Below are 57215 nucleotides of genomic sequence, written 5' to 3' on the forward strand. Positions count from 1 at the left end.
TCCTGATGGAAGTGCACCCCGCCGGAGACCTCACGTGCCTGGACGACGTTGCCCGCGGCCCCGGACAATTCGGAATGCGTCGACCCGGGCGCGGCGCCCGACGGATCCGCCGACCCGAATTCGCTTCCGCCGGCGGGAGTGGGCATCCTGATCGGCTCCTATTCGAGTTTCGGCGGCGGCAGGTGGGCTACCCGGCGCTCGAAGAAGCTATCGATCTCCTCGCCGCCCCGGTAAAGCTCCTCGGCCAATTCGGTGACCTTGGCGACACTTTCCGGATCGGTAATTCGAATACCGCCGTCGAGCACGCCTTCGTCGGTGTAGACGATTTTATAGAGCGTATGCGAACCGAGGGTGATCAATTCGGGCAGCGCGGCGATTCTTTCACGGTCGGCAATTTTCTCGGGCCCGATGATCCTGATATTCTCGCCGACCTCGGCGCGAACCCGGAGAAGATTGAGCTCCCATTGCAGATAGGGCGCGATCGGCTCCTCCACCACACGCACCCGATACAACGTGTTCCGTTGTGCGTCGACCGTGGCCTGATATTCGGCGAGGGAACCACGGCGCTGCTCCGCGAGCCGCAGCGCCTCGCTCCAGTCCCCGCGCGCGAACGCCTCCCAGCTCTCGTTGCCGGGCTCCCTGAAGACCTGCCGTCGCTCCAGCTTCCAGGACGCCTGGCCCCGGCCCGCGGCCTCGCGAGCCGCGAAGTCGTCCCGGTAGTCCGCAAGTGCGAGGAACTCGCCCGAAGCCTCGTCGAAGAGGTCGGGATCAGGCATCCGGAATATCCTTCTTGGCGGCGACGAGCATGATGCGCGGAATGATCACCATGCGTTCGTCGGAAGCGACGGTCACACCAGCGGGCAATAGCGGCAGGTAGGCGTCGGTCAGATCGCGACCGATGATCGCAATGTCACCGTTGTCCAACTCCCAGATATCAGGACAGCCCTCACGCCCCTCGCTCTGCCCCAGTTCCGCGGCCGATTTGCCCAGTCTCCGTGACAGCGCGGCGGACGGATCGGCTTCCCAAGGTCGATTCATGACTCCCCCAAGTCTCGAACTCGCCATTGATCACCCAGTGTAGGCGCGCCCGCACCGACCGGACAACGCATATGGGCATACCGGCAACCGATCGGATGAAATGATCACCGTTTATCGGTGCCTTGATCCAGAAAATTCCCGCCCGAGCCCGAACGATTCCCGCCGACCCCGAGCCCCGGAATCCCGTGCCGCCGCGCCCCGGTGACGCGCATCCGCCGCCGGAACGCCCCGAGGCCCCCGGCGCGCGCCGGGGGCCTCGGGCCTTGCGAGGGTGGGTCAGTCGCGTTTGAGGGAGCCCTTGATCTTGTTGATCGCCTCGTTGGCCTTGTCCTTGGCACTCGTGACGGCTTCCTTGGCCTTGGCCGAACCCTGGTCCTGCTGACCCTCGTCGCGCAGGTCCTCGTTTCCGGTCGCCTCGCCGACCTTCTCCTTGGCCTGGCCGCCGACATCCTGGGCCTTGTTGCGGATGTTGTCGTCGATGCCCATGTCTCGGGTCTCCTGTCACGATCGACCGCGCGCGTCCGTTGTTCGCGCGACGTCCAGCCCGACCTATAACCGGAAACGACCCATCCGACACAATTTGGTGATTCTCGTGACCTTTGTCACCCGACTCGGGAGATCTCCACGTTCTCCAGGACGCCGAGCGCGTCGGGCACCAGGATCGCCGCCGAGTAGTACGCGGTGACCAGGTAGGAGATCAGCGCCTGCTCGTTGATGCCCATGAATCGCACGGACAGGCCGGGCTGGTACTCGTCCGGCAGGCCGGTCTGATGCAGGCCCACCACACCCTGGTCGTCCTCACCCGTACGCAGCACCAGAATCGAACTCGTGCGCGCCTCGGAGATCGGGATCTTGTTGCACGGGAAGATCGGCACCCCGCGCCAGGCCGGGATCTGGTTGCCGCCCACGTCGACCGTGGTCGGGTACAGGCCGAGCCGGCTGCATTCGCGGCCGAACGCGGCGATCGTGCGCGGGTGGGCCAGGAACAGCCGGGAGCCGCGCCGCCGGCTGAGCAGCTCGTCCATGTCGTCCGGCGTCGGCGGGCCCGCCTGGGCCTGGATGCGCTGCTCGTAGTCCGCGTTGTGCAGCAGGCCGAACTCGCGGTTGTTGATCAGCTCGTGTTCCTGCCGCTCGCGCAGCGCCTCGATGGTCAGTCGCAGCTGCTGCTCGATCTGGTCCATCGGCTGGTTGTACAGATCGGCCACCCGGCTGTGCACCCGCAGCACCGTCTGCGCCGCGCTCAACTCGTACTCGCGCGGCTTGAGTTCGTAGTCCACGAAGCTGCCCGGCAGCACCGCCTCGCCGTGGTGGCCGGCGGACATCGGGATCTCCGCCTCACCCTTCGCGTTCTGCGGCCGGCCGCTGCTCTCGACGTAATCCGCGAGGTGGTCACGCAGCGTGTCGGCGTGGACCCCGTCGAACGCGTCCCGCGGCATCTCGAGCACGATCACCGAGGTGGCCGCCGTGGCCGTGTAGTCCCAGGTCGACTCCCGGTCGACGAGCATCTTCTCGCCGAAGTGGTCGCCGTCGCCGTGCAGTCCGAGCGAAGTGCGATCGCCGTACGGTCCCACCCCGAACTTGCCGATCTTGCCGTGCACGACCAGGAATACCCGGTCGTTCGGCTCGCCGATCGTGGCGAGCGTCTCCCCCGCCGCGAACTCCCGCCGCACGAAGCGGTCCGCCAGCGCGCGCAGCACCTCCTCGTCCTCGAACCCGCGCAACGGAGCCAGCTCGCGCAACTCCGCCGGAATGACCCGGACTTCCGATCCGGTCTGGACGAACTGCACCCGCCCGTCGCCCACCCGGTAACTCAACCGCCGGTTGACCCGGTACGTACCACCCGACACCTGGACCCACGGCAACATCTTCAGCAGCCACCGAGACGTGATGTCCTGCATCTGCGGGACGGTCTTGGTCGTGGTCGCGAGATTTCGCGCCGCCGCCGTCGCAAGACTCGAACGAGCCTGCGTGTCCTGGGCCTCACTGTTCGTTTCGGCCCCAGCATCGATCGACAACGATTCCGCCTCCCCTGGATGAACCGGTCTTCGCGGTCAATCGTTGCCGGTGCGAGGGCAGCCGGCCATTACCCGAACGGGTGAGACTGGAGAGGCGTCGAAGTGGCTATGTAACTACGGTTGCCCAGGGGTTTCCGGGCCACCCGGCCCCACGCGGCATGGGGCCGAACGGCCGAATGCGCGCCCGGGACGTCCGAGGACATCCGGGCGCGCGTCGACCCGACCCGATCGGGCTTCGGGTGGCTCTCGTCCGGGACCGGACCCGCCGGCCCGGGGGTCAGACGTCCCGGATCGCCGCGACCGCCCGCTTCACGCGCGTTCCGTACTCCGGATCCGCCGCGTGGAAGTGCTGGAGCACCCGATCCACGATGTCGTCCCGGGTGACCTGGCCCAGGCTGCCCGCGATGTTCTCGACCAGCCGGGCCCGTTCCGTGTCGGACATCAGCCGGTACAGCTCGCCCGCCTGGTAGAAGTCGTCGTCCTTCGCGTGCGCCGGCGCCGCGTGCGCGCCGGTGTGGCCGGTCACCGCGAGCGGAGCGGACAGCGGCTCGCCGCTCTCGTACGGACCGCCGAAGCTGTTCGGTTCGTAATTCCGGGCCCGCCCACCGGCGTTGGTCGCCATCGCGCCGTCCCGCCCGTGGTTGAGCGCCGCGGTCGCCTTGGGCGCGTTCACCGCGAGCTGCGTGTGGTTGACGCCCAGGCGGTAGCGGTGCGCGTCCGCGTAGGCGAACAGCCGGCCCTGGAGCATCTTGTCCGGGCTCGGCCCGATCCCCGGCACGAAGTTGTTCGGGCTGAACGCGGCCTGCTCGACATCCGCGAACACGTTCTCCGGGTTGCGGTCCAGGGTCAGCCGACCGACCTTGCGCAGCGGATAATCCGCGTGCGGCCACACCTTGGTCAGGTCGAACGGGTTGAACCGGTAGCGCGGCGCCTCGGCGACCGGCATCACCTGGACGTACAGCGTCCAGGACGGGAAGACACCCCGGTCGATCGCCTGGTGCAGGTCGCGCTGGTGCGAATCCGGGTCCTCGCCCGCCAGTTCGGCTCCCTCGGCACTGGTGAGCGTGCGGATGCCCTGGTTCGTCGTGAAGTGGTACTTGACCCAGAACGCCTCGCCCTCGGCGTTGACCCACTGGTAGGTGTGCGAGCCGAAACCGTTCATGTGCCGGTAGGACGCCGGGATGCCCCGGTCGCCGAACAGCCACGTGACCTGGTGGGTGGCCTCCGGCGAGTGCGACCAGAAGTCCCAGACGTTGTCCGGCTCGGTCGTCCCCGTGTACGGGTCGCGCTTCTGCGAGTGGATGAAGTCCGGGAACTTCAGCGGGTCCTTGATGAAGAACACCGGCGTGTTGTTGCCGACAAGGTCGTAATTGCCCTCCTCGGTGTAGAACTTCACCGCGAACCCGCGCGGATCGCGCACCGCGTCGCCCGCCCCCAGGTTGCCCGCGACGGTCGAGAAGCGCTGGAAGACCTCGGTCCGTCGCCCGACCTCGCCGAGGAAGTGCGCACGCGTGTAGCGGGTGACGTCCTCGGTCACCTCGAACACGCCGTACGCGCCGGACCCGCGCGCGTGCACCACCCGCTCCGGGATGCGCTCGCGGTTGAACCGGGCCAACTTCTCGATCAGGTACTGGTCCTGGAGCAGCAGCGGGCCGCCGGCCCCGGCCGCCGCGCTGTTCTGGTTGTCGGAGACGGGCGCACCGGCCTCCGTCGTCAGTATCGGCTTGCTCATAGCAGAGTTGACTCCCTGTCAGCTATTCCGGGGGATGGCGGCACCGGTCTTTCCGAGCGTGGGTGCGCCGAGCGTGGGTGCACCGAGGACCGGCTGTCGCGGGCCCTCTGTACGTGCGAACGTCCGCTACCGCTGCGAGGGTGCGAAGCGGTTCCGCAGGGCTGTCAGACCGCCCTCGGTCAGCCGTCCCGGCAGCCGCAGTCGGGCCACCCCGCCGTCCGGGAAGACCTCGATGCGCACGTGCGTGACGGGCGGTACGTCGGTGAGCCGGAACCGGTGCCGAGTGTCCGGCTGCACCCTCGTGCGCGGCAGCAGTTCGAACCAGCCGTCCGGGTCCACGCTCGCGTCGCTGCCCATCAGGGCGACCCAACCCGGCGCGTTGCCGAGGTAGTTGTCGATGTCGATCTCGGCGGCCAGGATCTGCGCCTGCTCGACCAGGCGCACCCGCACCCAGTCGTGTCCGTCGTCCCGTCGGCGGCGGGTCTCCCAGCCCTCGCCCATCACCCGCGAGCGGCCCGGCGCGTTGAGGTTGTGCGGCGATGAGAAGTAGCGGTCGCTGGCCGCCTCGGCCACCGCGCCGTACTCCTGCGCCGCGAGGTCCACCGTGAGCCCGTCCAGCCAGGCCGGATCCGGCACCGCCTCGCCGAACACGCGCAGCCTGGCCACCCCGCCGTCGGGGAAGATGTTCAGCCGCACATGGGTGAACCGCTGCCCGGAGGTGACGGTGAACGGGTGTGCCGTGTCGCCCTTGAGATCGGTGCGCGCGACGATCGTGGTCCACCGCACCGCCGGGTCGAGCAGTTCCTCGACCGAGGGTGTGCCGGGCACGGACGCGGCCTCCACCGAGCCGCTCGGCGGGTAGTTGCCGGTGAAGAACGCGGTGTCCACCACGATCCCGCGCAGCTCACCGGGCACGCCGAGCCGGACGATCGCCCAGTCGTGCGCGTCCGGTTCGGGATGCGGGTGCTCGGCCGAGGGGCCGCGCCGGCGGCGGGTCTCCCAGCCGTCCATGATCTGGCCCTTGGGTCCGAACGTGTGCGGTACGAAGACCGGCGGCTCGGCCTTGAGCAGGTTCTCCTTCTCGGCGAACCACTCGTCGTTGGCGGCCACCACGCCCGCCCCGAGGGCGCGCGAGGCGAGGTTGACGTATTCGGTGAATTCGGCGGTCATCGGCTGATCTCCTCGTCCGGAAAGGAAGTCGACGGCTACTCGGCTACAACTCGGGACGAGGGGGCGGGCCGTGGCCGCGCAACCGGCGCATTCCCGGGGTGATCACGCGGCGGTCTCCGTCCGGTCCAGGAGCCGGCCGCGCGGGCTTCCGTGCACGTCCACCGGCGCGCCCGCGAGCCACGTGGTGCGCACCGTGCCGGTGAGCGCGCGGCCCGCGTACGGGGTGACCGGGTTGCGGTGGTGCAGCCCGGCCGGGTCCACGGTGAACACCGCGTCCGGGTCGAACGCGACCAGGTCGGCGTCGTATCCCGGTGCGATCGCGCCCTTGCGGGCCAGGCCCACCAACCGGGCCGGGCCGGCCGCCATCAGCGCGACCACGTCTGCCAGTTCGAAGCCGCGTGCCCTGGCCTCGGTCCAGACCGTGGCCAGGCCCAGTTGCAGCGACGCGATCCCGCCCCACGCGGCGGCGAAGTCGCCCACGTCCAGCCGTTTGAGATCGGCGGTGCACGGCGAGTGGTCGGAGACCACGGCGGCGAACGAGCCCGCCTCGATCCCGCGCCACAGCCGGTCGCGGTTGTCCTGGGAGCGGATCGGCGGGCAACACTTGAACGCGGTGTCGCCCGCCGGAACACCCTCGGCGACCAGGGTCAGATAGTGCGGGCAGGTCTCGGCGGTGACCGCGATCCCGTCCGCGCGGGCGGCGTCCAGGAGCGGCAACACCTGCGCCGAGGACACGTGCAGGACGTGCACGCGTGCGCCGGTGCGCTTGGCGATGTCGAGCAACTGCTCGACCGCGACCGTCTCGGCCGCGTCCGGCCGGGACGCGAGGAAGTCGGCGTACGCCCGGCCGGGCACCTGCGGCGCCGCGTCCAGCACGTGCGGCGCCTCGGCGTGGATGATCGCCAGCGCGTCCAGCCGCGCCTGTTCGGTCAGCGCCTGAGCCAACTCGGCCGCGTTCACGTGCGGGAACTCGTCCACGCCGGAGGGTGCGAGGAAACTCTTGAACCCGTACACGCCCGCCCGGTACAGCGGTTCCAGCTCGTCGGTGTTGCCCGGGATCGCACCGCCCCAGAAACCCACGTCCACGTACACCCGACCGCGCGCGACCTCCTGCTTGACCCGCAGCGCGTCGAGGGTGACGGTGGCCGGGATCGAGTTCAGCGGCATGTCGATCAAGGTGGTGACGCCACCGGCCGCCGCCGCCCGGGTCGCGCTCGTGAAGCCCTCCCACGCGGTGCGGCCCGGCTCGTTGATGTGTACGTGGGTGTCCACCAGGCCCGGCAGCAGGGCGAGTTCGCCCAGATCCTCGACCGGCGCGCCGGCGGCGCTGCGATACGGCGCCACGTCGGCGATCCGGCCGCCGGCCACGATCACGTCGGCCGGAAGCTCGCCGGCCGGGGTGAACACGCGGCGCGAGCGTAGTACGAGGGTGGGGGTGTGGGTCACGACGCGTCCTCCGAGTCCACGGGATGGGCCGAGCCGATCCGGTCGGTCGAACCGGGCCGGTCCGTCGAATCGGTCGGGTCCGGCGAGTCGGACGGGTGGTGCGATGCGGTCGGGTGATGCGATGCGGACCGGCCGGCCGGGTCGACCCCGTCGGCCGGGCCGGTGAGCAGGTCTCGGGCCAGACGTTCGCCCGCGTCCTCGGCCAGTTCGCCGGCGCGGGTCATGCTGTCGGCGCCGAGGTCCGCCAGCGCGTAGGCCGCCACGATGCCGGCCGCGTCGAGTTGAACCCCGCTCAACTCGACGCGGCCGCACACCACCGCCACGGGTACACCCCGTTTCCGGGCGGCGACCGCGACCCCGGCCGGTGCCTTGCCGTGCAGGGTCTGCCGGTCCAGGCTGCCCTCTCCGGTGACCACGAGATCCGCCCCGTCGAGCAGTTCGTCGAAGCCCAGGAGTTCGAGCAGCAGGCCGATGCCGGGCCGGATGCTCGCGCCGAGCAGCGCCAGCGCGCCGAACCCGGCCCCACCCGCGGCACCCGCTCCGGGCACCTCGGCCAGTTCGGGCGCGACCACCTCGGCCCAGCGCGCGAGCGCCGAGTCCAGGAGCCGAACCTCGTCCGGCGAGGCGCCCTTCTGCGGCCCGTACACCGCCGCGGCCCCCTTGGGGCCGAGCAGCGGATTGTCCACGTCCGAGGCGATCACCACCTCGACGCCGGCCAGCCGGGTCGCCAGGTCGCCGCGCTCGATCCGGTCCAGCCGCAGCAGCGCGGCCCCGCCCCGGGGCAGTTCCTCGCCCGCCGCGTCCAGCAGCCGTACGCCCAGCGCGCGAGCCAGCCCGGAGCCGCCGTCGGTGGAGGCGCTGCCGCCCAGGCCGAGCACGATCCGGGTACAACCCAGCTCCAGCGCCCGGCCGATCAGCTCGCCCACCCCGGTGGTGTCCGCCGTCAGCGGCGCGGGCCCGTCCGGGAGCAGCGCGAGCCCCGAGGACTCGGCCAGCTCGACCACGGCGGTCCGGCCGCGCACGGCGAGCGCCGCGCCCACCTGCCGCCCGGTGGGGCCGGTGACCCGTACCGGGATGCGCGCGAAGCCGGCGGCCACCGCGGCGTCCACGGTGCCCTCGCCGCCGTCGGCGATCGGCAACATGCGCACGTCCGCGTCCGGACGGGCCCGCCGGATCCCGGCACCGATCCTGACCGCGGCCTGCACGGCGGTCAGGGTCCCCTTGAACTTGTCGGGGGCCAGGACGACGACCGGTCCCATGCGCTGCTCCTTCGGGTGGGCTGCCGGAGGGGATGTCCGGGGTCGGCGCGGAGCCGACCGATCGGATGCCGTGCCGAGGCACAGTCAACTACGTGGCTGCCGCTCTCGGGGAGATCGACAGGGGTGGCGACGGTCCGACGTGCACGCGACACCACGCGGGTGCGACGGTCGGGCGCGGGCCCGACCCGACGCGTGCGATCGGGGTGGCAACCGCCCGGTGACGCGGGCGCGACACCACGAGTGGGATCAGCGTCACCGGGCGGAATCGAAGGGAGCGGGGCGGGCCCCTGGGAGGGGCCGACGACTCGGCCCGCCCCGCTCCGGACCTGACGAGCGGGTACGCCCCGCCGGTCACCCGTGGTCGGCCACGCGGCCGACCACGGGTCGCGGACCGGCTACGGAACCGGCTCGAACTCCTTGACCGCGTCGATCGCCGGCCCGTGCGGCGTGTTCGCCTCGCGCTCGATCATGATCTCCACCAGGACCGGGCGCGACGTGCGCTGCGCCTCCTTGCGGGCCCATTCGATGGTGGACCGGATGTCGTTCGGCTCCACCACCCGCTTGCCCGAGCAGCCGTACGCCTCCATCAGCTTGACGTTGTCGGTGCCGACCTCGTCGTAGTGGATGTCGACCTGGAAGTTCATCTCGTACGGGATCGACGCCTGGCGGATCAGCCCGAGGTACTCGTTGTTGATCATGATGATCACGAACGGCACGTTGTACTGCGCCGCCACCGCGAGTTCCTCGACCAGGTACTGGAAGCCGTAGTCGCCGACGATGCCGACCACCTCGGCGTCCGGGTCGCTGTGCTTGAGCGCCTTCTTGACGCCGATCGCCGCCGGGATCTCCCAGCCGAGCGGGCCGGCCTGGCCGCAGACCTGGTAGTGGCGCGGCTTGTAGGCCTTCTGGTGCTGGCCGCCCCAGATCTGGTAGAGGCCGATCGCGGTGACGAAGTAGGTGTCCTCGTCGAAGACCTCGTTGATCTCCTTGTACACCCGCGGCGCCTTGATCGGCACGCTGTCGAAGTCCTCGCGCCGGGTCAGCGTCGCGCGCAGCTCCTGGATCCGGGCCACCCACGCGCCCGCCTCGCGGCGGATGCCCCGCTCCTTCGCGGTGGCCAGGATCGCCTGGAGGAAATGCCGGGTGTCCGAGACGATGCCCAGGTCCGGTTCGAAGACCTTGCCGATCTGGGTCGGCTCGATGTCCACGTGGATGAACTTGCGGGTGCCCCGGTAGACGTCCAGCGTGCCGGTGTGCCGGTCGCCGAAGCGCGCGCCCAGCGCGAGCACCAGGTCGGACTCCAGGAACGACGCGTTCCCGTAGCGCTGCGAGGTCTGCACGCCGGTCATCCCGCTGTAGAGCGCGTGGTTCTCGTCGATCGAGCCCTTGCCCATCAGGGTGACCTGCACCGGGATCCGGAGCAGTTCGGCCAGCTCGACGAGCTCCTCGTGCGCCTCGCCGATGATCACGCCGCCACCGGAGAGCAGCAGCGGACGCTCGGCGGCGAGCAGCAGGTCCAGGGCGGCGTCCACGCGGGGCTGGTGCGGGAGCACCTCGCTCACCGGCAGCGGCGCGTCCACCTCGGAGTCCCACCAGATCTCCTGCTTCTGCACGTCCAGCGGCAGGTCGATCAGCACCGGGCCGGGCCGGCCCGAGCGGGCCAGCCGAAACGCCTCGCGGAAGATCCACGGCGCCTGTGCGGCCTCCTTGACCTGCACGGACCACTTGGTCACCGGCTTGGCGATCTCGACGATGTCGACCGCCTGGAACGCCTCCTGGTGCAGCTTGCTGGAGACGGCCTGGCCGGTGATGCACACGATCGGGATGGAGTCGGCGAGCGCGGTGTACAGACCGGTGATCATGTTGGTGCCGGCCGGACCGGACGTGCCGATCGCGACGCCGACCCCGCCGTTCGTACGGGCCCAGCCGTCGGCCATGTGGGTCGCGCCCTCTTCGTGCCGGACGATCAGGTGCTCGATGCCGCCGACCGTTTCCAGGGCCTGGTACAGCGGCAGGATCGCCGCGCCGGGACAGCCGAACGCGGTGTCCACACCTTCGGACCTGAGCACCTCGACGACGGCGTTCATGACCGGAACTCGACGGGGTGCCATCAGTTGTCTCCCTGCTTCGAACTGCCTTGCCCGGAACTGCCTTGCTCGGAGCTGCCTTGCCCGGAACCGCCCTGCGCGGGAGAGCCGTTGAGCCTTTCCAGGCCGAGCAGCAGACCGGAGTGGTCCAGCCCGCCGCCGCCCTGGGCGCGCAGCGACGCGACGAGTTGCGCGGTCAGGCCGGCGAGCGGCAGCACGAGGTCGAACTCGCGGGCCGACTCGGTGACGATGCCCATGTCCTTGTGGTGCAGGTCGATCCGGAACCCGGGCTTGAAGTCGCGGTCCCGCATCACCCGGGCCTTGCGGTCCAGGACCGTGCTGCCGGCCAGGCCGCCGGCGAGCACCTTCAGGCCCGCCTCGGTGTCCACCCCGGCACGTTCGAGGAACAGCAGTGCCTCGGCGACGAGTTGGATGTTGCCCGCGACGATGAGCTGGTTGGCCGCCTTGACCGTCTGGCCCGCGCCGTGCGGGCCGACGTGCACGATGGTCTTGCCGAGCACCTCGAACAGGGGCAGCGCGGCGGCGAAGTCCGCCGCCTCACCGCCGACCATGATGGACAGCACCGCCTCGATCGCGCCCGCCTCGCCGCCGCTGACCGGGGCGTCCAGCACCCGCAGCTTTCGCTCGGCGCCGGCCTCGGCCACCGCGATCGAGGTGCCGGGCTTGATCGAACTCATGTCGATCACCAGGGTGCCGGGCTCGACCGTGTCCAACACGCCGCCGTCGCCGAACATCACCTTCTCGACGTGTGGGTCGGCCGGGACCATGGTGATCACCACGTCCGCGTCGCGCACCGCCTCGGCGATGTTCGCCGCGCCCTTGCCGCCGGCCGCGATCAGCCGGTCGATGGCGTCCCGCTCCAGGTTGAACCCGGTCACCTCGTGGCCGGCCCGGACCAGGTGGGCGGCCATCGGACCGCCCATGATGCCGAGACCGACGAAACCGATCCTCTTGCTTGCGCCGGTCATCCGGCCCCTCCCTTGGTGTCGCGCAGCTCGCGCGGAAGCCAGCCGAAGCTGTCCGCGCTCGGGCCGACGGGCTTGTATTCGAGGCCGACGCGCCCGGTGTACCCGGCGGCGACGAGTCGGCGGAACAGGTCTTCGAAGTCCAGCCCGCCGGTGCCCGGTTGCCCCCGTCCGGGAGTGTCGGCGATCTGTACGTGGCCGAACCGGTCGGCGTACGTGTCGATCACGGCGGTGAGGTCCTCGCCGTTGCGGTCGAGGTGGTACAGGTCGCACAGGAAGGTCGCGTTCCCCAGGCCGGTCTCGGCGTTGACCTTGTCCACCACCGCCACCGCTTCCGCGGCGGTGGTCAGCGGATAGCGCGCGTTCTCCGGCGTGTTGAGCGCCTCGATCAGCACGATCGCGCCGATGCCGTGCGCGGCGTGGGCCGCCAGGGCCAGGTTCTCCAGGGCGAGTTCGTCCTGGGCCCGCGGGTCCACGCCGTCCTCGCGGTTGCCGTACAGCGCGTTCAGCGCGCGGCAGCCCAGGCTCTCGGCGAAGCCGGTCGCCGCGGCGATGTTGTCCCGAAAGCGCGCCGATTCGGCCGGCCGGGACAGCAGGCCGCGGTCGCCGGCGGGCATGTCGCCCGCGTCGAAGTTCAGGCCGACCAGGTCGACGCCGGCGTCGCGGATCGCTCGGGCGAGCGCGTCCAGCTCGGCGTCGGCGGGGGTCGGGCCGCCGAAGGGCCACCACAGCTCGATCTCGGCGAAGCCGGCCTCGGCAGCGGCAGCGGGCCGCTCGAGGAGCGGGAGTTCGGTGAAGAGGATCGAGAGATTGATGTCGAAGCGCAGATCACGAGCGCTCACGGGATCACCTCTTCCACGTCGGTTCCACAATGCGGAAGTAAGATTCTGCTCACCGGAATGATGTCACGCGCCTTCAACAGTTTGTCAAGGGTGGCCGCCGCAGTCTGACCCACGCGCGCCCCGCCGACCAGCCCCCCGCCCAGGCCGCTCCCGCCCCGTCGAATCGCCGGCCCGCGGCGCGGGCCCGGCGAGGCTCCCGAGCCGGGCGCTAGGGTTCGAGCGTGCGATTGCGGATTGAGTTCTCGACCGAGCCGTTCGACCTGGACGGCGTGCCGGCCCACGCCCTGGAGGCCCGCCGGGTCCTCGACGAAGCGGGCCTCGACGTGGAGGTCGGCCCCTTCGGTACGACCGCCGAGGGCGAGGCCGACGTGGTCCTCGCCGCGCTGGACAAGGTCTACCGAGGCGCGCTCGGGGTCGGCGCGACTCGGATCTCGGTGCAGGTCACCACCGTGCCGACGGCGCCGGGAGGCCCCGCGTGAGCCCCGCCGAACACCCGCTGGCCGCCGCGATCAAGCCGCTGGTGACCGCGATGGGCGCGCAATTCGTCACCCCGGACGAGGCCGGCCCCGAGGACGTCGTGCTGGACTGGGAGGGCGAACCGGCCGTCGCCGTCCGCCTCCCCGGCCTCGGCACCGCCCTCGACCGCCTCCTCGGCGACGCGGAACGCCAGTACGGCCCGCTGGCCGACCTCGACCGCGAGGCCAAACAGCGCGTGGTCCGCACCCTCGAACAACGCGGCGCCTTCACCATCCGCCACGGCGTCGAGACCGTGGCCGCGGCCCTGGGCGTGAGCCGCTTCACCGTCTACAACTACCTCAACCGCGAATCCCGAGGTTGAACCCGGCCCCCTCGGCCCGGCCCGACCCGCGCGAGGGCGAGCGCCGCCGCGCGCGGAAACGAAGTGCCTCCCCCACGCGAGCACTTCGGCGAGCCTCGTTTCCGGCGGGTCACGTTGTGTTCACCACGATGATCGACTTCAACAAACTGTTGACGCGGGAGATTCGGAGCGCCTAGCGTTCCGGCCATCGTCGCGTCGGGGTATTCGCTCGGACGCGGCGCATGGCTCTGGACGGGCACGCCCGCCGAGTGAGGAGGTTCCCGACATGTCATCAGCGCCAGGACTCGACAGACTCGACGCCGCGTCCGCCGAAGAGGCGATCCGACTGCTCGGTGAGGTCTGCGCGAGTCGTGCCTGGATCGGCGCGCTGCTCGCGGCCCGGCCCTACGGCGACCCGGAGAAGTTGTACGCGAGATCCGACGAGGCGGTGGCGATCCTGACCGCCGACGATCTCCAGGAGGCGATCGACGGTCACGCGGTGATCGGCCGCCCGCGCCACGACGATCCGCAGTCGACGCGCGAGCAGTCCGGGGTACACCGGGCGGGTGACGCGGTGTTGGCCGATCTGCGGGCCGGGAACATCGCGTACGAACAGCGGTTCGGCCACGTCTTCCTGATCTGCGCGAGCGGTCGCAGCGCCGCGGAGATGCTCGCCGAACTGCGGCACCGACTCGACAACAACCCGGCGTCCGAGTGGGAGGTCACCCGCGAGGAACTGCGGAAGATCAACCGCCTGCGCCTGGAAGGGCTGATCTCCGCGTGATCTCCACCCACATCCTGGACACCAGCGAGGGCCGGCCGGCGCCGGACGTGCCGGTCGAGTTGTCCCGACGCGCGGCCGACGGGACGTGGACCGTACTGGGCAACTCGGCGACCAACGCCGACGGACGCTGTCCGGATCTGCCGCCGCTGGGCGTGGATCCCGCCGCCGGCCCGGTCGACGTACGACTGGTCTTCGACGTCGCCGCGTACCGCCGCGCCCGCGGCGAGACGCCGTTCTTCCCGGAGGTGCAAGTGGTCTTCACCGCCGACCCCGGAACGCACTACCACGTACCGCTTTTGCTCAACCCGTACGGATATTCCGTCTATCGAGGGAGCTGACAGGCATGCCGATGGTGCTCGGCCAGAATCAGTACGGAAAGGCGGAGACCCGCGTGGTCCGGGTCCGCCGCGACACCGAACGGCACGAGATCAAGGACCTCAACGTCAGCGTCGCACTGTCGGGCGAGTTGTCCGACACCCACTTCACCGGCGGCAACGGCAACGTGCTGCCCACGGACACCATGAAGAACACCGTGTTCGCGTTCGCGCGAGAGCACGGCATCGACTCGGCCGAGGCCTACGGCATACGCCTGGCCCGGCACTTCGTCGAGTCGCAGCCCTCGATCACCCGGGCCCGGGTGCGGATCGAGGAGTACCCCTGGAACCGCATCCCCGCCGCCGAGGCGCGCAATCGCTTCGTCGGCGCGGACGAGATCCACCACTCGTTCGTCCGGGACGGCGGCGAGACCCGGACCACCGAGATCGTCTGGGAGCACGGCCGGGTCCGGGTGATCTCCGGACTCAAGGACCTGGTCGTGATGAACACGACGGCCTCCGAATTCTGGGGCTACATCAAGGATCGGTACACCACCCTCCAGGAGGCGTACGACCGGATCCTGGCCACCCAGGTCACCGCGCTCTGGCGGTTCTCCTTCGACGCGGCCGACGGCGCGAGCGAACCGAACTGGGAGCGCTCGTACGCCCAGGTCCGCCGGCACCTGCTGGAGTCCTTCGCCGAGACGTACTCCTACTCGCTCCAGCAGTCCCTGTACGCGATGGCGAACCGGGTGCTGACCCATCGGCACGAGGTGGACGAGGTTCGGCTGTCGTTGCCGAACAAGCACCACTTCCAGGTCGACATGGACCGGATGGGCGTCAAGAACGACAAGGAGGTGTACTACGCCGCCGACCGGCCCTACGGTCTGATCGAGGGCACCGTGCACCGCGAGGGTGTCATTCCGCTGATTCCGGTGGACTGACCTCGCTCGTCGGGCATAACCCCCGGAGGATTCTTCATCCGCCGTCCCGCCTCCGGGGCCCGCGCGCAGGACCAGACGGCGGTTCGTTGGCACATTGGACCGCTGCCGCAAGGGACTGCCCATGTCTGTAGGAAACTCCGCGCGGAACTCCGCCGGCTCCGCCCCCTCCGTGGCGGACTCCGCCCGCGCCGCCGGTTCCGGGCGCATCGTGATCGAGAACTGCGCGGTCGCGACCGTCGACGCGCGGGACACCGAGTACGCCTCGGGCCACGTCGTGGTCGCGGGCAACCGGATCGAGTCGGTCGGCGCGGGTGCCGCCCCGGCCGGCCTGGAACACGTCGTCCGCCGGATCGACGGCACGGGCCACCTGGTCACCCCGGGGCTGGTCAACACGCACCACCACTTCTACCAGTGGATCACCCGCGGCCTGGCCCAGGAGTGCAACCTCTTCGACTGGCTCGTGACGCTCTACCCCACCTGGGCGAAGATCGACGACGAGATGTGTTATGCCGCCGCGCAGGGCTCGGCCGCCGCGCTGCTGCGCTCGGGGTGCACCACCTCCACCGATCACGCGTACGTCTTCCCCAAGGACGGCGGCGACATCCTGGGCGCGGAGATCCGCGCGCTGGCCGAACTGGGCATGCGTTTCCAGCCCACCCGGGGCTCGATGGACCTGGGCGAGTCGCAGGGCGGGCTGCCTCCGGACGCGTGCGTCGAGGACACCGACGCCGCGCTGGCCGCGACCGCCGAGGCGATCGACACCTGGCACGACCCGTCCTTCGACTCGATGGTGCGGATCACCGCCGCGCCCTGCTCGCCCTTCTCCGTGACTCCCGAACTCCTGCGTGGTGCGGCCGAGTTGGCCCGCGCCAAGGGAGTGCGACTGCACACCCACGGCTCGGAGACGGTGGAAGAGGAGGACTTCTGCCACGAGAAGTTCGGCATGGGGCCCACCGACTACCTGGAAAGCGTCGGCTGGTTGGGCGAGGACGTGTGGATGGCGCACTGCGTCCACATGAACGACTCGGACATCACCAAGTTCGCCGCCACCGGCACCGGCGTGGCGCACTGCCCGTCCTCCAACGCGCGGCTCGCCGCGGGCATCGCACGCGTTCCGGAGATGCTGGCCGCCGGCGTCCCGGTCGGCCTGGGCGTCGACGGCACCGCCTCCAACGAGTCGGGCGAGTTGGGTACGGAGTTGCGCAACGCGCTGCTGATCGCCCGACTGCGCCGCGGCCCGGCGGCGATGACGGCCCGCCAGTCGTTGCGGCTGGGCACGATGGGCGGCGCCAAGGTACTCGGCCGCGAACGCGAGATCGGCTCGCTGGAGCCCGGCAAGCTCGCCGACCTGGCCATGTGGCGCGTGGACGACGTCCTGCACGCGGGCATCGCCGACCCGGTCGCGGCCCTGGTCCTGGGCGCGGCGGCACCGCTGACCCTGCTGCTGGTCAACGGCCGCGAGGTGGTCGAACAGGGACACCTGTCCCGAGTCGACGAGGAGCAGATCGCCCGCAACGTGGCCCACGCGGCGGCCCGCCTGCGCGCCGAGTAGCCGACGGGAATCCCGGACACGCCGTCACGCGGCCGAAGGTCCACCGGACTTCGGCCGCGTTTCGGCGTGTCCGGGGCACTCGGCCGGTCCGGTCGATCCGCCGTGGTCCCGATCCCGGGTGCCGTCAGTCGCGCGTCGTCGCGGCCTTCGCGACCAGGGCCAGCGGTACGGTCGCGCACCGGGTGGCGGACGCCACGGTCATGGTGCGCACCCCGGTGCGCCCGGCGATGTCGACCAGGCGCGCCGCGTCGCACAGGTAGGCCCGCGCGTGCGGGACGTCTCGGGCGCACGTGGCCGCGTCGACGAAGGCGGGCAGCCACGGCCGGCCGTCCTGCCCGTGGATGAAGACCACCGACTCGTCATCGTCGATCGGGACCACCACGCCGCCGGCCACGATCGCGGCGAGCAGGTCGGCGGGCTCGGTCCCGCTCTCGTCGGCGCGGTCGAGGAGGGCGGCCAGGGCCGGGTTCGCGGCAGTCATGCCATGATCATATGGGCCCTGATTGTCGGGATTCGGCACCGCCGACCGGCGGGCTCCCGGGGCACGCGAAACGGGCGGGTCCGACCTGGATCGGACCCGCCCGTCACCTTCCGCACGCCGTCCCGACACCTCGGGAGCCGGGACCGCTACGCGTCGCGCCCCAGCGTCCGCAGATACGCCCGCCAGCCGCCGAACTCGGTGATCTCCTTGTGCCTGCCCGACTCCGACTCGCCGCGGCGCAGGATCATCGAGAAGCAGGCCGAGCCGTCCTCGAGCTTGATGATCCCGAACTCCAGTTCGGCCGGCTCGGTGGGCAGCAGGTTGTCGCGCAGCACCTCGTCCGGGACCTCGTACACCTCGCCCGCGATCTGCGCCTCGCTCGCGGGATCGGGCAGCAGGCCCGGGCAGCGGTCGCCGATCGAGAAGAAGCGATAACCGGGCGCGGTACGGGTCTTGGCGACCAGCGGCGCACCCTCCAGGTGGTGGTGGAACGGACCACCCTCCATCGCCTGGCCGTTGAGGAACATCCGTGCCATGTGCTGCCTCCTGTTCGATGCCCGCGCGAGAACCGTCGGCGGCGCTCGGCGCCGCAGACGCAGGCGACGAGGTTTCGCCGTCGCCGAGATATCCCGAGAAGAAAAAGATGTAGAAGATGGGGATGCGGAACGACCGGGCCCGCCCGATTGGACGCGCCCCACGACCGCCGGGGTGGGCCCGGCCGTTCCGCGCTTGTGGGGGATGTGCGAACGGCCCTATTCAGTCGAGGAGTTCGCATCCCGGCAGGGTGAGGAATTCGACGAACTCGTCGGCGAGGGCCACCTTGAGGAACAGGTCGCGCGCGTCCGTCCAGCGGCCGGCCTCGAACCTGTCGTCGTCGATGTCCTCGCGCAGCGCGCCCAGTTCCTCGACGACCAGACGCCGGACCAGGTCCGAGGTCACCTTGTCACCCGTGTCCGCGAGCACCACACCGTTGTTGATCCACTGCCACACCTGGGACCGGGAGATCTCCGCGGTCGCCACGTCCTCCATCAGGCCGAAGACGGCGACCGCGCCGTATCCGCGCAGCCACGCCTCCAGGTAGCGCAGCCCGACGCCGACCGCCGCGTGCAGCCCGGCGTTGGTCGGCGAAGCGTCCGCGGACGCCACGTCCAGGAGCTGATCCGCCGTCACCTCGACGTCGTCCCGGGTGCGTTCGATCTGGTTCGGCCGCTCGCCGAGCACCGTGTCGAACGCCTCGCGGCAGACCGGCACCAGGTCCGGGTGGGCCACCCAGGACCCGTCGAAGCCGTCCCCGGCCTCACGGTCCTTGTCGTCGCGCACCTTCGCCAGCGCCGCCGCGTTGGCCGCAGCGTCGCGTCGCGAGGGAATCACCGCGGCCATCCCGCCGATCGCGTGCGCGCCGCGCCGGTGGCACGTACGCACCAGCAGGTCGGTGTACGCGCGCATGAACGGCGCGGTCATGGTGACCGCGTTGCGGTCCGGCAGCACGAACGCGTCTCCCGCGTCGCGGAAGTTCTTCACGATGCTGAACAGGTAGTCCCAGCGGCCCGCGTTCAGGCCCGACGCGTGCTCGCGCAGTTCGTAGAGGATCTCGTCCATTTCGAACGCGGCCGTGATCGTCTCGATCAGCACGGTCGCGCGGATCGTGCCGCGCGGGATGTCCAGCAGGTCCTGCGCGTGCCGGAACACGTCGTTCCACAACCGGGCTTCGAGGTGGCTCTCGATCTTGGGCAGGTAGAAGTACGGGCCCAGGCCCCGGTCGAGCAGGCGGGCCGCGTTGTGGAAGAAGTAGAGCCCGAAGTCGACCAGCGCGCCGGCCGCCGGGACGCCGTCGACCAGGATGTGCCGCTCGTCCAGGTGCCAGCCGCGCGGGCGCATCACCACGGTGGCCAACTCGTCGTCCGGACGCAGCGCGTACGTCTTGCCCTCGGCGGTGGAGAAGTCGATCCGCCGGTCGTAGGCGTCGATCAGGTTGAGTTGGTGGGCGACGACGTTGTGCCAGGTCGGCGCCGAGGCGTCCTCGAAGTCGGCGAGCCAGATCTTCGCGCCGGAGTTGAGCGCGTTGATCGTCATCTTGCGATCGGCCGGACCGGTGATCTCCACCCGTCGGTCGCGCAGTGCGGGCGGCGCCTCGGCCACCCGCCAGTCGGCGGCGCGTACGTCGGCGGTCTCCGGCAGGAAGTCGAGCCGGCCGGTGCGGGCGATCTCCTCGCGTCGGGTCCGGCGCAGGTTCAGCAGTGCGTCGCGACGGCCGCCGAATCGGCGTTGCAGGCTCGCCACGAAGCGCAGCGCGTCGGTGGTGAGCACTTCGTCCGCTCGCGGCACGGAGCCGCCGGTCACTGTGCTGTGCTTGACCACGATGGCCGGTGCACTCATGGGTGGCTCTCCTTCGCCGTCGACGCTCTTTTGTAGAGTGGACATTAGTTTCCGGGAAACGGAAGTTCAACAACTTGTTGAATAAATTCTCGACGGAGGATCACGCCGTGGCCGCAGTCAACTCGAGCACCAACGGCACAGCCAACGGCGCGAGTGGTGGTGTCCAGTCGCTGGAACGTGCGTTCGACCTCCTCGAACTGCTCGCCGACGCCGGCGGAGTGCTGACGCTCAGCGAGCTCGCCGCGCGTTCAGGATTGCCCATGCCCACGATCCACCGCCTCGTACGCACGCTCGTTTCGCTGGGTTATCTGCGCCAGGACGCCTCGCGGCGATACACGCTCGGCCCGCGACTGATCCGACTGGGCGAGACCGCGGGCCGGCTGCTCGGCAGTTGGGCCCGGCCGTACCTGGCCGAACTGATGGAGACCACCGGCGAGACCGCCAACCTCGCGGTGCTGGAGGCGGGCGAGGTGGTCTACGTCGGCCAGGTGCCCAGCCGGCACTCGATGCGGATGTTCACCGAGGTCGGCCGCCGGGTCCAGCCGCACTGCACCGCGGTCGGCAAGGTCCTGCTCGCCCACCTGCCCGAGGCCGACGCCGCACGGGTCCTCGGCGGCCGGCCGCTGGCCTCGCACACCGAGCACACGGTCACCGATCCGGCCGCGCTGCTCGCCCAGTTCCCGCTGATCCGGGCGCAGGGCTACGCGGTCGACGACCAGGAGCAGGAACTGGGCGTGCGCTGCGTCGCCGTGGTGGTGCCGGGCGCGCCGACCGCGACCGCGCTGTCCGTGTCCGGACCCGAGGGCCGGATCCGGGCGATGGAGGAGCACTGGATGACCACCCGGATGCGGGAGATCGCGTCCCGCCTGGGGCAACGCCTGGGCGGGACCGAGTCGGACCCCGAGGCGATGCCCGCCCCTTGAGCCGTCCTCGACACCGAACCGGGCCGCCCCCGGCCCGCGCCCGACCGCACCCGGGCACGCCGGACCGCCCGGAGCGCGCCTTCGGACGAATCCACCAGACCGCGCGCGGCGTCGCCGGCCGCCTCTCGTACGTTCCGCCCGTGGACCGTGGGCGGCACGGACGGCTCTACTGACGGGCATGTCCCACCCCATCGCGCCGCCCGCCCCGCTGCTCGACCGGTTCGGTCGGGCGCACACCGACCTGCGTGTGTCCCTGACCGACCGGTGCAACCTGCGCTGTACCTACTGCATGCCCGCCGAGGGTCTGCCCTGGCTGCCCGCCGGCGAATTGCTCACCCGGGCCGAGACCACCCGCCTGATCCGGATCGCGGTGGACCGCCTCGGTATCCGCACCGTCCGGCTCACCGGCGGCGAGCCGCTGCTGCGGCCGGACCTGCCCGCGCTGATCGCCGACCTGGCCGGCCTGGACCGAGCCCCCGAGTTGTCGCTGACCACCAACGGCATCCGGCTGGCCGCACTGGCGCCCGCGCTGCGTGCGGCGGGACTGCGCCGGGTCAACGTCAGCCTGGACACCCTGCGGCCCGAACGGTTCGCGCTGCTCACCCGCCGGGACCGGATCGAGGACGTGTTCGCCGGACTGCGCGCGGCACGCGCGGCCGGCCTCGCGCCGGTCAAGGTCAACACGGTGCCGGTGCGCGGGATCAACGACGACGAGATCGTGCCGATGCTCGAGTGGGCGATCGAGCGCGGCTACCGGCTGCGCTTCATCGAGCAGATGCCGCTGGACCCGCAGGGCGCGTGGGATCGCGACCTGATGGTCACCGCGGCCGAGGTACTGGAGCGGCTGGCCGCCCGGTTCACGCTGACCGCCGTCCCGCGCGACGACGCGTCCGCGCCCGCCGAGGAGTGGCATGTCGACGGAAGCGCCGCCACCGTCGGGGTGATCGCGAGCGTGACCCGGCCGTTCTGCGGCGCGTGCGACCGGGTCCGGCTCACCTCCGACGGGCAGTTGCGCACGTGCCTGTTCGCCCGGGACGAGTCCGATCTGCGCACCCTGCTGCGCTCGGGCGCGGACGACGCCGAGATCGCCTCCGCGTGGCGGATCGCGCTGTTCGGCAAGGGCCCGGGACACGGCATCGACACGCCCGGCTTCCTCGCCCCGGACCGCCCGATGTCCGCGATCGGCGGCTGACCCGATGACCGCCGAAGCCGTACGCCGGCCGTCCGCGACCACATCCGCCGCGCCGGTCGTGCGCCTGTGCGCCATCCGCGACACCGCGCCGAGCGTCGACGAGGTGCTCGCCGCCATCGCCCACCCGGCGGCCGGTGGCACCTCGGTGTTCGTCGGCACGGTGCGCGACCACGACGCGGGCCGCGCCGTGCGCGCACTGTCCTACTCCGCCCATCCCCTGGCCGTCGACCGGCTCCGCGAGGTGGCAGAGCGCCTCGCCGCCGAGGAACCGGACATCCTGGCCGTCGCCGCGCTGCACCGGATCGGCGACCTCGTGGTCGGGGACACCGCGATCGCGGTGGCGGTGGCCACGGCGCACCGCGCGCGGGCCTTCGCCGCGTGCCGTGAACTGGTCGAGCGGATCAAGCACGAGGTACCGATCTGGAAGCAACAGACCTACACCGACGGCTCTCGGGGCTGGGTCGTCTGCGAGCACTGACCGACGGGTTCGACTACCCGACCGGATCCAGTCCGAGCACCGCGCCGGCCACCGCCGCGAGGGTGGGCGCCACCCCGGCGGTGTCCCGCAGATGACGCGTGCGGGCCACGTCGTTGATCGCGGTCAGCGCCGCGTGCACCCGGATCCGGGCCTGCGCCGCGCCGTACTCCGGTCGTACCGCGCACAGCAGGTGCGCCCACTCCATGAGGTAGTCCGCCTGCGCCTGGCGGGCCCGATGCCGAGCCTGCGTCGGCAGGTGCGACACCTCCGCGAGGAGCAGTGTGACCAGGTCGCTGTACTCGGCCGCGAACCGGATGTACGACCACAGCAGTACCCGCAGCGCGCCCTCGTCGTCCTCGGCGCCGGCCAGCGCGCGGGTCATGTCCATCGACAACCACTCGATGCCCCGGGTCACCGCCGCCGAGAGCAGGTCCGCCTTGCTCTCGAAGTGGTTGTACACGCTGGGGCCGGCGATCCCCGCCGCCGCGCCGATGTCCTCGATGGCCACCCCGGCGTACCCGTGCTCGGCGAACATCCGTACGGCCGCGCCCAGCAGCGCCTCGCGCCGGGAGCGCAGCACGATCCCGGTCGGCCGCGTCGGCGTGCGCGCGATCGACACCAGCTCGGCGGGCCGCGCGGTGACCGCGGCGCGGCCCAACTCCACGAGCAGCCGCACGTACTCCGGACGGGGTAGCTCGATCCGGTGGAAGGAGGGGCTGAGCAGTACCCCAAGGCCGCACCACGCGAGCAGTTCGGCCTGCCCTGGCGACAACTCCGGGCGGGCGTCCCGGATCAGCTCGGCGACCACCGCGGTGACCGCGTGGATCTCGCGCCGCACCTCGGCTCGCTCGGCCGCGGGCAGCAGTCGGCCCTCGCGCTGCCACAACACGCCGACTTCGCGGTGGTCGAGGGTGGCCGCGACCACCGCGCGCAGCACCGTGTCCGGGTCCTCGACCGCGCTGCGGGCCAGCGCGTCGCGCACCGGCGCGACCCCGTCGAGCACGACCTGCATGAGCAGGTGCTGCTTGCTGCGGAAGTGCCGGTACAGCGCGGAGGGCCCCATGCCCACGGCGTCGGCGATGTCGCTCATGCCCACGTCCGCATAGCCCCGGCGGTGGAACAGGTCGGCCGCGGCGGCCAGGATCAGCGCGCGACGGTTACGCGGTCGCGTCCCCCGGGCGGGCGGCACCTGTCCACCGATCTTGCGCACCGCAGCCGCCATCGCGTACTTCCTTCCGGGATCCGCCCCCGCGTCATTGTTCCAGCCGGCATGGCCCCGGGGGTGTGCCTTCGACACGCCCCCGCATGCCCCCGCCTTTGCCCCGCGTGCCCGCTGCGTCCCCGAGCCGGCTCCGCGTCGGGCACACGTCGGGCGCACGTCGAGCCGGACGCTGCACCGGGGAGCCGGCCGGCATCGGCCCGGTTACTACGCTGGGTGGCATGACGACCTCACTGATCACCGGCGCCACTTCGGGCCTCGGCGCCGCGTTCGCCCGACGGCTCGCCCACGAAGGGCACGCCCTCGTCCTGGTCGCGCGGGACGAGGAGCGATTGGCGCAGTGCGCCCGCGATCTGCGCGAGGAACACGGCATCACGGTGGAGGTGTTGCCCGCGGATCTGTCCCTGGACGAGGGGATCGCGGCCGTCGAGACGCGGCTGGCCGATCGGTTCGCGCCCGTGGACGTGTTGGTCAACAACGCCGGCTTCGGCAATCGGGGCGGTTTCCTGGACGCATCCACGGCGGACGAGGTGCGCATGCTCAAGGTGCACTGCGAGGCGGTGCTGCGGCTGACCACCGCGGCGAGTGCGGCGATGCGCGAGCGCGGTCGCGGCTGGGTAATCAACGTGGCGTCCGTCGCGGCCTTCCTGCCCCGCGGCACCTACGGCGCGAGCAAGGCATGGGTGGTCAGCTTCACCGAGGGCGCCGCCCGCGAATTGACGGGCAGCGGTGTGCGGTTGATGGCCCTGTGTCCGGGCTTCGTACGCACCGAGTTCCACCTGCGGGCCGGGATGGGCACATCCAACATCCCCAACTGGATGTGGTTGGACGCCGATCGGGTGGTGGCCGCCGCGATCCGCGACCTCGCGGTGGGCAAGACCGTCAGCGTGCCGGATCTGCGCTACAAGGCGGTGGTCGGGCTGGCCAAGCTCACCCCGCGCGGCCTGTTCGGCAGCGTGTCCACCAGGACTGGTCGGGTGTACGGGCCGACCCGCCCGTAGCCGGCAGGCCACGCCTACCCGCCCGCAACCGGTGCTCGGCGCCGACCCGCTCGGTGCCCGGCGGCGCCCGGTCACGCCGAAGGCCCCGTCGACATGGGGTCGACGGGGCCTACGGGCGCGCACCGGGCGGGGCGGTGTCACCGTCACGCCCCTCCCCCGGGCTTCCGCGAGGTCCGCTGCTCGGCGTCCGGGGACGCCGAGCCGTCAGCGCCTCGGGCGGCCCTTGGGCCGGTCGCTCTTGCCGCGTCGGGCGGCCTTGGGGGACTCGAGGGTGTCCGTCGCCTCCGCTGCCGGCGCCGCTGCGGAGTCCGCACGCTCGGCTTCGACGAACAGCGAGTTCTTGTTCTGCATGTGGGGTTTCGACTTCTGCTTGGCCATGGCCGTTTCCTCCTACGGAGAACCGATGGTCGGTCTCGTCCACTCTCACACCGTTCGTCACGGTGCGCATGTCGAGCGTCACATGTCGTGATGACCGGCTGTCACACGCCGTGATGATCGAATTCGAATGGCAGCTCGAGATTGCTTCTACGATGCCGGAATGCTCCTTGACCAACCCGAGCGCCCACCTCGGCCCCGGCCCCGCCGTGTCAAACGGCGGATCGCCGGCCTGCTGGCCGGCCTGGGCATCGTGTTCGGCTGCGCACAGTGCCTGGCCCCGGCGGACGTCCACGACGCCACCGCGAAGTCCTCGCTGTCCAGCAGTGCGCTCAGGGCCCCCGAGCCGCCCCAGGCCGCCGCCGCGCACCCGCCGTCGGAGACGCTGGACACTCGACGGGGCACGTCGCCGATCGACGGGCGCAGCTATATCCGTGCCCCGGGCACCCGGATCACCGTCTTCGCGCATCGGGGCGCGCCCACGGTGGCACCGGAGAACACCATGCCCTCCCAGGAGGCGGCCCGGAACGTGGGTGCGGACTGGATCGAGAACGACGTGCAGCCCAGCACGGACGGTGTGCCGCACATCATGCACGACGCCACCGTGGATCGAACCACCAACGGCAAGGGCGCGATCCGCGATCTGACGTCCTCTGACCTGGCCACACTGGACGCCGGGGCCTGGTTCAAGCCGGAGTTCGCCGGCACCCGCGTGATGACGCTGCGCGAACAGCTCACGGACCTGCGCACGCGCGGCGGACGACTGCTCCTGGAGATCAAGAATCCGCACTCCCGCGACGAGATCGCCCGGATCGTCCAGGAGGTACGCACCGCCGGGATGGCCGGTCGGGTATTCGTGCAGAGCTTCGACCAGGAGTCGTTGCGGCTGACCCGCGATCTCGCCCCCGAACTGCCGCTGGGCCTGCTCAGCGATCAACTCGACGCCGATCCGGTAGCACTGGCCAAGGAGTTGCGGCTGACCTCGTACAACCCCTCGTACCACGGCCTGGCCCAACGCCCGAACGTGGTCCAAGAGTTGCACGCGGCCGGGATCGCGGTGCTGGCCTGGACGCCGGACGACCCGCGGGAGTGGGCCGCGCTGAACAACGCGGGGGTGGACGGGATCATCACGAACCGGACCGCCGACCTGGTCGCGTGGAACGCCGCGCACACCACCAAGGACGGCGCCCGCCCCTGACCCGCCCCGCCGGAAAACGGCCCGCGACCGACCCGGCCTCCCGGGTCGGTCGCGGGCCTCTTCGTAGCACGGGCCTTTGCGTGGACGGGCATCTCCGCCGCTGGCCTCTCCCCCCGCGGCCTCTCGGTCGACGAACCGAACCCGCGTTCGCGCGGAACCCGGTCGCACGTGCGCCGATCGGCTCCGGTCGTCCACGGAACCGCACCGGCAAACCCTTTACCTCGTGAGGGCAATGTGACATTTTACTGATGTGAGCGAACTCCGTCCCAGTGATGTCGTCGTCATCGGCGCGGGCGTGGTCGGCGCCGCGTGCGCCCACTACGCCGCGCGTGCCGGGCTGTCGGTCACCGTGCTCGACCGCGGCCCGGTCGCGGGCGGAACCACCGGCGCCGGCGAGGGAAACCTGCTGGTCTCGGACAAGCGTCCCGGCCCGGAACTGTCCCTGGCCCTGCTCTCGCTCCGCCTGTGGGCCGAGCTGGCGGCGGAGGGGCACGACTTCGAGTACCAGGCCAAGGGCGGCCTGATCGTCGCGCGCACCGAGGCCGAGGCGGTCGCGATGACCGTCGCGGCCGAGGCACAACGCGCCTGCGAGGTCTCCGCCCACACCGTCGACGCGAAAGAACTGCACTTCTACGAACCGCACTTGGCCCCCGACCTGGCCGGCGGCACGCACTACCCGCAGGACGCGCAGGTGCAACCGGCCCTGGCCGCCGCCGCGTTGCTGCGCTCGGGCGTACGCCTGCACACCGGCGTCACGGTGACCGGCTTCCGGCGCGGGCGCGGCGATCGGGTGCTCGGCGTACGCACGTCGCACGGCGACATCGCGGCCGGTGCCGTGGTCAACGCGGCCGGCACCTGGTCCGGTGCGATCGCCGAGCTCGCCGGCGTGTCCCTGCCGATCCTGCCGCGCCGGGGATTCGTGCTGGTCACCGAGCCGCTCCCGCCGATCGTGCGACACAAGGTGTACGCGGCGGCCTACACCGGGGACGTCGCGAGCGACGACGCGGACCTGGCCTCCTCGGCCGTGGTCGAGGGCACTCCGTCCGGCACCGTGCTGATCGGCGCGAGCCGCGAACGGGTGGGCTTCGACCCCTCGTTCCCGGTACCGGTGCTGCGCCGGCTGGCCGCCCAGGCGATCGAGCTGTTCCCGATCCTGGCCGGCGTCTCGGTGTTGCGCGCCTATCGCGGCTTCCGGCCGTACTGCCCCGACCATCTGCCGGTCGTCGGCCCGGACCCGCGCGCGCCCGGCCTGCTGCACGCGTGCGGCCACGAGGGCGCGGGCGTGGGCCTGGCCCCCGCGACCGGCCTGCTCATCACCCGAGCCCTGACCGGCGACGCCTCCGGGCCCGATCCCGGAGTCGACCCCACCCCATTCGCCCCGACCCGCTTCGCGGAGGTGTCCTCGTGACCGGCGTATCCCGACCCACCCCGGTCCACCCGCCCGACGAGGAGCACTTCCGGCTGAGGGTGGACGGCCGGAGCATCCCGGTCGAGGCCGGTCAGACCGTCGGCGCCGCGATGCTCGCCGCCGGGATCCGGTCCTGGCGCACCACCCGGTTCGCGGGCAAGCCGCGCGGGCTGTTCTGCGGCATCGGCGTGTGCTTCGACTGCCTGGTCACGGTCAACGGCACGCCGTCCCTGCGGGCCTGCCTGGTCACCGCCCGGCCCGACGACGAGGTGACCACGACATGATCCACGACCTGGTCGTCGTCGGCGCCGGCCCGGCCGGACTGACCGCCGCCGTCACCGCCGCCCGGTTCGGCCTGCGCGTCGCCGTTCTCGACGCCAACTCCCGGGCGGGCGGCCAGTATCACCGACACCGCGCGGGCCGGCCGCCGGCCTGGCCGCCGCTCACGCGCCTGCACACCGTCGAGCACCTGGCCGAACATCGCGTCTGGGCGGTGGAACGCTCGGCCGAGGGTTTCACGGTGCACGCCGTGGCCGGCGAGCGGGACACCACCCCGGTGACCGTCATCGGCCGCCGACTGCTGCTGGCCACCGGGGCGTACGACCGGCAACTGCCCTACCCAGGCTGGGACCTGCCCGGTGTGTTCACCGCCGGCGGCACCCAGGCGCTGATCAAGGGCAACGGCGTGCCGCCCGGTCGACGTGCGGTGGTCGCGGGCACCGGCCCGTTCCTGCTGCCGGTCGCGGTCGCGCTGGCCGACGCGGGCGTCGAGGTGCGGGCCGTCCTGGAGGCGTCCCGGCCCACGCCGCGCGCCGCCGCCCTCGCGCCGCACAGCCCGGCCCGCGTGGTCGAGGCGGCCCGCTACGCCGCCGCGCTGGCCCGGCGGCGGATCCCCTATCGCACCGGCCGGGCCGTGATCGCGGCAACCGGCGACCACACCGGACTGACCTCGGTCACCGTGGCCCGGCTCGACGCGAACTGGCGCGCGCGGCCCGGCACCTCGACCGAACTGGCCTGCGACACGCTCGCGGTCGGCTACGGCTTCACCCCGCAGCTCGAACTGGCCGGCCAACTCGGCTGTGCGAGCACCCCGGACGGTTTCGTCGCGGTGGACGCGCGGCAGACCACCGACGTACCGGGCCTGTTCGCCGCCGGCGAGAGCACCGGCATCGGCGGAGTGCATCTCGCGTCGGTCGAGGGCGAGTTGGCGGCCCACGCGATGGTCGGCCGGACGCCGCCGCGCGCGTTGCTGCGCCGCCGGGCCGCGCTCACCCGGTTCGCCGACGGGCTGCGCGCGCTCTATCCGGTCCGACCGGGCTGGTTGTCCTGGTCGGACGCGCACACCCCGATCTGCCGCTGCGAGGAGGTGCCCCGAGGGCTGATCGAGGACGCGGCCCGCCGAGGAGCCGACGACGTGCGCTCGGTCAAGCTGCTCACCCGCGCGGGAATGGGCTGGTGCCAGGGCCGGATGTGCGCCGAGGCCACCGCGTGCGTGTTGTCCGACGTGCTGGACCGACCGGTCGCCGCGCCCCCGCCCACCCGTCCGATCGGTGTGCCCATCCGTCTCGGAGACCTAGCCCAAGGAGCCCCATGAGCCCACACCCCGCCACTCCTCCCCGCTCCGCCCCGGACCCGGCCGACCGCAAGCCGTGGCACGGAATCGTGGTGGCCACCGCGCTACCGCTGCGCGAGGACCTGTCCGTGGACTTCGACGCGTATGCCGAGCACGTGCGGTGGCTCGTGGATTCGGGCTGCGACGGAGTCTGCCCGAACGGCTCGCTCGGCGAGTACCAGTCGCTCACCCCGGACGAGCGGGCCCTCGTGGTGCGGGTCGCGGTCGAAGCGGTGGGCGGCGACCGGGTACTGCCCGGCGTCGCGGCGTACGGCGCGGCCGAGTCACTGCGCTGGACCGAACAGGCCGCCGAGGCGGGCGCCCGAGCGGTGATGCTGCTCCCGCCCAACAGCTACCGCGCGGACACCCGCACGGTGCTCGACCACTACCGCACCGTGGCCGGCGCCGGCCTGCCGATCGTCGCCTACAACAACCCGTTCGACACGAAGGTCGACCTGACCCCGCGACTGCTCGCGGACCTGTACGAGGAAGGGCTCGTGGTCGGCGTCAAGGAGTTCACCGGGGACGTACGGCGGGCCTACGAGGTGGCCGAACTCGCGCCCGGTCTCGACGTGTTGATCGGCAGCGACGACGTCGCGCTGGAGTTCGGCCTGGCGGGCGCGGTGGGCTGGATCGCCGGCTACGCGAACGTCTTCCCGCGCGCGAGCGTCGAGTTGTACCGCGCGGCGGTCGGCGGCGACGTGCGCGCCGTGTTGCCGCTGTACCGACTGCTGCATCCGCTGCTTCGGCTGGACTCGCGCACCGAGTTCGTGCAGTCCATCAAGTTGTCGATGGACCTGGCCGGCCTCCGGGGCGGCCCGTGCCGCCCGCCGCGGCTCCCGCTGCTGCCCGAACAGGAAGCCTCGGTGCGCGAGTTCACCGAGAAGGCACTCGCGGAGGGACTGACCTGATGCGCTCACGACACGTCTTCCACGCGGTCGACTCGCACACCGAGGGCATGCCGACGCGGGTGATCACCGGCGGCGTCGGGGTGATCCCCGGCACCACGATGGCCGAGCGACGCGTGCACTTCATGGCCCACCTGGACCACCTGCGCACGCTGTTGATGTACGAGCCGCGCGGGCACGGCGCGATGAGCGGCGCGATCCTGCAACCGCCGACGCGACCGGACGCGGACTACGGCGTCTTGTTCATCGAGGTGTCGGGCTGTCTGCCGATGTGCGGGCACGGCACGATCGGGGTGGCCACCGTGCTCGTCGAGACCGGCATGGTCGAGGTGGTCGAACCGGTCACCACGGTGCGGTTGGACACGCCCGCCGGTCTGGTGGTCGCCGAGGTCGAGGTACGCGACGGCGCGGCCCGTTCGGTGACCCTGCGCAACGTCCCCTCGTACGCACACACCCTGGACGCGACCGTGGACGTGCCCGGGCTCGGCGCGGTCGGCTACGACATGGCGTACGGCGGCAACTTCTACGCGATCCTGCCCATCGAGAAGGTCGGCCTGCCGTTCGACCGAACCGAGGCCGGACGCATCCTGGACACCGGGCTGGCCATCATGGCCGCGATCAACGAGCAGGCCCGGCCGGTGCACCCGGAGGATCCCGAGATCGCGGGCTGCCACCACGTGCAGTTCCTCGCCCCGGGCTCGGACGCCACGCTGTCGCGCAACGCGATGGCGATCCACCCGGGTTGGTTCGACCGCTCGCCGTGCGGCACCGGAACCAGCGCGCGGATGGCCCAGTTGGCGGCGCGCGGCGAGTTGGCGGTGGGACAGCAGTTCGTCAACGAGTCGTTCATCGGGACCCGCTTCCACGGGCGGATCGTGGACCGGACCGAGGTCGCCGGATATCCGGCCGTGCTGCCGCTGATCACGGGACGGGCCTGGATCACCGCCACGGCGCAGTATCTGCTCGACCCGGAGGACCCGTTCCCGGCCGGGTTCCGCCTATGAGGAACCGCCCGGGGACCGGGGCCGGGACCGGGCCGGGCTCCGGTGGGACCGGGCGGGAACCCGGGCGACGGCTCTCACGCAGCGTGGTCGAGCGTACGCACAGTTCCGATCCCACCCCCAGGGTGACTGACCGTCAGTAGCATGGCGGGAGGAGGCACCATGGACACGGGACACGGAGCGCTCGCGCTGCCGTCCTTCGACGATCGGCCGATCCTGCGGGATCGGGTGGCACGAGAGCTGCGCGCGGCGTTGATCGCGGGCGAGATGCGGCCCGGTGTGGTCTATTCCGCGCCCGCGCTGGCCGCGCAGTTCGGCGTGTCACCGACGCCGGTGCGCGAGGCGATGCTCGACCTCGCCAACGAGGGACTGGTCGAGGCCGTACGCAACAAGGGCTTTCGGGTCACCGAACTCTCCGACCGCGAGTTGGACGAGTTCACCGAGGTCCGCGCGTTGATCGAGATTCCGGTGGTGGCCCGGCTCGCGGGCGTGGTCACCCCGGCCCAACTGGCCGCGCTGCGCCCGGTCGCCGAGGAGATCGTCGCGGCGGCCGAGGTGAGCGATCTGATCCGGTACGTGGAGGCGGACCGTCGCTTCCACCTGTCGCTGCTCGCGCTCGCGGGCAACGAACACCTGGTTCGGGTGGTCGGCGATCTACGCAAACGCTCGCGCCTGTACGGTCTGTCCCGACTCGCGGAGAACGGCCGACTCGTCGCGTCCGCCGCGGAACACCTCGAACTCCTGGACGCGCTCGCCACCGGCGACCCGGCCCGGGCCGAGAGTGTGATGGCGCGGCACATCGGCCATGTCCGCAATCTGTGGGCGGACCCGAACCAACCGGGCTGAGACCGGGGCGGGGTGGGGCCGGGGGCCGAGACCGCCTTCCGATCCCGGCTCCGGCGTCGGCGCCCGAGTCCTCGGACTTCGGGCGCCGAGCCGCTGCCGGACGGGGATGAGGGTGGGAGTAGGTCAGATCTTGCCGGCGACCATGTCCATCAGCCGGTCCAGGACCGCGCCACCGGAGGCGTGCGAGCCGTCGTGCTCCCACTCGTTGGTGACCCACGCGCGTACGTTGGCCACCTCGCGCGCCGTCTGCAGGGACAGGTCCGCGTCCACGTACATGTCGTCGAAGTAGACCGCCGCCGCGACCGGGACCGGATTCGTCCGCAGGCGCTCGATGTCGTACAGGACCGGCCAGTCGTCGTGTCGGGCGAGCAGGTCGGCCGCCTCGCGGAACGGGCGCAGGGCGGCGATCTCCTCGAACATCCAGGGGTACATCATCTCGCCGGTGAACAGCAGCCGGTCGGCGTTCTCGGCGAACTCCGGCAACCCCGCCCGCACCTTCTCCGCGGCCCAACCGGTGGCGACCTTGCCCTGGCCGTAGATCGGCTCCTGGAGCACGGCCCACAGGGGGTTGTCGGTGAGCGCGGTGGCGTGCATCACCGCGGCACGGAAGGTGTCCGAGACCTGGTCGCCGTCCCACGCCTCGTCCAGCATCCAGTGCACGCGCTCGTAGCCGTCGCCCATTCCGAACGCGTTGCCGAGGAACTGGAGCCGGCGCGGGGTCAGTCGGTCGCCGTCGGGCAGCCGGACGTCGTGCGCGGTGAGATGGTCGGCGAGCCGACGCACCTGCTCGACGTCGTCCGGGTAGCGGGCGTAGTACTCGGCGTTCTTGTCCCGCACCCGGGGATAGGTGCGCCGATAGACCTCCTCCGCGGTCACGTCCAGACCAATCAGCCCGCCGGTGACGTAACAGGACTTCAGCCCCTCGGGCGCCGTGGAGAGGTAGGCGAGGGTGATGAAGCCGCCGTAGCTCTGCCCGAGCGTCTCCCACGGCTCGTCGCCGCACAACCGCCGGCGGATCAGCTCGGCGTCGGCGACGATCGAGTCGGCGCGCATGTGCCGCAGCAGCGTGGCGAGTTCCTCGGGTGCGGTACGGGCGGCCAGGCTCGGCGTGATCGGCGTGCTGCGGCCGGTGCCGCGCTGGTCGAGGAGCAGGACGCGGTGCGTGCGCAGCGCGCGCTGGAGCCAGCCGGCGGGGCGATTGGGCCGGGCCGATTTGCCGCCCGGGCCGCCTTGGAGGAAGCACAACCACGGCCGCTTCTTGTCGACGGCGGTGGGATCGACCACCTCGCGGGCGAAGACCTCGATGGTGGGCCCGTCCGGACGGGAGTGGTCGAGCGGGACGGTGAATGTGTGATCGGTGAGGGCCATCCCCGGGATCCGGGTGATGCGGGTCATGCGGATTCCTCTCCAGCCTCTTGTCCGTGTCGTACGCGGGGCACTTTAGTGCCGTGTGACATTTCACAGGAGAGATGGGCTTCTTGTCTCGCCTCCCGGCGAAGCAATATCGGCACGACCCCGGGGTCCGGACGCACACGAGTGGGTCTGCCCTGATGTCGGGAGGTCGACTCGTTCGATACGTTCGGCTTGGTCGGATGGTTCGGCTTGCTCGGTTGGCTCGGCCTCCTCCAGGGGTTCGGGCCGCCGTTCGGCCCGTTCGGCTCTTCCGCGTGCTCGCTCGGTGCGGGATCGTCGTCGGGTCCGCGCGAGGATTCTCCGTTCCGCGAGGCGAGACGAGGCGAGGCGAAAGGTGGCAGTCGTGGCCGATGGTCCCAACGTTGCCGGTCCGTTTTCCGCGTTCCAGGACTCGATCTACCTCGATGGCCTGTTGACCGGGGAGACCCCCGCGTACCCGATCGACGCGTCCGACCTCGAGGCCGCCGCCGGAGAGCTGCTCGAACCGGGTCCGCGCGGATACGTCCTGGGCGGCGCCGGCGGTGGGGCGACCATGCGGGCCAACCGGGCGGCGTTCGAGCGGCGTCGGATCCTCCCGCGCATGCTGCGCGACGTGGGTGGGCGTGACCTGTCCCGCTCCGTGCTGGGCACCGACCTGCCCGCTCCGGTACTGCTCGGGCCGGTCGGCGTGCAGTCCATCGTGCACCCGGAGGGCGAGTTGGCGACCGCGCGCGCGGCCGCCGGCCTGGGGGTGCCGATGGTGGCGAGTACGGCGTCCTCGTACACGCTGGAGGAGATCGCCGCCGCCTCCGGCTCGGGTCCGCGCTGGTTCCAGCTCTACTGGCCGCGCGACAACGACGTCACCGTCAGCCTGCTCGCCCGGGCCCGGGCGGCCGGTTACACCACACTCGTGGTCACCCTGGACACATGGTTCCTGGGCTGGCGGCCGAGCGACCTGGAGCGGGCGTACCTGCCCTTCCTGCGGCAGGTCGGGATCGCGAACTACCTGAGCGATCCGGCCTTCCTGGCCGGTCTGAGCAAGCCGATCGCCGAGGATCCGACGGCGGCGATCGCGCACTGGGCGGGGATGTTCTCCGACCCCACCAAGACCTGGGACGACCTGGCGTTCCTGCGCGAGAACTGGATCGGTCCGATCGTGCTCAAAGGCATCCTGCATCCGGACGACGCGCGCCGAGCGCGCGACGCCGGTCTGGAGGGGATCGTCGTGAGCAATCACGGCGGACGCCAACTCGACGGCGCCATCGGCGCGTTGGATGCGCTGCCGAGTGTGGTCGAGGCGGCCGGCGGGGACCTTACGGTGCTCTTCGACAGCGGCGTGCGCACCGGCGCCGACGTACTCAAGGCGCTTGCCCTGGGTGCCCGCGCGGTCCTGGTGGGCCGGCCGTACGTGTACGGCCTCGCGCTGGGCGGTGAGGCGGGTGTCCGGCACGTACTGCGCTGCCTGCTGGCCGAGTTCGATCTGTCCATGGCGCTGTCCGGACACGCCGCTCTCGACGGACTGGACACGTCGGCGCTGGCCTCGGATTGACCTCGGGCCTGCTCCGGGCCGGCCCCGACGAACCTCGCACCGACTTCGGACCGGGTCGGTCGTATTCGCGCTGACGGCCGCTCGATATAGCCCTGTTTGCCCGCTGGATTCGGATACTCTCCGCGCATGATCATGCCCGGAACGAGAGGACCCAGTTCGTGAGCGATCCCGCGCGTCCCGCCGCCGGCCCGCACGCCATCCTGCGCCGGATGACCTCGCGCGACACGGCGGAGCCGCACCGCGCGTCCACCCCGCTCGAGTTGTTCTTCGACCTGACCTTCGTGGTCGCGGTGGCCCAGGCCGGCAGTCGACTCGTGCACTCGCTGGCGGACGGGCACCCAGGACACGGGATCTTCGGGTACCTGTTCGTGTTCTTCGCGATCTGGTGGGCGTGGGTGAACTTCACCTGGTTCGCGTCCGCCTACGACTGCGACGACCCGCTGTACCGGGTCGCCACGCTCGTACAGATCACCGGCGTCCTGGTCCTGGCCGCCGGAGTGCCGCGCGCGTTCGACAACAGCGACTACGCGGTCGCCATCGTCGGGTACCTGATCATGCGCGTCGCGCTGACCTTCCAGTGGCTGCGGGCGGCCCACGACGAGACCGACCCGGCGGCCCGGCGCACCGCACTGCGCTACGCGGCGGGGCTGGTGCTGGTGCAGATCGGCTGGGTGGTCCTGCTGCTGCTCCCGGACGCCGCGTGGAAGTGGGGCTTCGTACCGCTGGCGATCGCCGAGATGGCGGTGCCGGCGATCGCCGAACGCCGCCACACCACCGCCTGGCATCCGCATCACATCGCCGAGCGGTACGGGCTGTTCACCATCATCATGCTCGGCGAGAGCGTCTCCGCCGCGACCATCGCGATCCAGACCGCGCTCGACGACGAGGCCGCGCTGGACGAACTGCTGCCGATCGCCGCCGGCGGGCTGCTGATCGTGTTCGCGGCGTACTGGATCTACTTCGCGGTGCCGATCCACGACTTCCTCGCGTCCAATCGCCAGGCCTTCCTGTGGGGGTACGGCCACTATGTGATCTTCGGCTCGGCGGCGTCGATCGGCGCGGGCCTGGAGGTCGCCGTCGAGCAGGCCGTGGGCGAGGCGCACATCTCCCGGATGGCCGCGTCGGCGAGTGTGACGATCCCGACCGCGCTGTTCCTGCTGACCACGTACGCGCTGCATTCGCGACACCACAAGAACGGCCTCGCGCAACAGTCGCTGCTGCCGACGGCCGCCGTATTGGTCCTGCTCTGCACGTTCCTGGGCGCGGCGGCCGTACCGACGGCCGGCGCGGTGGCGGCCTTGACGGTGGCGATGGGGATCGTGCTGTCGGCGCGGCAGGGCGAGGGGGATGTACGGCCGCGCACCGGGCGGCGGGCCGAGGGGTGAGGTGCCCCCGGGGGCACGGTGCGGCCGGGTCAGCCGGCCGTCAGGCGCCGGGCCGGGCCCTGGGGTTCGGGTGGGAGGAGCGGACCGCCTTGCCACTGTTGGAATATCAGCATGGTGTGCACCTGGGTCACCTCGGTGCGTGCGGTGAAGCCGTCCACCACCAGCCGTTGCAGTCCGGTCGCGTCGGCGACCGCGACGTGCACGAGGAAGTCGTCGGGTCCGGCCAGGTGGTAGAGCGCGCGGGTCTCCGGCAGCTTCAGCACGTGCCCCACGAACGGGTTGAGCACCACCCGGTGATGCGGCCGCACCCGAACCGCGAGCATCGCCTGCAACGGCCGGCCGAGCGCCGCCGCGTCGACCTCCACCGTCGCCCCCTTCACCACCCCGGCCGAGCGCAGCCGGGCGACCCGGTCCAGGCACGTCGACGGCGCGATCCCGACCTCGGCGGCGAGCGCCTTGTTGCTGATCCGGGCATCGTTCTGGAGGGACCGGAGAATCCCGAGATCGATCGGATCGAGGGCGATGGATTGGCTCATCGGGCGATCATAATTCGGGCCATCGGCTCATTTGCCGGGGGGAGGCGCACGATGGCGGGCATGGCTGACCTCCGTGTGGATCTTGACGCAGTGAATGGGACGACGGGCGTGGATGGCGGGCTCGCCGTGGGCGGGGTGCACGGAGCGCGTCCGGTGGACGGCGTGCGTGCCGTGGACGGCGTGCGCGGCGAAGGCCGAGTGGGCGGGGTTGGGCGGATGTTCGAGACACGGGCGGTGCACGCGGGTCGCGACGACCTCGCCGCCCTCGGTACGCACGCCGTGCCGATCGATCTGTCCACCACCTACCCACTCCCGGACCTGCCGGCCGCGGCGCTCGCCCTGGACGCCTACGCGGAGGGCGCGCTGCCGGAGGGCTCGCCGATCTACGGCCGGTTGACGAATCCGACGGTGCGCCGCTTCGAGGTCGCGCTGGCCGAGTTGGAGGGATGCGCCGACGCGGTCGCGTTCGCGAGCGGCATGGCAGCGGTCACCGCGTGCCTGCTCGCGGCCGCCGCGCAGGGCCGCCGGCACGTGGTGGCGGTCCGCCCGCTGTACGGCACCACGGACCACCTGCTCACGAGCGGCCTACTCGGCACCGAGGTCACCTGGGTCGAACCGAGCGGGGTGGCCCGGGCGTTGCGACCGGACACCGGTCTGGTGATGGTCGAGACACCGGCCAATCCGACCCTGGCCGAGCTGGACCTGGCCGACCTCGCCGCCCAGGCGGGGGACGTTCCGCTGTTGGTGGACAACACGTTCGCGACGCCGGTGTTGCAACAGCCGGCCAGGTCGGGCGCGCGGATGGTGCTGCACAGCGCGACCAAGTTCCTCGGCGGGCACGGCGACGTGATGGGCGGCGTGGTCGCTTGCGATTCGCAATCGGCCGACGTACTGCGCCAAATTCGGTTCGCCACAGGAGCGTTGCTGCATCCGTTGGCGGGCTACCTGTTGCTGCGCGGCCTCTCGACGCTGCCGATCCGGGTCGCGAAGGCGTCCGCGTCGGCCGCGATCCTGGCCGAACGGCTGGCCGCCCACCCGGCGGTCGAGCGGGTTCACTACCCGAGCATCGGCGGCGCGCTGGTGGCCTTCGAACCGGCCGGCGACCCGATGGCGCTGGTGGCCGCGCTCCGGCTGATCACACCTGCGGTCAGCCTCGGCGGCACGGACACGCTGATCCAGCACCCGGCTTCGCTGACCCACCGGGTGATCGACGACGCGGCACGGGACGAGGGCGCGATCGGACCGAAGTTGCTGCGTTTGTCGGTGGGTCTGGAGCACGAGGACGATCTGTGGGGGGACTTGTCGGCGGCTTTGGAGCGGAGCTCGGCTACTTCGGCCTCGGCTTCGGCTGCGGCTGCGGCTGCGGCTTCCAACTTGGCTTCCGCTTCCGCTTCCGATTCCGCTTCGGTTTCGGTCTCGGTCGTGATGCTTCATCAGGAGACGTCTCCGGCGCACGTTTGAGTGGCCCGGTCGGGGTCGAGCCGGGTGGGCGCGCTCCGGACCTCGTGACGACCGACCGCCGGTCCGGAGCCGCGCGCCCTGCGGCCCGAACAACGCTCAGCGGTACGTCAGGCCGGAGAGACGCAGCGCAAGGTCGCGGCGTACGGCGGGGATTCGGGTGATCGTGCGCAGCACGACGTTGCGCAACGGGCGCAGTGCCGGGGTGATCGTGGCGACGCGGGTCATCCGGTCGGCGAGCCGCACGATCTGCTCGGCGATCGGACGGCGGGTGGCGCCGTACGCGTCCAGGGCCGAGGTCGCGCCGCCGTCGAGCACCGAGCCGAGCGCGTCGGCCAGCGCCACGGCGTCGAGAATGCCGGCGTTCATGCCTTGCCCGCCGGCCGGGCTGTGCACGTGTGCGGCGTCGCCGGCCAGCAGGATCCGCCCGGCCCGGTAGGTGTCGGCGACGCGGTGGTGGACCCGGAACCGCGATCCCCACACGACCTCTTCGACCACCACCCGGCCGGTCGACGGGCCGCGCTCGTCGATGAGTTCCTGTACGAAGGCGAGCGACGGCTCGTGCGGCGCGTCGGCGACCGGCGCGACGACGCGGTGCCGACCACCCGGGAGCGGAGCCACCACCACGAGACCGGCGGGTGCGAAGTACAGGATCACCTCGTCGGCCGACACGGCACCACCGAGCCGCACGTCGGCCAACACGAACGACTCGCCGTACGTACCGCCCTGGAATCCGATGCCGGCCTGCTCGCGCACCGTGCTGTGCATGCCGTCGGCGCCGACCACCCAGGCGGCACGCACTTGTTCGCCGTGCTCGAAGGTCACGGTCACGCCGTCGGCGTCCTGGTCGAGAGCGGTCACCGAATACGGCCGCAACACGGTGCCGCCGAGCTCGGTCAACCGAGCCGACAGGGTCGCCTCGGTGGTGGCCTGGGACACCATCAGCGAGTACGGGTAGTCGGTGGGCAGCCCTTCGAAGTCGATGCGGACGACCACCCGGTCCCGGTCACGAATGGTGAACGTCGGTGACTGGATGCCCAGTTCGACCAGCGCCCCGGCCACGCCGAGCGGGGCGAGCACCTCCAGGGTGCGGGCGTGTACGACGGCGGCCCGCGAGGTGTGCTCGGCGGCGGCGTGCGCGTCGACGACGGTGACGTCGCGCCCCTGGGCGACCAGGGCGAGGGCGAGGGTCAGCCCGGCGGGACCGGCGCCGACGACCAGGACGTCGGTGGTGGCCGGCAGTCGCGGGGGCGAGGAGGGCTGCGGAAACGGCTGAGGGGTGGCGGGAGTGGTCGGGATGGCGGGAGTGGCGGGGGTGGTCGGGGGCTGGGAGGTCACGGCGGGCTCCTTCGGGGCGATGGCGTGCGACGGGCTGCGATGGGGTGGCTCGGTGCGGTGCGGTGCGCTGCGATGCGGTGCGCTGCAATGCGGTGCGCTGCGATGCCGAATCGGGCGCGGCGTCGGGTTGTACGGGCCTACATCCTTGTCAACACCTGTTGGCCAACGGCTGTTGACATAACCATGACGCGACCACCTCCGATTGTCAACAAGCGTTGGCCTACAATCGTTGACATGAGTACTCCGCGAAGGTCATCAACCGAGACCAAGGCCGTGATCCTGGCCGCCGCACGCGAGCGGTTCGGGTCCGACGGCTACGAGCGCGCGACGATCCGGGCGATCGCCGCCGACGCCGCGATCGATCCGGCCATGGTCATGCGCTACTTCGGCAACAAGGAGAAGTTGTTCGCCGCCGCCGCCGATGTGGACCTGCGCCTGCCCACTCTCGAATCGGTCCCCCGCTCTCGACTCGGAGCAGTGCTCTCGGCCCATTTCCTGGATCGCTGGGAGGACGACGAGGCGATGATGATCCTGCTGCGCACGGGCGTCACCAACGAGGAAGCCGCCGAACGCATGCGCGCGGTCTTCGCCGGACAACTCGCGCCCGTCGTGCGCCGTGCCTGCCCGAACCCCGAAGAGGCCCCCCGTCGCGCCGGCCTGGCCGCCACCCAGGTTCTCGGCCTCGCTCTGTGCCGCTACGTCCTACGCCTCCCGCCGATCGTGGCCATGACGCACGCCGAGGTCGTCGGCTGGCTCGGCCCCCAGCTCCAGCGCTGCCTGACCGGCGATCTCGGCACTCCCGAAGAAGCCCCCAAGGAAGCCGCCGAGGAAGCCCACGGGTAACCCGCAGGCGCCCGCGGAATCGGGGGGATTCCCCCCAGTGGCCGCCGAGTTGGTTCCGGTAGCGTCCCGATCAGGCCCGAACCGGCCGAGCCGAGCGGTGTCCCGCGCGCCGCCACCGGAGGTGATGCGTCATGTCCACACACGCAGTTCCACCTCACCGCACGGCCCGGCGCCCGCTCCGCCGGCCGGATCGCCGTTCCAACCGCCGCCCGGAGCCCCGGTACACGGTCGGGCGCCCCACCTCGGGTCGGCCGCCGCGCGGCCGGCGCGCCGTCACACCGGCTCTGGCGCTGTTGGCATCCCTGATCGTGCTGGTGGCCTGTACCTCCTCGACCTCCACCCGGAGCCCGGCTGCCGTGCCCATCGGTCCCGCGCCGCCCGCGGCCCTCCCGGGCGGAACCGCGCCCGGTGCGACCAACGACCCGTCCGCCGCCTCGTGCGGCAATCCGACCGCGAGCCTGCGCCCCAAGTCGGGGCCGCCGCGTGCCGCCGACTACACGACCGACGGCTCGCTCGCACGCATCCTCAGCCAGGGCTACCTGACCGTCGGGATAGACCAGAGCACCTACCCGTTCAGCTACGCGGACGCGACCGACCACAACAGGCTCAAGGGCTTCGACATCGATCTGGTCCGGGAAATAGCCGCCGACCTGTTCGGCGACTCGGACCCGAACCGACTGCGCTTCCGCGTCGTGCCCAACAGCATCCGCGAACAGGCCGTCGCGCACGGTCAGGTGGACATCGTCGCGAAGTCGGTCACCGTCAACTGCCGGCGCCGAACCGTGGTCGACTTCAGCTCGATCTACTACGAGTCGGGACAGCGCGTACTCGTGCTGCGGGGCAGCCCCGCCGCGGCAGGCGACCACTCGAAGGGCCTGACCGGCCTACCGAGCGGAACCCGTGTCTGCACGGTCGCCGGCACCACCGCGGCCGACGCGGTACGCGCCACCAGGTCCCTGGCCCCCGTCACCGGCGACACCTGGGCGGACTGCCTCATCCACATCCAACAGGGCCAGGCCGACGGAGCGGTCGGCGACGACACCATCTTGGTCGGCCTCCAGGCCCAGGACCGCTTCGTGGAACTGGTCGGTCCCAAACTCACCCGCGAGCCATACGGCCTGGAAATCGCCAAGAACAACCCGGACCTGGTGCGATTCGTGAACGCGTCGCTGGAACGCATCCGCCGCGATGGAACGTGGCTGCGCCTGTACGACACCTACGTGGCCCGCTTCATCCCCGGCACCGAGGCGGCGACTGCGCCGGAGGCGGTGTACCAGGACTGAGACCCGAAACGGCGTCGGAACCTGAAGGACATCGGAACCGGTGGAGCAAAGGAGGGTTGGAGGCGGCGGCACGGCCTACGTCGGCGACGGGCCGTCACCGGGGACGATCAGGCCCGACTCGTAGGCGATGACGACCAGTTGCGGTCGATCGCGCGCGTCGAGCTTGGCCATGATGCGACTGACGTGCGTCTTCGCGGTGAGCGGGCTCAGCCCGAGAAGCGTGCCGATCTCCGCGTTGGTCAAACCCCGGCCGACCAGCGTGAGCACCTCGCGTTCGCGCCCCGACAGGTCCGCGACCCGGACCGAACCCGGCTCGCCCACCGTCGGCGTGGTCGGCATGCGCAGTACGCGCGAGATCAGCCGCGCCGTGGGCCCCGGTGACAGCAGTGCCTCACCCGCCCCGATCGTACGGATCGCCGCCAGCAACTCGGCCGGGCGGGTGTCCTTGACCAGGAAGCCGCCGGCGCCGGCGCGCAACGCGGCCACCACGTTCTCGTCGTCCTCGTAGGTGGTCAACACCAGAACCCTGACCCGCGACAACTCCGGATCCGCAGCGATCAGCCGAGTGGCCTCGATCCCGTCCAGGATGGGCATCCGGATGTCCATCACGATGACGTCCGGCCCGGTGGTGCGGGCGAGTTCGATCGCGGCCCGCCCGTCGGCGGCCTCGCCGACCACCTCCATGTCCGGGGCCGAGCTCACCAACATCGCGAACGCCGACCGCACCAGGTGCTGGTCGTCCGCAAGCAACACCCGCAACTTGCCGCCCGTCACACGCTCCCCCACTCACCCGACACCGCCACCGGCGGCCATCCCGTCCGAATCCGCCGCCCGAAGGGCATGACATCACGCGCGGCGGTCCGCCGCTCGCGCACCCACCGCACCGGTCGCACCGGTTGCATCGGGCGCATCGGTTGCACCGGGCGCATCGGTCGCATCGGCTGCGTCCGTATCGCCGCGTCGGCCCGTACGCCCGCCGCTCGCGTGCCCGGGCGATCGGGCCGACGCGGCCCGTGCCGCCGCATCGCGCAGCCGTCACCGCACCCGGAGGACCGCGTCTCGCACACGCCGCCACAGGGCGTCAGGCCCTCACCGCACGTTGATCATCGCGCGCCCCCGCCCGACCGGCGCGGTACCCCACCCCGAAGCTCCGCGCCTCCCCATCGCCGGGTCATCCCGCCCCCGCCCGCTCGCCCATCGGCAACACGGCCTCCACCTTGAACCCGCCTCCCGCTCCGGGCCCCGGCCCCGCGACCAACGTCCCTCCCACGCTACGGGCCCGTTCGGTCATCCCGAGGATGCCGAACCCGCCCTCCCGCCCGGCCTCGACGTCATTCCCACTCCCGCTCTCGCTCCCACTCGCGATGCCGCTCCCGATCCCGACTCCACGGCCGTCATCTCGCACGGCGACCCGCAGTTCGGCATCCACGACGACGAGTTCGACCCGTGCGGAACGTGCCCCTGAATGCTTCACCACATTCGTCAGCGCCTCCTGCACGATCCGGTACACGGCAACGCCCACCTCGGGCGCCGGCGGTGGTCCGTCGTGGCCGACGAGCGTGACCTCGATGCCGGCGGAGCGGGCCGCGCTCACCAGCGGCACCAGGCCGTCCAACCCGGCCAGGCCGGGCACCGCCTCGTACGACGCGACCTCCTCGGCATCCCGCAACACGGACAGCGTGGCTCGGAGTTCGTGCCTGGTGTCCCGGCACGTCTCGGCGATGGTGTCCAACGCACCGACCAGCACGGCGCGTTCCACCGGCGGCTCCTGGGCCGCGAGGTGCGCGGCCACGCCCGCCTGGACACCGATCAACGTGATGCTGTGCGCGAGCAGGTCGTGCAGGTCGCGCGCGATCCGCAGCCGTTCCTCGGCCACCCGCCGCCGGGCCACCTCGTCCCGCGTACGCTCGGCCCGCTCGGCCCGATCGATGATCGCGCTCATGTGCGCGTGATGGATGCGCCACGCCTGCCCCGCGACCAACGCCGCGAACACCCAGCCGGCCATCCCGCAACGATCCCGCCACGACGGCGCGTCCTGGCCCCCGAAGGTCATCGCCACGACGACCACGGTCAACGCCACGAAGGCGAGCACGATCGCCTCCTCGCGCCGGATGTACGCCGCGTACGTCCCCAGCGCAAGCAGCGCCAACGCGGCCGCGCTCTCGTGCAGGTACTCCCGGTTGTGGTACGGCACAGTCAGGATGAACGTCACCAACAGCACGGTTCCCGGCCGCGTCCGACGCCAGGCCAGCGGGATCGCCGCACCGACCAGCAGCGCCACGCCGATCGGGTCCATCGCCCGTTGTCCCGGCCACATCCACGCCGAGCCGATCGCGCACGCCGCCAGCAGGGACGCGAGCAGGGCGTCCCAGAGGGACGCCCCACCCCAAAACGATCGCTTCGTCACACCGCCATCTTCCGGGACGACGCGGGCGGTTCCACCGGCCGGGTCCCCGCCGACTCGGGCGCGGGCCGCCGAGACAACGGCCCCGGCCACCAGATCCGCCGATCAAGCGCCACGCTCGCGGCGGTGACCAGGAACGTACGCACCAGGAACGTGTCGATCAACACGCCCATCGCAACCACGAATCCGATCTCCACCAGGGAGACCAGCGGCAGCAGCATGAGCACCGAGAACGTCGCCGCCAGCACGAACCCGGCGGACGCGATCACCCCGCCGGTGGTCTCCAGTGCGGCCGGCGCGGCAATCCTGACCGAGTCCCCGCGCAGCGACATCTCCCGCACCCGGTGCATCAGGAAGATGCCGTAGTCCACCCCCAGTGCGACCAGGAACACGAAGGTCAGCAGCGGGGTTTGCGCGTCCACTCCCGCGTATCCGAAGCCGTGCTCGAAGATCAGCCCACCGATGCCCAGCGAGGCGGCCCACACCAACGCGACGGCCGCGACCAGGATCAGCGGCGCGATCAGACTCCGCAGCAAAACGATCAGCACCAGCAACACCGCGAGCAGCACGAGCGGGACGACGACCCGGCGGTCCCGCGCCGTGGTGTGCGAGGTGTCCATCTGCTGCGCGGTGGACCCGCCGACGCGCGCGTCCGGCACGGTGCGCAACCGTTCGATCGTGGCGTGTTCCCCGGCCGACTCCGGCCGATCCTTCGCGAAGGCCAGGATTTCCGTCCAGCCACCCGCCGTTCGCGCCTGCCGGGCGTGACCGACACCCTCCGTCGTGGAGACCGCCGCGAGCACTGCCGAGGCCCGTTCGGTACGCGCCATCACCGCGATCGGCGCACCCGACTGCTCCGGGAAGGCCGCACTCAACGTCGCCTGCGCCGCGATCGACTCGGGCTTCGAGGTGAAGCCGTCACCCTGCCGCAGCGGGTCCGGCAGCGCGAACGCAGTCAGCGCACCCGCCCCCAGCAGTACGACCCCCGCCACCAAAACCGCGATCGGCCGCCGGGAGACCCCCGTCCCGATCCGCGCGTACGCCCCGCGGCCACGCTTGGGCTCGCTGCCGAACGCGGGCACGAACGGCCAGAACACCCGCCGCCCGAGCAACACCAGCACCGCCGGCAACAACGTCGTCATCACCGCGAGCGCACACGCCACGCCCACGGCGCCGACCGGCCCCATACCCCGACTGCTGTTCAGATCCGCGGCGGTCAGGCACAACAGCCCCACCACGACCGTCCCCGACGAGGCCACAATGGCCGGCCCACATCCGCGCAGGGAGGCAAACATCGCGTCCAACGGGCGTGCGTGGACTCGTAGTTCCTCGCGATACCGGGCCACCAGAAGCAGCGCGTAATCGGTACCCGCACCGAACACGAGCACCGTCAACACACCCGAACTCTGTCCGGTGACGGTGATCCCGAACGCCCGCACCAACCCGTACACCGCCGCCGTCGCGACCGCCACCGCGACACCGGCGCACGCGAGCGGCACGAACCACAGGTACGGGCTGCGATAGGTCAACATCAGCAACACCGCGACCACGATCACGCTGGCCAGCAACAGCGTCCCGTCGATCGAGTCGAACACCTCCCCCATGTCCGCCTCGATCCCACCGGGCCCACCGAGTCGCACGCTGAGCCCGTCCGGATGCCGATCGAGCACCTTGCGAATGTCCGGGACGATCTCATCCGGCTCGGCGCCACGCCGATCGACGGACAACGCGTAGCGCAACGTCGCGTGGTCGACCGACTCCTCCGCCACCGGCCCCGGACCGGCCACCAACGGATGCCGAGTCACCACCTCGGCGACCTGACCGGCCGCCAACTCCCGGTCGGCGACCGTCAATCCGCCGTCCCGGTGATACACGAGCTGCACGTCCATCGCGTCACCGCCGGGCAACCCTGCCTGAACCTTGGCCACTTGGGTCGACTCGGCGTTCGCCGGCAGGTAGTCCACGGCCTCGTTGCGCTGCACATCGGCGAGCTTGGACGCGAACATCCCGGCCACCAGGACGACAAGAATCCAGCCGCCCACGACGGCCCACGGCACCGCCCACAACCGCCCCCGGCGGGCCGGGGCGGTCTCTTCCTTCGAGAGTGTCTCCATGCCGTCAAGGCTCTCGGCCGCCCGGGTCGGAGGCGTCCGGCGGACGGCCGATGTCCGGGTTACTCCGGGCGATGTCCGGGGGTGGTGACTAATCCCGTGGGAGTAATGGCGGGGAGTAGGGCGGGGGTTTGGGGCGGGGGTTTGGGACGGGGGTGCTTACGAGGGGGAGGGTGGGGTGGCTGCCGGGTGGGGCGGTGGCTGCGAGGGGGGTGGGGTGGCTGCCTGGGGGGTCGAGGGGCGCGGTCCGCCGGCTGCACCGCGCCGAGATTCCGGTGGCGCGCACACCGTGCGTCCCGCCGCCCCACGCGGCGACCGACGCCCCCGTGAGCGCCGGTCGCCGACGGCCACCTCAGTGGCGAGGAAGAGACCATGGACTCTCTCGACTCCGGATCGAGACGCCCGCTCCCCTGGATCGAGAACCTAGGCGTGGCGCGGAGAAACGGAATCAGTTACGGATAGGTAGTCGCGAGGAGCTGCGAAAAGGCGCGAGAAGGCTCGAAGAGGTGCCAGGTGGTGCGAGGAGGTGTGCCTACGGGCGCTTGAAGCGGTGGTACGGCCTGCGCGCCTTGAACGTGATGTCCAACTCCGGCGGCCGCAACGAGTCGTCGGGGGGCAACTCGTGGGTGAGCGAACCGACCAGCGCCAAGTAGCCCTTGAGCGCTTCGGGTTCGCGGATCCCCCGGCCGGCGGCGTACGCGAATTCGGATGAGGCGGCGGCGAAGACGTCCCGGCTCCCGATCAGGAACGCGGTACGCGCGTACGTCACGGGCCGCAGCCACTCCCTCGTGTCGCGATGCCCACTCTGCCGCAGCCACGCGGCGGCATCCCGTTCCGTGCGCTCCTCGCGAGTCTCCACCGTGAGCGGCGTACCAGCCGTCAACCGCCGCCTGACCCGCGGCCACGCGCTCGGGCGCAGTCCGAGTGAATGATGCATCAGCACCAGGTCCACCCGACCGCCGCTCGCGTCGATGAACGCCTCGTCGTCCAACGGCACACCACTCCGCAACGGAACATGCACGACGGTACGCCGCGAATAGGCGGCGAACGAAAATAGGGCCGCCAACCGGGACAACCCGTCATGATCGCCGACCACCACGCCGTACTCCCCCAGCGGATCGGCCAACGCGGTATGCCGCAACGGCGACCAAGGTTGCACCACGCGATACTCCACCAAGCCGACGCGCGGCCGGAACTGACGCAGCCTCAACCGCACGAACACCCACCCATGGCCCCACCCATCCCGACACCTTCCCGGCCCGACACCTTCCCGACCCGACACCTTCCCGACCCGACAACACCACCGACGCAGCGAAGTTCCGGACGCCGGCGCAAAAGAAGGAATCGCGCCTCGGCCTCGGTGCCGGCCGCCCGCCCTGCGGGCGACCCCTCCGGCTTCGGCGCCCCGACACGCGGACCACCCACGAACTCGACCACGAGCTCGCCCGCGCCGACCGAACCGCCGGCCTCGTACGGCCAAGGGCAACCCCGGCCCCCGGCGTCGCTCCCGTACGGCAACCCCTCGGCCGAGCAGCCGCCGCCGACCCGCCGAGCACACCCGCCCGGGCGCCCGCCCCGGAGTCGCGACGCTGCGGCAAGCGGGCAAGTGCGTCGGGGGTGCCAGGCAGCGGGGCGCGCCGGTCACCGAGGCATCACGGCCGGCCGGTTCGAGGTGGTGCGGCGTCGGCTCGCCTGACGCCCGAGGCAGGCCGAGTCGATCCACTTCTGCCTGGTCCGGCCCGCCGGGTTCGGGTCCGCTCCGGGCCGGGCTGGGCTGGGCCGAAGCACTCCGAGGCCGCTCCAGAACCGCTCCGCACCGGCCCGGTCCCGCCCGACCCCTCCTGCGATCACCCGCCGCCGAACCAAGCCGGCATGTCGAAGTGGAACGAGTCCCCCGGTGTCATCGTCCGGAGATCCTCCTCCAACGCACGCAGTCGATCCATGCCGAGCGTCTCACCCCACTTGGCACGCAACTCCTCGAAGACCGCCGCCGACTTCGCGAGCGAATCGACTCCGCGCACGGTGAGCCGAACCACCTTGCGCCGCGCGTCACTCGGATCTACACCGCGTTCGACGTAGCCCAGGCGCTCCAGGCCATCGATCGTCTTGCCCGCCGCCTGCTTCGAAACGCCCAGCAGGCGGCCGAGTTCCACAGCCGTGGTGCCGTTCGGACCGATGGCCTGGAACACGAAGCCATGCATCGGACGCAGGTCGGGATGGCCCTGCCGGGCGAGTTCCGCGTGAACCTCGTCGATGAGCATGCGAAACGCCATCAGCAGGCGCAACGGCAGCTCGAAGCCGGGCGGGTCCGATTCGGGCTCACCGCCGCCGTCCGCACTCGCCGAAACGCGCTCGCTCCCGCGATCGCCCACTCCGTCCGTACCGCCCACTCCGTCCGTACCGCCCCCGCCGCCCGGACCACCCACTTTGCCCGGACCACCCACGCCGTGCGGACCGCCCGTACCGCCCGCAGGCGAATCTGTTGACATGAATAGACAACCTGGTTCACTATTTAGACAACGATGTTGTCGAGTTGCTCACGAGTCTACCGAGGAGATCAACGTATGCCCGTCATTCGCAGTGCCGACGCCCGCGTCACCACCACCCCGAACGCCGTCATGACCACGTACGCCTCCCCGACCCAGGGCGGCACCGAAGCGGCCCTGTGGCGCGTGGACATGGCCGCAGCAACCTCCGGCCCGTACCACGCCATCGACGCCGACCAGATCTGGACCGTACTCACCGGCAGCCTCACCGCCGACGTCGACGGCGAAAAGCTCACCGCAGCCACCGGCGACACGCTCGTCCTCCCGGCCGACGTCCCGCGCCAACTCCACTCGGACACCGAATCCGGCTTCTCCGCCATCGTCACCTGCCCCGCAGGAGCCCTCGCCTACAACCCGAACGACATAACCCCGCCCGGCGCCTGCGGAATGGCCCCCAAGGAGGCCAAACGCGTCCTCCCGCCATGGATCGCATAACCCACACCCCCGCAAGCCCAACCAGCCCCCGGCCCACCCACCGAAACCAACCGTGAGCCCGCCGGCCACCCTCGGCCGACGGGCTCACGTCGTCCGGACGGTCACTCCACACCCTGTGCCGCTCCCCTTCGCCACCCGCCCCACCAACGCATCCAGGTCCAGCACCAGAGCAACCCCCAAAGATCGCCACCAAACAGCAGCAACAATGCCGGACCCCCGGGGGCGGCCGGTGAGGGCGGCGGCCGGCGGCGGGGTCGCTGACAGCGGGAGGGCAGCGGCGGCCGGCGGCCGATGACGGCCGGTGGGCGGCGGCGTGCGGGTGACGGGCGGCCAGTCGGTGCCGGTGGGCGGCGGGCGGTGGGCGGTGACCGGTGGGCGGTGGCCGACCGGAAGCGGACCGTGGCGGGCTGCGAAGTCCGGCAGCGAACGGGTTGGCCCTGTGGCCACCGGGCCCACAGATACCGGAACTCCACAACCATCCGCCGCTGTTGGCCCCTAGACACTTGGCGGATCGCCACGAAATCGCCTCCGCGGCACGCACCCGTCACCTCATCGCCGCCCACCCCAGCCCAGCACAAGACCGGCCCGCCTCCTGGCACATGAACCAGAACCACAGGACCGAGCGGCGAAGCCGAGCACCATGACGCTGAAGCGGAAGCGCCAGAGCGCGACCCCGTAGTCCGGCCGCCCCGCCGCCCCGCAATCCACGCAATTCGTCAACGCCACCGCGCTTACGTGGCCCTCATCCAACTCTCACCAAGCCCTCATCAACCGCGCCTCCACCCATCCCTCACCACAAAGGCGCCTCCGCGCGGGTCACCGCAAGGGTTCGCTGCGCCAACTCCTCCAGTACGCAGGCCTCTTGCCCCAGCAGCCCGGTCCTGACCCGACTCGGCGCCATCGACGGCCAGCCCGCCGCCGCGCCATACAGGGCGCCGGCGATCGACCCCGCCACCGGCGCGGTGGTTTGGATATCCAAGCCCCCGCGTACCGTCAGGCCGATCTGCCGACACGGATCCCCATCGCCCCAGAGCAGCCCCGCCGCGACCAGGCAGGCGTTCCCAAGCGCATCCCCCCGCGTGGTGGTTCCGTAGCGCTGATGCACCTCGGCCGCCGCCTGCTCCCAGGTCCGCCCACGCGTATAGGCGACCAGAACACCCTGAATCGCGCCCGACAACCGCGATTCGAGGGGCACATGCCGCAACGACACACCGACCGCCTGCGCCGCATCCCGCGCCGTGAACGCAGCCGCCGCAAGCGCCGCACTCCACATCGCCGCGTACAGCCCCTCACCCGCGTGCGAGACAACCGCGTCCTTACGCGCCAACCGCGCCGCCCGCCTGGGATCGCCGGGAGCCACGTACCCGTACAGATCCGCTCGCGCCATCGCCTCATCGGTATCACCGCGAGCACTCCCGGCAGACACCGTCGCCGGCGGCAACGCACCACCCAGCAAGGCCAGATACGCGGCCTGCTCCGCCGGACGTGGACGCAGGAACGGCAGCGTCAGCAACCACAACGCCCCGACCTGCGCACTCGTGAATCCCGGCCCGTGCAACTCCAACACCCGCAGACTCAGCACGGCTCGATCGATCGCGTCGCTACGGTCCTCCGCGCGAGCGACATCCGGCACACCCGACCCGCCCGGGATACGCGCCGCCTCATGGGCGCCAAGGCAACGTCCGATCCAGCCTCCGTGGATGCGGTCCAGCAACGCGACACCGGGTGGCGGTGGGTCGATGGCCCCGGCCGGGGGAAGCGCGTCGTCCAGGAATCGATCGGCGTCATCCGGGCCGCCGTTGCTCCGATCCGCCCGGACCGGGACACCTCTCGGCGATCGCCGCCGCTTAGGCTCGCCTCGAGCCGGCTCATCTCGGGCAATTTCGCCCCGATTCAGCTCGCCTCGATTCGAATTGCTCGCATTTGCTTTGGCGCGACCGGTTTCGTCTCGCCCAAGACGCTGCCGTTCCAGACGGTCTCGACCAAGACGACTTCGATCCACCCGATCTTGCACAAGACGATCTTGAGCAAGACGGCCTTGGGCAGCATCTTCCGGAGCGGCACCGTCTTGAGCAAGACGGTCAGCGGAAACACCATCCCGAGCAATATCGTCTTGATCAAGACGATATTGAGCAAGACGGCCTTCGGCGATGCGCTCTTGATCAAGGCGGTCTTGCCCAAGAAGCTCTGGCCCCGGACGGGCTGGGTTCAGATGATCTCGATGAAGATGATCTCGGCCGATGCGATCCCCCTCCAGACGGTCTCGGTCGCGACCATCCTGCGCCCGCCCACCCTGAACTCGGTCGCCCAAAGTCCCACTCCCGCCGGTTCGACCACCATCGATTCGTCGATCTCGAGCCGTACCATCGCCGTTCCGATCATCTCCCGTCAGACAATCTCGCTCGCGATCATCTCGCGCCCCGCCACCCTGGTCTCGGTCAGCGCCTACCGCCCCACCAGCTCGAACTCGACCTCCGTCGGAGCGTTCGCCCCGCTCCGCAGGATCTCCCTCGCGAACATCTCGTCGCCCATCATCCGAAGCCCGAACGTCACGGGTCGGATCATCTTGCGGCTGACGATCTGGCGCTCGACGATCGCCAGGCCGATCGCCGGGCTGGCGCGAGCCACGGCCCCCGTCGTCGTTGTCGAACCGACCATCGCCGAGCCGATCGTCTTGCGACAGACGATCTGGGCGCCGAGGAATTCGCGTTCCGTCGCCGAAAGCCGGACCGTCACGATCAACGCCGGCTCGCACGCGATCGCCCGCGGCTCCGGCGTCGCGAACCACGACTCGGCGGCCCCGCCCATCGCAGGCTAAGTCACTCGCGCCTAGTTCGGAGTCGGCTGCCGGAGCCTCGCCGATGCCACCGCCGCCGGCGCCAGTTCCCCGCCCACCCCGGTCATCACCACGAGGACCGCTTCCGAGCCGAGCGTCGCCGCCCCAACCCTTGTCCGCACGGCCGGCTCCAATCCCGGCCCCGCCTCCGGCTGCGGCCTCACCCTGGCCCTCGCCCACCGCGCGGCCTCGACGCCGGCCGCTCCCGCCCGGCCTTCGACCAGCCCGCCTTCGACGGCCCGACCCAAAGTCGTCCGAATCTCGACCCCCCTCGGCCCGCAGCACCGACCGCGGCACCAGCAACTCCCGCGCCGGTTCCGCTACGCCCCGATCACCGGAACCGTCCGCCGTCCCACCCACGCCATCGCCGGCACGCAACCCATCACCCACGCCACCCAACACCCCCGACGGATCAGCCACATCCGCCGCACCCGAGGCCTCCGACGAAGCACCCCCATCCGGCCGCACTGCCCGCGCCGCCGCTGCCGCCGCCCTCGTCGCCGCCTCCGCAACACCCTCCGCGTCCCGCGCCGCCGGCCCTCCCCACCGACCCCGCCGGATGCGAGCCCGCTCCCGTTCCCCATCCCGATCGTGCGCCCGACCCAGTGCCTGCACCTGCACCTGCCCCCGCGCCTGTTCCGGCGCCTGCTGCCCTTCGCTGCGCCCGTCCTGCGCCTCTTGCGAGTCGTACCGCACGTAGTCCTCCCCGGCCGGGTGGGCAGGCCGGCACCGACCGGCGGGCGGCACTGCCCGGGACGTTCATGGCCTTGCCACCGGCAGCCGATCGCGACTGCGCGTGACGAAGCCCGCTCGTACCGCATCATGCGCCGGCCGCTTGGTGAAAGGCCAGACGCCCTACACGGCTGATTCGACCCAAATGTGACGCCCTATCACATGCCCTGCGCAGGCTACGGAACCGCCCCGGCCGAGGCCATTGGCAAGGCTTGACGAAGTCCAGACGCGACCCGCTGAAATTCGTCACGACCCAGGGGGTTCGCAAGCGCCGCGAATCGCGTACCTTATCGGCCATGACCTCGGCTCGCGCCTATGACGGCGGCATCTACTCGCCGTATTCGGAGACCCCGATCTACGACCGGCTGGTGGCCGAACGGGGCCGGCCGGAGATCGGCCCCTTCAACCTCCCCATGCCGGACTTCGCCATGCACCCGCTCTTCGGCGAACGACCGGCGCTCCCCGCCCTCCCGGCCCTCCCGTCCTCGTACTCGTCGCCCGCTCCGGCCTACGGCGCGTCGGCCCCGGGCTACGGCTACAACACGCCGGCCCCGATGCCCTCGCTGCCCGCCCCGCTGCCGGTGCCGGCGCAATACGGCGGCGGTTCCCCGCAGTACGGCGGCGGTCAGTACAACAACGCGCACCTGTCGGGCTACGCGTCGATGGCCCCGGCTGCGCCGCAGGCACCTCAGCAGGCCGTGCACCAGGCGCCGCAGCCCGGCGCCGGGCAGTACGCCGCGCAGTACGTGCAGCCGCCCCAGGTCCCGACGCCGCGCGTGCCGAACATGGGTGAGCCGGGCCAGTTCCCGCCTCGCTACTGATTCGCGCACCGGCCGTAGGACACTGCCGGTCGAGTACCCGAGCCGTACGTACTCGACGACTCGCGCGGATCCGACCCGTCGCCACGTGCACGAGTCGGGAATCGCGTCGAGCATCGAGTCGCTCCACCGCACGTCGTGTGGCACCTCCCGAACAGGGCGGCGTCGCACCGATCCCCCGCCGGCCTCCCCCGGACCGGCGTGAAAAAGTGAACGCATGCACCACCTCGCCTCCTTGCACGTGTATCCGATCAAGTCCGCACGCGGTATCGACCTCTCCGAGGCCGTGGTCGAACCCTGGGGTCTTGCCGACGACCGGCGTTGGATGCTCGTGGACGAGACCGGACGGTTCGTCAGCCAGCGCAAGCAGCCACTGCTCGCGACCGTGACGGTACGTCAGGAGGCGGACGGGCGACTCGCCGTAAGCGCGCCCTCGATGGACGAACTGTGGATCGAGCCGACTGCCGAGGTCCGGCTCGTCCCGGTGACCGTCTGGAACGACGAACTCGAGGCCGCTGTCGGTCCGGACGACGCGCACACGTGGTTCGGAAAGCTGCTGGGCATCGACGTCCGACTGGTCCATCTCGACGACCCGACCCGACGAACGCCCGATCAGCGCTTCGCGGATGCATCCGATCGGGTGAGTTTCGCGGACGGATTTCCGCTGCTGCTGACCACGAAGGGTTCACTCGAAGCACTGAACACCGTCATGGACTCGCAGCTGCCGATGAACCGCTTCCGCCCCAACGTCGTCATCGACGGACCCGAAGGCTGGGCCGAGGACAACTGGCGCCGAGTCCGAATCGGCGACGTCATCTTCCGTGTGGTCAAGCCGTGTTCGCGTTGCGTGATCACCACGACCGACCAACACACCGGCGCCCGTGGCCCAGAGCCGCTCAAGTCCCTCGGGAAACACCGTCGATTCGGCAACAAGCTCATTTTCGGCCAGAACCTGATCCCCGAACTCTCCCCGAACACCAAGGCCATCCTCCACGTCGGCGCCCTCGTCGAGGTCCTCGAAACCAACTGACCCACCCACGAGCACTCGACGCCCGGCAGGCGAGACCACCCGACACCGGAAACGCGCATCGACTGGGATGGGCCAACATCACGACCGGCCCGGCTCGGCTTCCGCACGTCCATTCGAGGTCAGGCCAGACATCGCTCGGCGAACTGACCGCGTACGGAGGGGCATCTTGCCGGCGGGCCCGGTCCGTGCGCGCCGTTGGGTGAAGACGGCAGTGGGGCGGCGGCGTTCGGACCGCTCCGACGAAAGTCCGCCCACGGCACACCACCGCGCCACACGCAACCATCCCCTCCGAGCCGACGCCGGCAGGAACGACCGGATGGTACGGAGGCGCGAGTTCGGGTGTCATCGGCCTCGCGGCTTGGCGCCGACGGAGGGCAAGCGGCCCGCGGCCGGTGACCCCGGGGTCGGACGGCCGGGCGCCCGGCGGCGACGCATCGTTTCGCGCCGGGTAGCGCAACGCCCGCGGCTCAAGCGGGTGACGGCTCCTCAGCCCGGCAAGGTACCCCCGTACGACTTGGCCATCCATCGCCGTGCCGGCGCGCGGAGGTGGCCATTCGGCGAGCGCGCTGGTCGTAAGTCGCACCCACCGTAAGGACGTCCGTCCAGCTCGATCGTCAGGACAGGCCCGGTGCCGATGGGTGCTCTTATCGCCCAAGAGGTCCACGACGGGAGGGCAGCCGATGAGCCGGACTCGACGAACGTCCAACGGCGAGTGGACGCCACGCTTCGCCGCTGCGGGCGGCGGCAGATATCGGCACGCGAGGGGCGCCGGCCCGGCGGGCGGCCGGCGGTCAACGGAGGAGGCCGCGAGGTGGCACGCAGCGGTGTCGCCGCGATCGACACAAGCGAACCGCCATTCGGTGTCCGGCATATCGCCACCGTGGACGGCACCTCCTCACCTGATGGAGCACCGACGCACCCCCTTCAGCACACCGGATCCGCCCGCCCGACCCCGCACCGGCAGCAACGCCCGCGCGCCCGCGCAGGAGAGTTCAGTCCAAACAAAGCACGTCCACACCCGGCCGAGCGGCGACAACCGGCTACCCATGCGCGGGCGGCCGTACGCCCGCCCGTCGAGCCGTCACACACGCCACCGCTCGACGCAGGGCTGACGTGCACGCGGTATCACGTAGCCATCCATCGACACACGAAGGCAACTGCGGGACAGGGATGTTCGACGCGCGGGCGACCGTCCGTCCCCCGGCCCTCCGTCGCACGCCCCGCCCGCCCGCACGCCCGGCCGTCACGTCCGGCAGCGGGAAGCTGAGCCGTCGTCGGACAAGGCCGTCGGCCGGCCGGGGCCCATGGTGGGCCCGCCAACCGACGCATAACCCTACCCATCGCCCCACCCACGCCGGTTCGACGTCAGGGCCACCGGCGCGCACAGCCGGGTGACACCTGCCTCGTCCGCCCCTGCGCCCACAGCGCCTTGCTACACCGCCGTGCCGTACCGCCACTTGGCGCACTACCGTCACCCGCGCGGGCGGCTCCTCCCGCGCGCCTCGATCCAGCGCCGTTCCGGGTCGCCCCGCGCCGGGCACGCTGAATCCCCCACTACCTCGGACCGTCCGGCACGTTCCTGCCGGGTGAGGGGACACGACCACATGGCCACCGTCACGTTCGACCGCGCCACCCGTCGGTACACCAAGGGCGACAGGCCCGCCGTCGACAACCTCTCGCTCGAAATCGGCGACGGGGAATTCCTGGTCCTGGTCGGCCCGTCCGGCTCCGGCAAGAGCACCGCTCTCCGCATGCTCGCGGGCCTGGAGGACGTGAACTCCGGCGCGATCCGAATCGGCGACCGGGACGTCACGAACCTCGAACCCAAAGAGCGCGACATCGCGATGGTGTTCCAGAATTACGCGCTCTACCCGCACATGACGGTGGCCGAGAACATGGCCTTCGCGCTCAAGATCGCACATCAATCCAAGGACGAGATCGCCCGGCGGGTCGCCGAGGCCGCGAAGATCCTCGACCTCACCGAGTACCTCGATCGCAAGCCGAAGGCCCTCTCCGGCGGCCAGCGGCAACGCGTCGCGATGGGCCGCGCGATCGTACGCGAGCCCCGCGTATTCCTGATGGATGAACCCCTGTCCAACCTCGACGCCAAGCTCCGCGTCCAGACCCGCATCCAAATCGCGGGTCTACAAAGGCGGTTGGGTACCACGACGGTTTACGTGACGCACGATCAGGTCGAGGCGATGACCATGGGCGACCGCGTCGCCGTACTGAAGGACGGCATCCTCCAGCAGGTCGCGACACCACGCCAGATGTACGAGCGCCCGATCAACGTATTCGTCGCCGGCTTCATCGGCTCACCATCGATGAACCTGATCGACACCGAACTGACCGAGGGCGGCATCCGTTTCGGCGACGTCCTGGTCCCGCTCACCCGCGAAGCGCAGGCCACCACCCGAGCCGAGAACGCCGAGCGAATCACGGTCGGCATCCGTCCCGAACACCTCGAGGTCACCTCGGGCACGGATGCGCGCGGCTTGGCCATCACGGTCGACGT

The 57215-nt window shown here is 71.1% G+C and carries 53 protein-coding genes (2 of these 53 running past the window's edge); 27 read left to right on the forward strand and 26 right to left on the reverse strand.

The window, feature by feature from the left end:
* The 12 genes from ACIRL2_RS18210 to ACIRL2_RS18265 form a co-directional block, all read right to left on the reverse strand.
* Window positions 1–146: the start of an ATP-binding protein gene (locus tag ACIRL2_RS18210; RefSeq protein ID WP_402233201.1), read on the reverse strand. The gene continues 2278 nt to the left of window position 1, outside the view; 146 of the gene's 2424 nt are visible here — the first part of the coding sequence; it begins with the start codon at window positions 144–146; its stop codon lies off the left edge, out of view.
* A gap of 12 nt (window positions 147–158) precedes the next feature.
* A complete protein-coding gene (locus ACIRL2_RS18215) occupies window positions 159–776 on the reverse strand; it encodes a DUF6879 family protein (RefSeq protein ID WP_395863591.1) in 618 nt (205 codons plus the stop codon).
* Complete coding sequence (locus ACIRL2_RS18220) at window positions 769–1038, reverse strand: hypothetical protein (RefSeq protein ID WP_395863589.1); 270 nt, start codon at window positions 1036–1038, stop codon at window positions 769–771. Before ACIRL2_RS18220 ends, ACIRL2_RS18215 begins: the two co-directional genes overlap by 8 nt.
* A 276-nt stretch (window positions 1039–1314) precedes the next feature.
* Window positions 1315–1524 carry a CsbD family protein gene (locus tag ACIRL2_RS18225; protein ID WP_395863587.1) on the reverse strand — a complete coding sequence of 70 codons (210 nt, stop codon included), beginning with the start codon at window positions 1522–1524 and terminating at the stop codon, window positions 1315–1317.
* A gap of 116 nt (window positions 1525–1640) precedes the next feature.
* On the reverse strand, window positions 1641–3053 hold the full coding sequence (locus ACIRL2_RS18230) for a family 2B encapsulin nanocompartment shell protein (protein ID WP_402233206.1): 1413 nt from the start codon (window positions 3051–3053) through the stop codon (window positions 1641–1643).
* 277 nt (window positions 3054–3330) lie between these two features.
* Window positions 3331–4785 (reverse strand): catalase, encoded by a 1455-nt coding sequence (locus tag ACIRL2_RS18235; RefSeq protein ID WP_402233209.1) that lies wholly within the window; start codon window positions 4783–4785, stop codon window positions 3331–3333.
* Between the two features lie 126 nt (window positions 4786–4911).
* Entirely contained in the window at window positions 4912–5955 is a 1044-nt protein-coding gene (gene alc / locus ACIRL2_RS18240) for an allantoicase (protein WP_402233211.1), read from the reverse strand.
* Between the two features lie 102 nt (window positions 5956–6057).
* Window positions 6058–7401, reverse strand: coding sequence for an allantoinase AllB (allB, locus tag ACIRL2_RS18245; protein WP_395863580.1), 1344 nt, complete (start codon window positions 7399–7401; stop codon window positions 6058–6060).
* Complete coding sequence (locus ACIRL2_RS18250; protein ID WP_402233214.1) at window positions 7398–8660, reverse strand: glycerate kinase; 1263 nt, start codon at window positions 8658–8660, stop codon at window positions 7398–7400. Before ACIRL2_RS18250 ends, allB begins: the two co-directional genes overlap by 4 nt.
* 395 nt (window positions 8661–9055) lie before the next feature.
* Window positions 9056–10771, reverse strand: coding sequence for a glyoxylate carboligase (gene gcl / locus ACIRL2_RS18255; protein WP_402233217.1), 1716 nt, complete (start codon window positions 10769–10771; stop codon window positions 9056–9058).
* Window positions 10771–11736, reverse strand: coding sequence for a 2-hydroxy-3-oxopropionate reductase (locus ACIRL2_RS18260; protein ID WP_402233219.1), 966 nt, complete (start codon window positions 11734–11736; stop codon window positions 10771–10773). Before ACIRL2_RS18260 ends, gcl begins: the two co-directional genes overlap by 1 nt.
* Window positions 11733–12575 carry a TIM barrel protein gene (locus tag ACIRL2_RS18265; RefSeq protein ID WP_395863574.1) on the reverse strand — a complete coding sequence of 281 codons (843 nt, stop codon included), beginning with the start codon at window positions 12573–12575 and terminating at the stop codon, window positions 11733–11735. The genes ACIRL2_RS18260 and ACIRL2_RS18265 overlap by 4 nt, the downstream gene beginning before the upstream one ends.
* A gap of 221 nt (window positions 12576–12796) precedes the next feature.
* Between ACIRL2_RS18265 and ACIRL2_RS18270 the strand changes: the two genes are divergently transcribed.
* From ACIRL2_RS18270 to ACIRL2_RS18295, 6 genes are all read left to right on the forward strand, one after another.
* On the forward strand, window positions 12797–13054 hold the full coding sequence (locus ACIRL2_RS18270) for a thiamine-binding protein (RefSeq protein ID WP_395863572.1): 258 nt from the start codon (window positions 12797–12799) through the stop codon (window positions 13052–13054).
* A 50-nt stretch (window positions 13055–13104) separates the two neighbouring features.
* The gene (locus ACIRL2_RS18275) at window positions 13105–13413 is read left to right on the forward strand and encodes a helix-turn-helix domain-containing protein (RefSeq protein WP_395864059.1); all 309 of its coding nucleotides are present in this window, start codon (window positions 13105–13107) and stop codon (window positions 13411–13413) included.
* Between the two features lie 265 nt (window positions 13414–13678).
* Entirely contained in the window at window positions 13679–14176 is a 498-nt protein-coding gene (gene uraD, locus ACIRL2_RS18280; RefSeq protein WP_402233223.1) for a 2-oxo-4-hydroxy-4-carboxy-5-ureidoimidazoline decarboxylase, read from the forward strand.
* On the forward strand, window positions 14173–14514 hold the full coding sequence (gene uraH, locus ACIRL2_RS18285; protein ID WP_395863568.1) for a hydroxyisourate hydrolase: 342 nt from the start codon (window positions 14173–14175) through the stop codon (window positions 14512–14514). Before uraD ends, uraH begins: the two co-directional genes overlap by 4 nt.
* A gap of 5 nt (window positions 14515–14519) precedes the next feature.
* Window positions 14520–15434, forward strand: a complete 915-nt coding sequence (gene pucL / locus ACIRL2_RS18290) for a factor-independent urate hydroxylase (protein ID WP_395863566.1) — start codon at window positions 14520–14522, stop codon at window positions 15432–15434.
* 121 nt (window positions 15435–15555) lie between these two features.
* Window positions 15556–16986 carry an 8-oxoguanine deaminase gene (locus ACIRL2_RS18295; RefSeq protein ID WP_402233228.1) on the forward strand — a complete coding sequence of 477 codons (1431 nt, stop codon included), beginning with the start codon at window positions 15556–15558 and terminating at the stop codon, window positions 16984–16986.
* A gap of 124 nt (window positions 16987–17110) precedes the next feature.
* Here ACIRL2_RS18295 and ACIRL2_RS18300 read toward each other — a convergent pair whose 3' ends face one another.
* From ACIRL2_RS18300 to aceB, 3 genes are all read right to left on the reverse strand, one after another.
* Complete coding sequence (locus ACIRL2_RS18300) at window positions 17111–17467, reverse strand: SseB family protein (RefSeq protein ID WP_402233230.1); 357 nt, start codon at window positions 17465–17467, stop codon at window positions 17111–17113.
* 146 nt (window positions 17468–17613) lie between these two features.
* On the reverse strand, window positions 17614–18003 hold the full coding sequence (locus ACIRL2_RS18305) for a gamma-glutamylcyclotransferase (protein WP_395863560.1): 390 nt from the start codon (window positions 18001–18003) through the stop codon (window positions 17614–17616).
* A gap of 220 nt (window positions 18004–18223) precedes the next feature.
* Window positions 18224–19843, reverse strand: a complete 1620-nt coding sequence (gene aceB, locus ACIRL2_RS18310) for a malate synthase A (protein ID WP_395863558.1) — start codon at window positions 19841–19843, stop codon at window positions 18224–18226.
* A gap of 107 nt (window positions 19844–19950) precedes the next feature.
* Here aceB and ACIRL2_RS18315 point away from each other — a divergent pair, with 107 nt between their 5' ends.
* The 3 genes from ACIRL2_RS18315 (at window position 19951) to ACIRL2_RS18325 (ending at window position 22436) form a co-directional block, all read left to right on the forward strand.
* The gene (locus ACIRL2_RS18315) at window positions 19951–20766 is read left to right on the forward strand and encodes an IclR family transcriptional regulator (protein WP_395863556.1); all 816 of its coding nucleotides are present in this window, start codon (window positions 19951–19953) and stop codon (window positions 20764–20766) included.
* 178 nt (window positions 20767–20944) lie between these two features.
* Entirely contained in the window at window positions 20945–21958 is a 1014-nt protein-coding gene (gene moaA / locus ACIRL2_RS18320) for a GTP 3',8-cyclase MoaA (protein ID WP_402233235.1), read from the forward strand.
* Window positions 21959–21962: 4 nt separating this feature from the next.
* A complete protein-coding gene (locus ACIRL2_RS18325; RefSeq protein ID WP_402233238.1) occupies window positions 21963–22436 on the forward strand; it encodes a molybdenum cofactor biosynthesis protein MoaE in 474 nt (157 codons plus the stop codon).
* Window positions 22437–22449: 13 nt separating this feature from the next.
* On the opposite strand, the gene ACIRL2_RS18330 is transcribed toward ACIRL2_RS18325, so the two are convergent.
* Window positions 22450–23658 (reverse strand): TetR/AcrR family transcriptional regulator, encoded by a 1209-nt coding sequence (locus ACIRL2_RS18330; RefSeq protein ID WP_395863551.1) that lies wholly within the window; start codon window positions 23656–23658, stop codon window positions 22450–22452.
* Window positions 23659–23876: 218 nt separating this feature from the next.
* Between ACIRL2_RS18330 and ACIRL2_RS18335 the strand changes: the two genes are divergently transcribed.
* Window positions 23877–24656 carry an SDR family NAD(P)-dependent oxidoreductase gene (locus tag ACIRL2_RS18335; protein ID WP_395863549.1) on the forward strand — a complete coding sequence of 260 codons (780 nt, stop codon included), beginning with the start codon at window positions 23877–23879 and terminating at the stop codon, window positions 24654–24656.
* 204 nt (window positions 24657–24860) lie between these two features.
* Here the strand turns inward: ACIRL2_RS18335 and ACIRL2_RS18340 are convergent, their stop codons facing one another.
* The gene (locus ACIRL2_RS18340; RefSeq protein WP_395863547.1) at window positions 24861–25034 is read right to left on the reverse strand and encodes a hypothetical protein; all 174 of its coding nucleotides are present in this window, start codon (window positions 25032–25034) and stop codon (window positions 24861–24863) included.
* A 160-nt stretch (window positions 25035–25194) separates the two neighbouring features.
* Between ACIRL2_RS18340 and ACIRL2_RS18345 the strand changes: the two genes are divergently transcribed.
* From ACIRL2_RS18345 to ACIRL2_RS18375, 7 genes are all read left to right on the forward strand, one after another.
* The gene (locus ACIRL2_RS18345) at window positions 25195–26229 is read left to right on the forward strand and encodes a glycerophosphodiester phosphodiesterase (protein ID WP_402233242.1); all 1035 of its coding nucleotides are present in this window, start codon (window positions 25195–25197) and stop codon (window positions 26227–26229) included.
* 250 nt (window positions 26230–26479) lie between these two features.
* Window positions 26480–27637: an NAD(P)/FAD-dependent oxidoreductase gene (locus tag ACIRL2_RS18350; RefSeq protein ID WP_402233244.1), complete on the forward strand. Its 1158-nt coding sequence runs from the start codon at window positions 26480–26482 to the stop codon at window positions 27635–27637.
* Complete coding sequence (locus tag ACIRL2_RS18355; protein WP_395863541.1) at window positions 27634–27921, forward strand: (2Fe-2S)-binding protein; 288 nt, start codon at window positions 27634–27636, stop codon at window positions 27919–27921. The genes ACIRL2_RS18350 and ACIRL2_RS18355 overlap by 4 nt, the downstream gene beginning before the upstream one ends.
* Window positions 27918–29231 (forward strand): FAD-dependent oxidoreductase, encoded by a 1314-nt coding sequence (locus tag ACIRL2_RS18360; protein WP_402233247.1) that lies wholly within the window; start codon window positions 27918–27920, stop codon window positions 29229–29231. The genes ACIRL2_RS18355 and ACIRL2_RS18360 overlap by 4 nt, the downstream gene beginning before the upstream one ends.
* Complete coding sequence (locus ACIRL2_RS18365; protein ID WP_395863537.1) at window positions 29228–30160, forward strand: dihydrodipicolinate synthase family protein; 933 nt, start codon at window positions 29228–29230, stop codon at window positions 30158–30160. Before ACIRL2_RS18360 ends, ACIRL2_RS18365 begins: the two co-directional genes overlap by 4 nt.
* Window positions 30160–31161, forward strand: coding sequence for a 4-hydroxyproline epimerase (locus ACIRL2_RS18370; RefSeq protein ID WP_395863535.1), 1002 nt, complete (start codon window positions 30160–30162; stop codon window positions 31159–31161). The genes ACIRL2_RS18365 and ACIRL2_RS18370 overlap by 1 nt, the downstream gene beginning before the upstream one ends.
* A gap of 159 nt (window positions 31162–31320) precedes the next feature.
* Complete coding sequence (locus tag ACIRL2_RS18375; protein WP_395863533.1) at window positions 31321–32004, forward strand: GntR family transcriptional regulator; 684 nt, start codon at window positions 31321–31323, stop codon at window positions 32002–32004.
* Between the two features lie 123 nt (window positions 32005–32127).
* Here the strand turns inward: ACIRL2_RS18375 and ACIRL2_RS18380 are convergent, their stop codons facing one another.
* Window positions 32128–33399, reverse strand: coding sequence for an alpha/beta fold hydrolase (locus tag ACIRL2_RS18380; protein WP_402233252.1), 1272 nt, complete (start codon window positions 33397–33399; stop codon window positions 32128–32130).
* A gap of 361 nt (window positions 33400–33760) precedes the next feature.
* Here ACIRL2_RS18380 and ACIRL2_RS18385 point away from each other — a divergent pair, with 361 nt between their 5' ends.
* Both ACIRL2_RS18385 and ACIRL2_RS18390 read left to right on the forward strand, forming a co-directional pair.
* Window positions 33761–34945 (forward strand): lactate 2-monooxygenase, encoded by a 1185-nt coding sequence (locus tag ACIRL2_RS18385; protein ID WP_395863529.1) that lies wholly within the window; start codon window positions 33761–33763, stop codon window positions 34943–34945.
* A gap of 209 nt (window positions 34946–35154) precedes the next feature.
* Window positions 35155–36330: a low temperature requirement protein A gene (locus ACIRL2_RS18390; protein ID WP_402233316.1), complete on the forward strand. Its 1176-nt coding sequence runs from the start codon at window positions 35155–35157 to the stop codon at window positions 36328–36330.
* A gap of 29 nt (window positions 36331–36359) precedes the next feature.
* Here ACIRL2_RS18390 and ACIRL2_RS18395 read toward each other — a convergent pair whose 3' ends face one another.
* Window positions 36360–36866, reverse strand: coding sequence for an Lrp/AsnC family transcriptional regulator (locus ACIRL2_RS18395; RefSeq protein WP_395863527.1), 507 nt, complete (start codon window positions 36864–36866; stop codon window positions 36360–36362).
* A 216-nt stretch (window positions 36867–37082) separates the two neighbouring features.
* Between ACIRL2_RS18395 and ACIRL2_RS18400 the strand changes: the two genes are divergently transcribed.
* Entirely contained in the window at window positions 37083–38327 is a 1245-nt protein-coding gene (locus ACIRL2_RS18400) for a trans-sulfuration enzyme family protein (protein ID WP_402233255.1), read from the forward strand.
* Window positions 38328–38423: 96 nt separating this feature from the next.
* Here the strand turns inward: ACIRL2_RS18400 and ACIRL2_RS18405 are convergent, their stop codons facing one another.
* On the reverse strand, window positions 38424–39662 hold the full coding sequence (locus ACIRL2_RS18405; protein ID WP_402233258.1) for an FAD-dependent oxidoreductase: 1239 nt from the start codon (window positions 39660–39662) through the stop codon (window positions 38424–38426).
* Window positions 39663–39896: 234 nt separating this feature from the next.
* Here ACIRL2_RS18405 and ACIRL2_RS18410 point away from each other — a divergent pair, with 234 nt between their 5' ends.
* Together ACIRL2_RS18410 and ACIRL2_RS18415 are read left to right on the forward strand one after the other, a co-directional pair.
* Window positions 39897–40505: a TetR family transcriptional regulator gene (locus ACIRL2_RS18410; protein ID WP_402233261.1), complete on the forward strand. Its 609-nt coding sequence runs from the start codon at window positions 39897–39899 to the stop codon at window positions 40503–40505.
* Between the two features lie 293 nt (window positions 40506–40798).
* Window positions 40799–41788, forward strand: a complete 990-nt coding sequence (locus tag ACIRL2_RS18415; RefSeq protein ID WP_402233264.1) for a transporter substrate-binding domain-containing protein — start codon at window positions 40799–40801, stop codon at window positions 41786–41788.
* Window positions 41789–41863: 75 nt separating this feature from the next.
* On the opposite strand, the gene ACIRL2_RS18420 is transcribed toward ACIRL2_RS18415, so the two are convergent.
* The 5 genes from ACIRL2_RS18420 to ACIRL2_RS18440 form a co-directional block, all read right to left on the reverse strand.
* The gene (locus tag ACIRL2_RS18420) at window positions 41864–42562 is read right to left on the reverse strand and encodes a response regulator (RefSeq protein WP_395863520.1); all 699 of its coding nucleotides are present in this window, start codon (window positions 42560–42562) and stop codon (window positions 41864–41866) included.
* A 397-nt stretch (window positions 42563–42959) separates the two neighbouring features.
* The gene (locus ACIRL2_RS18425) at window positions 42960–44195 is read right to left on the reverse strand and encodes a sensor histidine kinase (RefSeq protein ID WP_402233267.1); all 1236 of its coding nucleotides are present in this window, start codon (window positions 44193–44195) and stop codon (window positions 42960–42962) included.
* A complete protein-coding gene (locus ACIRL2_RS18430) occupies window positions 44192–46306 on the reverse strand; it encodes an MMPL family transporter (protein WP_402233270.1) in 2115 nt (704 codons plus the stop codon). The genes ACIRL2_RS18425 and ACIRL2_RS18430 overlap by 4 nt, the downstream gene beginning before the upstream one ends.
* 529 nt (window positions 46307–46835) lie before the next feature.
* The gene (locus ACIRL2_RS18435) at window positions 46836–47519 is read right to left on the reverse strand and encodes a hypothetical protein (RefSeq protein WP_402233319.1); all 684 of its coding nucleotides are present in this window, start codon (window positions 47517–47519) and stop codon (window positions 46836–46838) included.
* 631 nt (window positions 47520–48150) lie between these two features.
* On the reverse strand, window positions 48151–48576 hold the full coding sequence (locus ACIRL2_RS18440) for a MarR family winged helix-turn-helix transcriptional regulator (protein ID WP_395864055.1): 426 nt from the start codon (window positions 48574–48576) through the stop codon (window positions 48151–48153).
* 291 nt (window positions 48577–48867) lie between these two features.
* Here ACIRL2_RS18440 and ACIRL2_RS18445 point away from each other — a divergent pair, with 291 nt between their 5' ends.
* Window positions 48868–49284, forward strand: coding sequence for a cupin domain-containing protein (locus tag ACIRL2_RS18445; protein WP_402233273.1), 417 nt, complete (start codon window positions 48868–48870; stop codon window positions 49282–49284).
* A gap of 790 nt (window positions 49285–50074) precedes the next feature.
* Here ACIRL2_RS18445 and ACIRL2_RS18450 read toward each other — a convergent pair.
* The gene (locus tag ACIRL2_RS18450) at window positions 50075–50998 is read right to left on the reverse strand and encodes an ADP-ribosylglycohydrolase family protein (protein ID WP_402233276.1); all 924 of its coding nucleotides are present in this window, start codon (window positions 50996–50998) and stop codon (window positions 50075–50077) included.
* On the opposite strand from ACIRL2_RS18450, the gene ACIRL2_RS18455 reads away from it, so the two are divergent.
* From ACIRL2_RS18455 to ACIRL2_RS18470, 4 genes are all read left to right on the forward strand, one after another.
* The gene (locus ACIRL2_RS18455; RefSeq protein ID WP_402233279.1) at window positions 50981–52102 is read left to right on the forward strand and encodes a hypothetical protein; all 1122 of its coding nucleotides are present in this window, start codon (window positions 50981–50983) and stop codon (window positions 52100–52102) included. The two genes, ACIRL2_RS18450 and ACIRL2_RS18455, sit on opposite strands and share 18 nt — an antisense overlap.
* A gap of 1046 nt (window positions 52103–53148) precedes the next feature.
* On the forward strand, window positions 53149–53673 hold the full coding sequence (locus tag ACIRL2_RS18460) for a DUF6643 family protein (protein ID WP_395863511.1): 525 nt from the start codon (window positions 53149–53151) through the stop codon (window positions 53671–53673).
* 214 nt (window positions 53674–53887) lie between these two features.
* On the forward strand, window positions 53888–54700 hold the full coding sequence (locus tag ACIRL2_RS18465) for an MOSC domain-containing protein (RefSeq protein ID WP_402233281.1): 813 nt from the start codon (window positions 53888–53890) through the stop codon (window positions 54698–54700).
* Window positions 54701–56304: 1604 nt separating this feature from the next.
* Window positions 56305–57215, forward strand: the 5' portion of a protein-coding gene (locus ACIRL2_RS18470; protein ID WP_395863508.1) for an ABC transporter ATP-binding protein. It continues 187 nt past the right edge of the window; 911 of the gene's 1098 nt are visible here — the first part of the coding sequence; it begins with the start codon at window positions 56305–56307; its stop codon lies off the right edge, out of view.

Source organism: Embleya sp. NPDC127516, assembly GCF_044765325.1.
Taxonomy (GTDB): Bacteria; Actinomycetota; Actinomycetes; order Streptomycetales; family Streptomycetaceae; genus Embleya.

Bases quoted from the DNA above. Each gene is read 5' to 3' on its own strand.
- ACIRL2_RS18460 (WP_395863511.1), top strand. From the start codon at position 53,149: ATGACCTCGGCTCGCGCCTATGACGGCGGCATCTACTCGCCGTATTCG.
- ACIRL2_RS18330 (WP_395863551.1), bottom strand. From the start codon at position 23,658: ATGGCGGCTGCGGTGCGCAAGATCGGTGGACAGGTGCCGCCCGCCCGG.
- ACIRL2_RS18325 (WP_402233238.1), top strand. From the start codon at position 21,963: ATGACCGCCGAAGCCGTACGCCGGCCGTCCGCGACCACATCCGCCGCG.
- ACIRL2_RS18295 (WP_402233228.1), top strand. From the start codon at position 15,556: ATGTCTGTAGGAAACTCCGCGCGGAACTCCGCCGGCTCCGCCCCCTCC.
- ACIRL2_RS18215 (WP_395863591.1), bottom strand. From the start codon at position 776: ATGCCTGATCCCGACCTCTTCGACGAGGCTTCGGGCGAGTTCCTCGCA.
- ACIRL2_RS18445 (WP_402233273.1), top strand. From the start codon at position 48,868: ATGCCCGTCATTCGCAGTGCCGACGCCCGCGTCACCACCACCCCGAAC.
- ACIRL2_RS18360 (WP_402233247.1), top strand. From the start codon at position 27,918: ATGATCCACGACCTGGTCGTCGTCGGCGCCGGCCCGGCCGGACTGACC.
- ACIRL2_RS18375 (WP_395863533.1), top strand. From the start codon at position 31,321: ATGGACACGGGACACGGAGCGCTCGCGCTGCCGTCCTTCGACGATCGG.
- ACIRL2_RS18220 (WP_395863589.1), bottom strand. From the start codon at position 1,038: ATGAATCGACCTTGGGAAGCCGATCCGTCCGCCGCGCTGTCACGGAGA.
- moaA (WP_402233235.1), top strand. From the start codon at position 20,945: ATGTCCCACCCCATCGCGCCGCCCGCCCCGCTGCTCGACCGGTTCGGT.
- ACIRL2_RS18370 (WP_395863535.1), top strand. From the start codon at position 30,160: ATGCGCTCACGACACGTCTTCCACGCGGTCGACTCGCACACCGAGGGC.
- ACIRL2_RS18335 (WP_395863549.1), top strand. From the start codon at position 23,877: ATGACGACCTCACTGATCACCGGCGCCACTTCGGGCCTCGGCGCCGCG.
- ACIRL2_RS18440 (WP_395864055.1), bottom strand. From the start codon at position 48,576: ATGGCGTTTCGCATGCTCATCGACGAGGTTCACGCGGAACTCGCCCGG.
- gcl (WP_402233217.1), bottom strand. From the start codon at position 10,771: ATGGCACCCCGTCGAGTTCCGGTCATGAACGCCGTCGTCGAGGTGCTC.
- pucL (WP_395863566.1), top strand. From the start codon at position 14,520: ATGCCGATGGTGCTCGGCCAGAATCAGTACGGAAAGGCGGAGACCCGC.
- ACIRL2_RS18260 (WP_402233219.1), bottom strand. From the start codon at position 11,736: ATGACCGGCGCAAGCAAGAGGATCGGTTTCGTCGGTCTCGGCATCATG.
- ACIRL2_RS18410 (WP_402233261.1), top strand. From the start codon at position 39,897: ATGAGTACTCCGCGAAGGTCATCAACCGAGACCAAGGCCGTGATCCTG.
- ACIRL2_RS18305 (WP_395863560.1), bottom strand. From the start codon at position 18,003: ATGGCACGGATGTTCCTCAACGGCCAGGCGATGGAGGGTGGTCCGTTC.
- ACIRL2_RS18430 (WP_402233270.1), bottom strand. From the start codon at position 46,306: ATGGAGACACTCTCGAAGGAAGAGACCGCCCCGGCCCGCCGGGGGCGG.
- aceB (WP_395863558.1), bottom strand. From the start codon at position 19,843: ATGAGTGCACCGGCCATCGTGGTCAAGCACAGCACAGTGACCGGCGGC.
- ACIRL2_RS18465 (WP_402233281.1), top strand. From the start codon at position 53,888: ATGCACCACCTCGCCTCCTTGCACGTGTATCCGATCAAGTCCGCACGC.
- ACIRL2_RS18340 (WP_395863547.1), bottom strand. From the start codon at position 25,034: ATGGCCAAGCAGAAGTCGAAACCCCACATGCAGAACAAGAACTCGCTG.
- ACIRL2_RS18390 (WP_402233316.1), top strand. From the start codon at position 35,155: ATGACCTCGCGCGACACGGCGGAGCCGCACCGCGCGTCCACCCCGCTC.
- ACIRL2_RS18235 (WP_402233209.1), bottom strand. From the start codon at position 4,785: ATGAGCAAGCCGATACTGACGACGGAGGCCGGTGCGCCCGTCTCCGAC.
- uraD (WP_402233223.1), top strand. From the start codon at position 13,679: ATGTCATCAGCGCCAGGACTCGACAGACTCGACGCCGCGTCCGCCGAA.
- ACIRL2_RS18345 (WP_402233242.1), top strand. From the start codon at position 25,195: ATGCTCCTTGACCAACCCGAGCGCCCACCTCGGCCCCGGCCCCGCCGT.
- ACIRL2_RS18365 (WP_395863537.1), top strand. From the start codon at position 29,228: ATGAGCCCACACCCCGCCACTCCTCCCCGCTCCGCCCCGGACCCGGCC.
- ACIRL2_RS18275 (WP_395864059.1), top strand. From the start codon at position 13,105: ATGGGCGCGCAATTCGTCACCCCGGACGAGGCCGGCCCCGAGGACGTC.
- ACIRL2_RS18300 (WP_402233230.1), bottom strand. From the start codon at position 17,467: ATGACTGCCGCGAACCCGGCCCTGGCCGCCCTCCTCGACCGCGCCGAC.
- ACIRL2_RS18380 (WP_402233252.1), bottom strand. From the start codon at position 33,399: ATGACCCGCATCACCCGGATCCCGGGGATGGCCCTCACCGATCACACA.
- ACIRL2_RS18250 (WP_402233214.1), bottom strand. From the start codon at position 8,660: ATGGGACCGGTCGTCGTCCTGGCCCCCGACAAGTTCAAGGGGACCCTG.
- alc (WP_402233211.1), bottom strand. From the start codon at position 5,955: ATGACCGCCGAATTCACCGAATACGTCAACCTCGCCTCGCGCGCCCTC.
- ACIRL2_RS18225 (WP_395863587.1), bottom strand. From the start codon at position 1,524: ATGGGCATCGACGACAACATCCGCAACAAGGCCCAGGATGTCGGCGGC.
- ACIRL2_RS18395 (WP_395863527.1), bottom strand. From the start codon at position 36,866: ATGAGCCAATCCATCGCCCTCGATCCGATCGATCTCGGGATTCTCCGG.
- ACIRL2_RS18400 (WP_402233255.1), top strand. From the start codon at position 37,083: ATGTTCGAGACACGGGCGGTGCACGCGGGTCGCGACGACCTCGCCGCC.